This window comes from Devosia naphthalenivorans, from assembly GCF_003056355.1.
In the GTDB taxonomy this organism is placed as follows: domain Bacteria; phylum Pseudomonadota; class Alphaproteobacteria; order Rhizobiales; family Devosiaceae; genus Devosia; species Devosia naphthalenivorans.
Genome location: NZ_PYVW01000018.1, coordinates 57,066 through 104,161, shown reverse-complemented (window position 1 = coordinate 104,161; position 47,096 = coordinate 57,066). Strand labels below are relative to the sequence as shown.

General features: G+C 58.7%; 42 protein-coding genes, 2 pseudogenes and 1 riboswitch (1 of these 45 only partly in view). Of the genes and pseudogenes, 25 read left to right on the top strand and 19 right to left on the bottom strand.

Features of this window, described 5'->3' with window-relative positions; genetic code table 11:
* Positions 1 to 466: 466 nt before the first annotated feature.
* The 8 genes from C8264_RS18840 to C8264_RS18800 form a co-directional block, all read right to left on the bottom strand.
* A complete protein-coding gene (locus C8264_RS18840) occupies positions 467 to 694 on the bottom strand; it encodes a TFIIB-type zinc ribbon-containing protein (RefSeq protein WP_108462531.1) in 228 nt (75 codons plus the stop codon).
* A gap of 406 nt (positions 695 to 1,100) precedes the next feature.
* The gene (locus C8264_RS18835) at positions 1,101 to 1,304 is read right to left on the bottom strand and encodes a CsbD family protein (protein WP_108462530.1); all 204 of its coding nucleotides are present in this window, start codon (positions 1,302 to 1,304) and stop codon (positions 1,101 to 1,103) included.
* Between the two features lie 248 nt (positions 1,305 to 1,552).
* Positions 1,553 to 2,734 (bottom strand): GAF domain-containing sensor histidine kinase, encoded by a 1,182-nt coding sequence (locus tag C8264_RS18830; protein ID WP_108462529.1) that lies wholly within the window; start codon positions 2,732 to 2,734, stop codon positions 1,553 to 1,555.
* A 642-nt stretch (positions 2,735 to 3,376) separates the two neighbouring features.
* Positions 3,377 to 3,613: a hypothetical protein gene (locus tag C8264_RS18820; RefSeq protein ID WP_108462527.1), complete on the bottom strand. Its 237-nt coding sequence runs from the start codon at positions 3,611 to 3,613 to the stop codon at positions 3,377 to 3,379.
* Between the two features lie 276 nt (positions 3,614 to 3,889).
* Positions 3,890 to 4,126 carry a DUF6894 family protein gene (locus C8264_RS22995; RefSeq protein ID WP_108462526.1) on the bottom strand — a complete coding sequence of 79 codons (237 nt, stop codon included), beginning with the start codon at positions 4,124 to 4,126 and terminating at the stop codon, positions 3,890 to 3,892.
* Between the two features lie 331 nt (positions 4,127 to 4,457).
* Complete coding sequence (locus tag C8264_RS18810; protein ID WP_108462525.1) at positions 4,458 to 5,504, bottom strand: glutathione synthetase; 1,047 nt, start codon at positions 5,502 to 5,504, stop codon at positions 4,458 to 4,460.
* Positions 5,505 to 5,516: 12 nt separating this feature from the next.
* On the bottom strand, positions 5,517 to 7,370 hold the full coding sequence (locus tag C8264_RS18805; protein ID WP_108462524.1) for a flavohemoglobin expression-modulating QEGLA motif protein: 1,854 nt from the start codon (positions 7,368 to 7,370) through the stop codon (positions 5,517 to 5,519).
* Entirely contained in the window at positions 7,367 to 8,215 is an 849-nt protein-coding gene (locus C8264_RS18800) for an N-formylglutamate amidohydrolase (protein ID WP_108462523.1), read from the bottom strand. The genes C8264_RS18805 and C8264_RS18800 overlap by 4 nt, the downstream gene beginning before the upstream one ends.
* Before the next feature lie 721 nt (positions 8,216 to 8,936).
* Between C8264_RS18800 and C8264_RS22300 the strand changes: the two genes are divergently transcribed.
* Positions 8,937 to 9,113 carry a hypothetical protein gene (locus C8264_RS22300; RefSeq protein WP_162783767.1) on the top strand — a complete coding sequence of 59 codons (177 nt, stop codon included), beginning with the start codon at positions 8,937 to 8,939 and terminating at the stop codon, positions 9,111 to 9,113.
* Positions 9,114 to 9,503: 390 nt separating this feature from the next.
* Here the strand turns inward: C8264_RS22300 and C8264_RS18795 are convergent, their stop codons facing one another.
* Entirely contained in the window at positions 9,504 to 10,838 is a 1,335-nt protein-coding gene (locus C8264_RS18795; RefSeq protein ID WP_245893384.1) for a phytase, read from the bottom strand.
* A 386-nt stretch (positions 10,839 to 11,224) separates the two neighbouring features.
* Here C8264_RS18795 and C8264_RS18790 point away from each other — a divergent pair, with 386 nt between their 5' ends.
* The 10 genes from C8264_RS18790 (at position 11,225) to C8264_RS18745 (ending at position 23,000) form a co-directional block, all read left to right on the top strand.
* Entirely contained in the window at positions 11,225 to 13,012 is a 1,788-nt protein-coding gene (locus C8264_RS18790) for an ABC transporter permease (protein ID WP_245893382.1), read from the top strand.
* Position 13,013: 1 nt separating this feature from the next.
* Positions 13,014 to 14,186 (top strand): ABC transporter ATP-binding protein, encoded by a 1,173-nt coding sequence (locus C8264_RS18785; RefSeq protein ID WP_108462520.1) that lies wholly within the window; start codon positions 13,014 to 13,016, stop codon positions 14,184 to 14,186.
* Positions 14,187 to 14,254: 68 nt separating this feature from the next.
* Positions 14,255 to 15,364, top strand: a complete 1,110-nt coding sequence (locus tag C8264_RS18780; RefSeq protein WP_108462539.1) for an ABC transporter substrate-binding protein — start codon at positions 14,255 to 14,257, stop codon at positions 15,362 to 15,364.
* 149 nt (positions 15,365 to 15,513) lie between these two features.
* On the top strand, positions 15,514 to 16,617 hold the full coding sequence (locus C8264_RS18775) for an ABC transporter substrate-binding protein (protein ID WP_245893380.1): 1,104 nt from the start codon (positions 15,514 to 15,516) through the stop codon (positions 16,615 to 16,617).
* A gap of 123 nt (positions 16,618 to 16,740) precedes the next feature.
* Positions 16,741 to 17,550, top strand: a complete 810-nt coding sequence (locus C8264_RS18770) for an inositol monophosphatase family protein (protein ID WP_108462537.1) — start codon at positions 16,741 to 16,743, stop codon at positions 17,548 to 17,550.
* Between the two features lie 43 nt (positions 17,551 to 17,593).
* On the top strand, positions 17,594 to 18,442 hold the full coding sequence (locus C8264_RS18765; RefSeq protein ID WP_108462519.1) for an inositol monophosphatase family protein: 849 nt from the start codon (positions 17,594 to 17,596) through the stop codon (positions 18,440 to 18,442).
* Between the two features lie 21 nt (positions 18,443 to 18,463).
* Positions 18,464 to 19,081 carry a dual specificity protein phosphatase family protein gene (locus C8264_RS18760; protein ID WP_108462518.1) on the top strand — a complete coding sequence of 206 codons (618 nt, stop codon included), beginning with the start codon at positions 18,464 to 18,466 and terminating at the stop codon, positions 19,079 to 19,081.
* Positions 19,081 to 20,676 (top strand): metallophosphoesterase family protein, encoded by a 1,596-nt coding sequence (locus C8264_RS18755; RefSeq protein ID WP_162783765.1) that lies wholly within the window; start codon positions 19,081 to 19,083, stop codon positions 20,674 to 20,676. The genes C8264_RS18760 and C8264_RS18755 overlap by 1 nt, the downstream gene beginning before the upstream one ends.
* A gap of 376 nt (positions 20,677 to 21,052) precedes the next feature.
* Entirely contained in the window at positions 21,053 to 22,153 is a 1,101-nt protein-coding gene (locus C8264_RS18750; RefSeq protein ID WP_108462536.1) for an ABC transporter substrate-binding protein, read from the top strand.
* A 226-nt stretch (positions 22,154 to 22,379) separates the two neighbouring features.
* Complete coding sequence (locus C8264_RS18745; RefSeq protein ID WP_108462535.1) at positions 22,380 to 23,000, top strand: dual specificity protein phosphatase family protein; 621 nt, start codon at positions 22,380 to 22,382, stop codon at positions 22,998 to 23,000.
* A 115-nt stretch (positions 23,001 to 23,115) separates the two neighbouring features.
* Here the strand turns inward: C8264_RS18745 and C8264_RS18740 are convergent, their stop codons facing one another.
* Positions 23,116 to 24,138 carry a LacI family DNA-binding transcriptional regulator gene (locus C8264_RS18740; RefSeq protein WP_108462516.1) on the bottom strand — a complete coding sequence of 341 codons (1,023 nt, stop codon included), beginning with the start codon at positions 24,136 to 24,138 and terminating at the stop codon, positions 23,116 to 23,118.
* Positions 24,139 to 24,303: 165 nt separating this feature from the next.
* Between C8264_RS18740 and C8264_RS18735 the strand changes: the two genes are divergently transcribed.
* Both C8264_RS18735 and iolG read left to right on the top strand, forming a co-directional pair.
* Entirely contained in the window at positions 24,304 to 25,965 is a 1,662-nt protein-coding gene (locus tag C8264_RS18735) for a Na/Pi cotransporter family protein (protein ID WP_108462534.1), read from the top strand.
* Between the two features lie 75 nt (positions 25,966 to 26,040).
* Positions 26,041 to 27,078: an inositol 2-dehydrogenase gene (gene iolG / locus C8264_RS18730; protein WP_108462515.1), complete on the top strand. Its 1,038-nt coding sequence runs from the start codon at positions 26,041 to 26,043 to the stop codon at positions 27,076 to 27,078.
* 245 nt (positions 27,079 to 27,323) lie between these two features.
* Here the strand turns inward: iolG and iolB are convergent, their stop codons facing one another.
* From iolB to C8264_RS18710, 4 genes are all read right to left on the bottom strand, one after another.
* On the bottom strand, positions 27,324 to 28,127 hold the full coding sequence (iolB, locus tag C8264_RS18725; RefSeq protein ID WP_108462514.1) for a 5-deoxy-glucuronate isomerase: 804 nt from the start codon (positions 28,125 to 28,127) through the stop codon (positions 27,324 to 27,326).
* Between the two features lie 265 nt (positions 28,128 to 28,392).
* Positions 28,393 to 30,240 carry a 3D-(3,5/4)-trihydroxycyclohexane-1,2-dione acylhydrolase (decyclizing) gene (gene iolD, locus C8264_RS18720; RefSeq protein ID WP_108462513.1) on the bottom strand — a complete coding sequence of 616 codons (1,848 nt, stop codon included), beginning with the start codon at positions 30,238 to 30,240 and terminating at the stop codon, positions 28,393 to 28,395.
* Between the two features lie 35 nt (positions 30,241 to 30,275).
* Positions 30,276 to 32,213, bottom strand: a complete 1,938-nt coding sequence (locus tag C8264_RS18715) for a bifunctional 5-dehydro-2-deoxygluconokinase/5-dehydro-2-deoxyphosphogluconate aldolase (protein ID WP_108462512.1) — start codon at positions 32,211 to 32,213, stop codon at positions 30,276 to 30,278.
* A gap of 211 nt (positions 32,214 to 32,424) precedes the next feature.
* Positions 32,425 to 33,327 (bottom strand): LysR family transcriptional regulator, encoded by a 903-nt coding sequence (locus tag C8264_RS18710; protein WP_108462511.1) that lies wholly within the window; start codon positions 33,325 to 33,327, stop codon positions 32,425 to 32,427.
* Between the two features lie 74 nt (positions 33,328 to 33,401).
* On the opposite strand from C8264_RS18710, the gene C8264_RS18705 reads away from it, so the two are divergent.
* From C8264_RS18705 to C8264_RS18695, 4 genes are all read left to right on the top strand, one after another.
* The gene (locus C8264_RS18705) at positions 33,402 to 34,922 is read left to right on the top strand and encodes a CoA-acylating methylmalonate-semialdehyde dehydrogenase (RefSeq protein WP_162783764.1); all 1,521 of its coding nucleotides are present in this window, start codon (positions 33,402 to 33,404) and stop codon (positions 34,920 to 34,922) included.
* A 531-nt stretch (positions 34,923 to 35,453) separates the two neighbouring features.
* Positions 35,454 to 35,566: riboswitch (TPP riboswitch) on the top strand.
* On the top strand, positions 35,557 to 35,706 hold the full coding sequence (locus C8264_RS22295) for a hypothetical protein (protein WP_162783763.1): 150 nt from the start codon (positions 35,557 to 35,559) through the stop codon (positions 35,704 to 35,706). Its footprint overlaps the riboswitch before it by 10 nt.
* Entirely contained in the window at positions 35,703 to 36,986 is a 1,284-nt protein-coding gene (locus tag C8264_RS18700) for an LLM class flavin-dependent oxidoreductase (RefSeq protein ID WP_108462509.1), read from the top strand. The genes C8264_RS22295 and C8264_RS18700 overlap by 4 nt, the downstream gene beginning before the upstream one ends.
* A 44-nt stretch (positions 36,987 to 37,030) precedes the next feature.
* On the top strand, positions 37,031 to 38,194 hold the full coding sequence (locus C8264_RS18695) for a Bcr/CflA family efflux MFS transporter (protein ID WP_205245731.1): 1,164 nt from the start codon (positions 37,031 to 37,033) through the stop codon (positions 38,192 to 38,194).
* A 97-nt stretch (positions 38,195 to 38,291) separates the two neighbouring features.
* On the opposite strand, the gene C8264_RS18690 is transcribed toward C8264_RS18695, so the two are convergent.
* The 3 genes from C8264_RS18690 to C8264_RS18680 form a co-directional block, all read right to left on the bottom strand.
* On the bottom strand, positions 38,292 to 38,702 hold the full coding sequence (locus tag C8264_RS18690; protein ID WP_108462507.1) for a GFA family protein: 411 nt from the start codon (positions 38,700 to 38,702) through the stop codon (positions 38,292 to 38,294).
* Between the two features lie 62 nt (positions 38,703 to 38,764).
* On the bottom strand, positions 38,765 to 39,457 hold the full coding sequence (locus C8264_RS18685; protein WP_108462506.1) for a DUF899 domain-containing protein: 693 nt from the start codon (positions 39,455 to 39,457) through the stop codon (positions 38,765 to 38,767).
* Between the two features lie 2 nt (positions 39,458 to 39,459).
* On the bottom strand, positions 39,460 to 39,732 hold the full coding sequence (locus C8264_RS18680) for a hypothetical protein (RefSeq protein ID WP_108462505.1): 273 nt from the start codon (positions 39,730 to 39,732) through the stop codon (positions 39,460 to 39,462).
* Between the two features lie 101 nt (positions 39,733 to 39,833).
* Here C8264_RS18680 and C8264_RS18675 point away from each other — a divergent pair.
* From C8264_RS18675 to C8264_RS18660, 4 genes and pseudogenes are all read left to right on the top strand, one after another.
* A pseudogene (locus C8264_RS18675) lies at positions 39,834 to 41,055 on the top strand (tetratricopeptide repeat protein).
* Between the two features lie 9 nt (positions 41,056 to 41,064).
* Complete coding sequence (locus C8264_RS18670) at positions 41,065 to 41,709, top strand: outer membrane protein assembly factor BamB family protein (protein ID WP_108462504.1); 645 nt, start codon at positions 41,065 to 41,067, stop codon at positions 41,707 to 41,709.
* 184 nt (positions 41,710 to 41,893) lie between these two features.
* The gene (locus C8264_RS18665) at positions 41,894 to 42,544 is read left to right on the top strand and encodes a DUF2161 domain-containing phosphodiesterase (protein ID WP_108462503.1); all 651 of its coding nucleotides are present in this window, start codon (positions 41,894 to 41,896) and stop codon (positions 42,542 to 42,544) included.
* Between the two features lie 147 nt (positions 42,545 to 42,691).
* A complete protein-coding gene (locus tag C8264_RS18660) occupies positions 42,692 to 42,889 on the top strand; it encodes a hypothetical protein (protein WP_108462502.1) in 198 nt (65 codons plus the stop codon).
* Here C8264_RS18660 and C8264_RS18655 read toward each other — a convergent pair.
* Complete coding sequence (locus tag C8264_RS18655; RefSeq protein WP_108462501.1) at positions 42,874 to 43,095, bottom strand: MmyB family transcriptional regulator; 222 nt, start codon at positions 43,093 to 43,095, stop codon at positions 42,874 to 42,876. The genes C8264_RS18660 and C8264_RS18655 overlap by 16 nt on opposite strands.
* 82 nt (positions 43,096 to 43,177) lie before the next feature.
* On the opposite strand from C8264_RS18655, the pseudogene C8264_RS18650 reads away from it, so the two are divergent.
* From C8264_RS18650 to ilvC, 3 genes and pseudogenes are all read left to right on the top strand, one after another.
* Positions 43,178 to 43,318, top strand: a pseudogene (locus tag C8264_RS18650) (YnfA family protein); the annotation flags it as partial.
* Positions 43,319 to 43,971: 653 nt separating this feature from the next.
* Positions 43,972 to 44,622 carry a TetR/AcrR family transcriptional regulator gene (locus C8264_RS18645; protein ID WP_425430699.1) on the top strand — a complete coding sequence of 217 codons (651 nt, stop codon included), beginning with the start codon at positions 43,972 to 43,974 and terminating at the stop codon, positions 44,620 to 44,622.
* 27 nt (positions 44,623 to 44,649) lie between these two features.
* Entirely contained in the window at positions 44,650 to 45,669 is a 1,020-nt protein-coding gene (gene ilvC, locus C8264_RS18640; RefSeq protein ID WP_108462499.1) for a ketol-acid reductoisomerase, read from the top strand.
* A 5-nt stretch (positions 45,670 to 45,674) separates the two neighbouring features.
* On the opposite strand, the gene C8264_RS18635 is transcribed toward ilvC, so the two are convergent.
* Positions 45,675 to 46,952 carry an FAD-dependent oxidoreductase gene (locus C8264_RS18635; RefSeq protein ID WP_108462498.1) on the bottom strand — a complete coding sequence of 426 codons (1,278 nt, stop codon included), beginning with the start codon at positions 46,950 to 46,952 and terminating at the stop codon, positions 45,675 to 45,677.
* 135 nt (positions 46,953 to 47,087) lie between these two features.
* Between C8264_RS18635 and C8264_RS18630 the strand changes: the two genes are divergently transcribed.
* Positions 47,088 to 47,096, top strand: the 5' portion of a protein-coding gene (locus C8264_RS18630) for a heme-degrading domain-containing protein (RefSeq protein ID WP_108462497.1). It continues 483 nt past the right edge of the window; the window shows 9 of its 492 coding nt (coding positions 1-9); the start codon lies at positions 47,088 to 47,090; its stop codon lies beyond the right edge, outside the window.

Here is a 47,096-nt window from a genome sequence, read left to right as displayed (position 1 = left end):
GCTTTCCGCCGACCTTGTCGCACACCTCATCCAGTTCTGGGTGTTGTTATCGTGGAAGATTGCCTGAGGACCGCCAGTAGATACGCGCTTCTCGTGATCGTCTTCATGAACAATCGAGGGGACCGGGTCGTGAATGTCACCACCACGACGCCTGCTGCTCCAGCTGCGACGACGGCGCCTGCAGACCCTGCCGCGATAGCTCCTGCATCAGCCAGTCCGGCAGTTCCTGCTACGTCACAGAACAAGGGTGCGTTCAATAGGTCAAAGTCCCCCTGAGGCGGGGGTTCTCAAATCGATACCTGTTCTCAGGACGAAAGCCCCTTGATCCCGAGGTATGTTCCAGAGGCGGTCACGTTCATGCAAGAATGCTAGAAGCTGAACCGGTAGATCAGTGGCCGCCCTTATGGCCGGTAGCCATTGACTGCGCCTGTCGCTAATGGGCGCCAATGCCGGTTGGTTCGATCCGCTAAGCTTCCTTGATCAGCGGCAACTGATCGACCTTTGTGTTTTGCTTAGCGTGCTCCAGCCTGGCCCTCCGCGCGGGCAGATTGTAGTTCGATAGTACCTCTATCGAGGATTTGGTGATGTTGTAGTTGCCACACACGGGACAGTTTACGGTCTCCACATCCCCTGTGCTGCGCTCAAGCAACGCCAGCGTATTACCGCAGACAGGACAATCAACGGCGCGGGTCATCGATGTCTCCTTGTCGATCGCCAAGCTTATGCTTCAGCCGGGCGAAACCATATCAGCAAGGCCTTGTTCTGCACCAGCCAGTGTGTAGGACACCCTTAAGTTCGGGGCGTAGGCGGCGAAGCGTACCGCCATCAGCTGATAGACAATAAACCTGATCTTTCTCTCCGCGAATTGAGCATCGTCGGCGGGCAAACAGTTGGAGAGGCTCGCGGGGAACTCTCCATGACTCGGATCAATGCCTCTGAGGGGGGCGTTGCCCCAACTATAGCGAGTTGATCATCGCCTTTTTTTGCCGGCGGTCTACTCAATCGGCAGTCGCCCGGTAGAGGACTACGACTACCCCCCTACACCGCATCAACTAAATGGGCCCGACAGTTTCCTGTCGAGCCCTTGGACTTGCTGGGGGCTACCAAGTCTGGCGGCTGTACCAGTCGTCGATGTCTCGGCTCGTTTCGTCCTTCGCCTTGCCGTAACGTTCCTGGATCTTCCCCTCAAGCTGTTCCCGATTACCATTGATCTGTGCCAAATCATCGTCGGTGAGCTTGCCCCACTGCTCTTTCACCTTTCCGGTCATCTGCTTCCAGTTACCTTCAACGCGATTCCAGTCCATGGGAGTTCTCCTTTTCGGTTGGACTGGACCAACGCGAGGGCGGGGCGCCGGTTCCGACCTCAGCGTTCGTCTTCGTTTGCGCCGATGGATACTTCCACCAAGGTATATAAGGCATAGCGCTGGAAGGTTGATCTCACTTGCCTATGCACTGCATGTTGTCAGTCCTCGGATGCTTCTAAATTCCCTCCGCAGGGATGCCAGTGGCGAGCGTGAGCAGCGGTTTATGCAGCGATCAGCCCTGCTGGTAGTTAGTCGACGGGCATGCGGAACGTGAACCGGGTCTCGGTCGGGTCGGACTCCACGTCTATTCGACCACCGTGGGCCTCGGCGATTTGGGATGCAATGTACAGGCCCAAGCCCAACCCCACGTCGTTGTTGCGGACCAGCCCTCGGTGAAACGCCTTAAATAGATGCTGCACCATCTCCGGCGGGATTGGATGTCCCGCATTGGCGACTGACAGTTCCAGTATGCTATCGTCGCGCAATGCGCCGACAACCTGTATGGCACCGTCCGCTGCTCCATGGGTGACTGCGTTACCAAGCAGGTTCGAGAATATCTGCGCCACGCGGTTATGATCGACCTTTATTGCCCTGGAAATGTCGATTTGCGCCTCGATCTTACGATCTGGATTGGCGGTGCGGATTTCCTCGACGACCTGCTCCAGGGTTGACTGCAATGGACGCTCCGGATCGAGGTCCAGCGCAATGCCGCCGCCGAGCCGGCTGCGCGTGAGGTCGAGGACGTTGTCAATCAGGCCACTCATCCGATGAACACTGTTCTTCATCAGCCGCAGGAAACCCGGCGTTTTCTCCGTCCAAGCTCCATCGCGAAGAAGCTTACCCAGGCCTGCATCAATGGATGCCAGGGGATTGCGGAGATCGTGCCCCAGCACGGCAATGAACTGCTCGCGTAGTTCGGAGGTCTGCTCGGTCGCAGCAACCCGATCCTCTGCTGCGTTGATGCGGTCTTCGGCCTCTAGGTGGTAGGCGATAAGTTCCGCGAACAGGGTAAAGGTACCGATGATCTGCGGGGTGTCGACCAAGTGCGGGTTGGGGTCTATGGCGCAGAGCGTTCCGAAGAACCGACCGTCAGGCAGCACGATTGGTACCGAGATATAGCTCTGGAGACCATACATGCGCGGCGTGTGATGGTCGCAATACTTGGCGTCCTCGGCCACATTGTCGATTGCGACCACTTCGCGGTGCTGACGTATCTCGTGGCACAGAGTCGTCTCGACCTTGAGCTCACCGCCGGGCGGCAAACCAAAATCGATGTTGTCGAGCACCTGGCAGGCGATCCAGCGGTCATGGGTCACTCGCGCAACGGCGGCGAAGCCCATGCCGGTGGCACGGCAGACGACGTCGAGTATGTTTGGCACGGCGGCGATGCGCTGGAGGGCAGCTATGTCATTCTGGATATTGGTTTCCACCGGAGCGATCCAACTCGTGTAGTTTCGCTAATCCTATCCTGAGCCGGTTGTGGTGTCATGGATAGATCGTGACCTCAAGCACTGCTCGCACGATGCACGCGGCGATCCGAAATCGGGCTTGATGAGTGCAATCTCGGAAGCACACATATCAGCCACCGCTACCCGGGCTATCACTCCGCAGCACAAAGACCACGCCAGGCGCTTACCTTACGTCACTGCTCTAAACTCGGGTTTATTCAAGCGCGAGGCGGGGAGAAGTGCACGGACCATTCACCATTCAAGCTGTGGGTTTGGTGCTATCGTAGAGCTTGTCGAGTTGGCCATCGTCGTCGAGCACGACGATAGCCGTGCGCCCTTCTCTGAAGTCAGCTCTTGCCATGGCCAAAGCGCTGTCTATTGCGCTTTGACAGGTGATGTATGGCCCGTGTTGAGCGGCGGCGCAGAAAACGCACCACCGTCGAGTTTTCTGCGTCACAAGATACTCTATCGGCGGCATGTCTGTCTCTTTGGCTCGCTGCGACAATGATGCGAACGTCTTACACCGGAAACGGTGCTAGGTTTGATCGAGGTTAACTCACTGCCACTGCTCTTGGCGCTCTGATGCGCCTCGCCGAGCGCCTCAATCCTCCGGTGCTTGCCGAACTAAAACCGCGGGGTGGAGCACTTCGAGCGGGCTTCTACAACGGCGTATCCGCGAGCCTGCAAGCGCAACTCCACTGCCACGCCTTCGAACAGTTCGCTTTCGCTGTCGAGCGTGCCGTAGAAGCGCCACTGTCGGCCTTGGAAAGTTGTGGTCGATGATTTTTGTGCCGTTGGCAAAATCAGCAGCCGCGTTTCCTCTTCCCGGCAATCGCGGGCAAGAAACACATTCACCTTCATAATAGACCCTCCCGAGCCCCCCAGAAAGAATGCACGAGAGTCGGCCAGAGGCAATTAAAGTGGATCAAGCGGACCACCGTAGGAGGGCGTGCAACAAAGAGGGGGCCCGCTTCTTGATGAGCAATTGGAACGGCAGAGCGCAATAAAAATGCCTGGCAAGTACGGGGCGGTACCTGCCAGGCTTAGATCAGGGGGGACCTTAGTCTGCTTTGTCAGCGAGATTGAGAATGCTCAGAACGCGTTTGGGTTCCGCCAGCCGGTGGATGATGATCAAGCTTAAATCAACGGCCAGATCGAGTAGACGATAAGCGCTTTAAGCACGGGCGTTCGATCCTGTCTGCAAACCACGATCGTAATGTCAGCCTGCTCACTGCCCGTAAGCTGATCTCTCACCATCTCACCCAAAGCTCTGGCTGCCTCGTTCCTTGCCGCCGCGTCATCGTCCAAGTCGCTACAACCGTAGCAAGATGAGCCTTGTAAGTCCTGAACGTCGAAGGCGTCGCACTTGGGCATATCGGCCCCAAAGCATCCACCCTGGTCAGCAATCCGGCTACTCAGCACGGGTTGCCAACATGCGATGCCCTAACCTACATCAACTCGACACTACTCATGTCAATCCTGTACGGTTTCGACCACGCGTTGCCGCACTTGCCGTTCTTGAGGGCGGCGGAAGCCTCCTCGGTTGCTACCGACAATTTCGGTATTGGTCATCCATCTGTTCACGGTGCTCGGAACACACTTTGGGCGAACCGATCCCCGGGGTGGTATAGCTCTCGAAGCTGATCGAGACCCCGTTGATTCCTTTCGCGCTTGAACGCCGATTTACCTATGGGCGCTTTGGATATTAGAACGTCGCCAACTCACGGTTGTTGAGGGTTCCTCGATAGCCCTTCCTGGTCTCCGCCTTACGCTCCAGCGCTTCGATGACGCTGAGCGGGAAGTCGACCTCGTACATTTGCGACAAATTGTTTAAACCGCCAGGGGTGAACACGTTAATCTCGAGCAGCTTGTCGCCGACGATGTCGAGGCCGACCAGGAACATACCGTCCTGAATAAGCTTTGGCCGCACGGTCTCGGCGATGGACAGCATCGTATCGTTGACCTCTATGGGGACCGCGCTGCCGCCGGCGTGGATGTTGGAGCGGATTTCGCCCTTGGCCGGCGCGCGGCGAAAAGCGGCAAACCTGCCGTCCCGCTGCAGCGGCAGGCCGTTCAGGAGGAAAAAGCGCACGTCTCCTTCCGACGCCGCCGGCATGAAACTCTGGGCGATGAGATAGCCCTCCTCGCTAACCGCCTCGAAAATCTGCTTGATGTTGGAATCGTCGGGGGAGGCGATCTTAAATACGTTCTTGCCGCCCGAACCCTGCAACGGCTTGAGGATCACGCCCTTCTTCTGCTGCTCGATGAAGTCACGGATTTCTTCGAGGCTTTTGGAGATGAGCGTCTCGGGCCGGACCGAGGCCGGAAAGTCCTGGAAATAGAGCTTGTTCTGGGCCCGGGCCAATCCGTCCGGGTCATTTAGAACGATAACCCCGCGTGCGGCGGCGAGGCGGCCGAACACTGCGCCGACATGGGCAGCCCAGGGGCGGTCGACCGAGTCTTCAGAAGGATCGTTGCGCAGCAGCAGGATGTCGATCTCGGACACGTCCAGCGTTTCAACAGAGGTCTGCTTGCTGCGTAGGTCCTTGTAAAGCGTTTCCGCCTTCTTGTAGTTGCTGGCCGGCAGCATCAGCGCCCGCACCATCAGACTGTCATCGGGCCGCAGCACAAAGTCGCCGGGGGTCAGGTAGCAGATATCATGGCCGCGGCTGAGCGCCGACAGCGCCAGGTGGGTGGTCGTGTAGTTGGCCGTCTCGCCTTCGATGGAATTGACGAGAAATGCAATGCGCATGGGGTGACGCTCCTAGTTGACCGACATCTGCGTCGGGGTGATGCCGGCACAGGCCGACTTGAGCCGTCCGGCAGCTTGCGGATGGTTGAGGAACAGGGGCAGCAGCTGCGGGGCCTTGAGCAGGCCACGAGCGCCCAGTTCCTGGATGATGCCGAAATGACTGGCAGCAATCTTGCCCATCCAGAACGGATCGAGCGAACCGCCCAGGCGCAGATGGGTCAGTACTTCGAGCAGGCCGCGCAGATATATCGCGTCCTTGGCCAGCCCCCCGCCACGATAGACCCGCAGCGCCAGGTTGAAAGCGCCGCTTTTGGCGAAACCAAATTCGCGCACCAACCGGCGATAGCATTCGACGAAACTGGCACCACCGAGCATGTCGGCACACGCCACGACACGCGCTGCGATGAGCCGCAGCCGACTCACGGTCATGCCGCCCACAAGGTATTCGGCGAGCACGGCCAGCCCTTCCTGCACCCCCTCGTATCCGGCTAGGCCCGAGCGGAACAGGCGCAACCCCTGTGCGGAGCCGTTGAAATAGGTCAGCAGATGCACGCCGATCTCGTGGCTCAGCAGGGCCTCAACCCGATTTCGCGGGGTGACCGTATTGCGCGAAATCAGCAGCCTCCCGCCCGAAACCATCATGCCGGAGGGCAGGTCATCGCGCAGCTCGACGCGGGCCGAGAAGCCCTCATAGTCCTCGGCATAGGCGTTGATCATCGCATGGGCGCGACGTTCGAGGACCGTTACGTCGGCGTCGGCACCGTCATCCCGGGCCTTGCCACGCGCCGGCTTGGTGTCCGCCAGAATATCGCCCGCCGCCTTGAGCAGTGACGGCTCGACCGGGCCATAAAGCGCCCGTCCCAGTTCGATGAAGCGCGGGGTTTCGCGCGCCGCCAGCAAGGACAGCTGCAGATCGAGCTCCTGCTGCTTCTCGCGATAGAGCGTGGCGAGAACCGGATCCTCGAACCGGTCGAAGTCCACCGAGAACAGCGCCTTCTTTTGCCGGCCGACGTCGACCGTCAGAGGCCGATAGAGAAAGCGCGGCGCCTGTTCGCAGTTGCCGGCGCTGAATTCCGCCCAAGCCGCCTGCGCGTTGATCGGCGTTACCGCCAAGAGAAAATCGAACGACTCGGCCACCTCATCGATGGACCGGTCGGCGCGGGTCACCGCATCAACGAAGGCGCGGCGGCCAAGGGCACGATGGGAGGCCAGCGCCATGCAACCAGTCGCGTCGGCAAAGCCCGCCACGGCCCGCAAGCCTGCATCGACAATATTTTCGACCAAACGCTCCCGCAATTGCGGATAGACGGCATCGGACTCAGGCACCCGGTAGATGGGGGCAAAGCGCACCGTCAGGCAGGCCAGCCTCGGCAGCAGTCGGGCGAGCCTTGCCGCAGGGTCATCCGCCATCGCCGGCCGGGCGATCTTGGGCGCCCGGTATTTGGCTTCGGTCTTTTCAGCGGCGGCGGCAAAGGCCAGCAACGCCGCCTTGGCCGGCGCATCGGCGGAGGCCGACAGGCTCAACTCGAACGGCGGTAGATAGTCGGCGTCACTGGCAAGACGATCGCGCTCCAGCTCTCCGACATCGATCACGATGAAGGCGCCGAACTGCTCCCGCATCGCCTCGGCCACAAGCTTTATGATCGCCGTGGCGGTGCGCAGGCTGCGCACCAAAAGGTAGGCAGAATTGGCCGACGCCACATCGACGGCGGCGAGGTCCCGCCGCTGGCCAATATGAACGACGAGGAAGGGCAGTGGCCGATCGATATGCAGTCGCTCGCCCCGGCCAAAGTCCCGCCGGATCGGCTCCCCGGCCGCGAGCGCTCGGGCGAGTTCGTCCAGTAGCGGTTGGCGAGCCGCCGTCATGCCGAGGCCCTGAGGGCGCCCAGAAGCACCGGCAGGGACCCGGTGATCATCCTGCGCATACTGCCCAGGGCTTCCGGGTCTGGCTCACCGGTCCATTCGTCCATGAAGAACTTCTTGAACTCGATGGCGATGGCGCAGCCGCTTTCGGGAAAGTTGGTGTGGACAAACCGGGTCTGCTCGCCTCTGCCCTGGAAGGCTACGTTCTCGCGCACGTCTATAGGGCGACCGGCGAAGGTGTAGCTGCGCAGGCTCTCTATGAAGGGGTCGACTACATGGGCCCAACGCGCCCGATCCATCGAAATCGTGCCGATATTGATCTGCGGCGCCTCAGCCTCAGGCATCGGCGCCCCCTCAGGTCCCGCGCGCCGGTGGTTGTAGCTATGGATGTCGAGCAGCACGAACTGCCCGAATTCGGCGGCGATACCCTCCAGGATCTGCCGCAACATGGCGTAGTAGGCTGCGTGGATCGCCAGCGAGCGACGCACCAGTTCATCACCGAGCGGCATTGCCCATACATCCAGCCCCCAGCACTGTTCGGGAAGCAGATAGACCGCCCCAGGCGCATCGCGATTGAGGTCGACCTCGAAGCGGGAGCGATGGAACACGATCCGGTTGGGCACGTCACGGATGGTGTATTCGGTGAAAGGATCTTCTTCACGCAGGCGCTGGGCGTCATCGAGTGCGATGGTGGACGCGATTTCGTCCCGCAGCGCATGGCCGTTGTGAATGGCGGTGCCAATCAGCGGAGACGCTGCCCGATCGACAGACCAGAGCGCGTCACTACCGACAAGGCAATTCAAATCGTCGCCCTCGACGGAGCGGGAGTGGGATGTGGATTGGATCATCTGACGCTTTGCTAGTGCCCCGAAACGGGTAAGTCAGATCAACGGAGAGCCGCGGCCAGAGTTCCAGACTCACGGAGCCGCCTTACCAGATGCTCCAAAGGGAAGTATCTTCGCCGATCGGGCCGACGCGCATCAGGGTGCTTGGTGATCCGCGCCTGATCCCTGGCGATCCAAGAAGAAGTTGGAGCAGTGTCGACCGCGCGACCCGAGGTTCAACGAGTTTGGAGCTGCCTTTGCTTTAGATGAAAGGCGTTGAACCGGAGAATGTCCGCTTCCTCAACATTTGGCATATAAGCGGACCGACCGATAACCACCCCATTGCTGATGGACCTCAAGGGGATGGGAACGGGGCGGACAGGATCCGCTCCGCCGTGTGTCTTCTGATCGCCTTCGGATGAGTGCGATAGATTTGTGCCTACTGCTCCTGCTAGAACCGACGCAAGCCTTCCAGATCGGCACTGGTGAGCAAAGGCATGGCCCGCGAGAGGCGATCCAAAGGCCAGTCCCACCGTGCTATTTCAAACAGCATCGAAGTTCTGGCTTCGTCAAAGCGCTTACGGATCGGCTTGGCCGGATTGCCGCCTATGATCGCGTAAGGCTAAACTTCCTTCGTCACAGAGCACCAAAGCGTTCGCCGGCAGGTCGCAGGTTATCCATCTTACTCCCCTTCTCCGCCTGCCCATCAGGGCGAGTATCCTGTTCTCAGCAACAGGAGGTGATCATGACTGAGAGGCGAAAAACAACTGCGCAGTACCTGAACGGTCTCGCGGTGGCGGTGCTGACGACAACAGGAGGCGCCTATCTCGGCCGCCATGTTTCAGGAGGTTTCCTTCTTATGGCATTGCTCATGAGTGTGTCCGCGCATGCTTTGGCTGCTTGGATTGTAAGAGATTTATAGCTATGTCGGCATCCCGCATGCGCGTCATCGCCTGATGTGTCGACCCTCTCGATTCGCGCATAGGAAATTTGCCGCTCTCCTTCACCGCATCGCTAGGCTGATGCACGAGAGCGGGCTGATGGCTCGGCAGAAACGCTGCTTCAAGCGACTATAGACGGCGAGCAAGCCTACCTGCGGGTTCATGATTGAGGACAGCCCGCAAGATCATTCAGACGACCTTCGCCCATCTCGCTTGTTAGTGTGCGTCAGAACGTCCAGGGCCAGCATTTCAAAGTCGACCTCTAAGAACAGGCACGGACTCCCCCAAAGGCTACGAGCCGCGGCTACAAAGAGCTATAAAAAGGGGCGGCCACCGGTCGTCCCTGATGAAGTGCTACAGCAGCTTCGGACCTAGTCTCGAGGATTCCATTCAGACGGGGTTATCTCAAGCGGAGGATCGAAACTATTAGCGATCGCCGCCCAATCTACAAACTTGAAGTTGGTGGAATCAGTTTCTCCGTCCAGTCCATTTAGGTCCCCGGCATATCCGTCTTGAGTGACAAAGACGCCGTTAGGAAAGCCCGGCAGCGCCACGGAGATGACGTCATCCCCGTCGCTCTCCTGAACCGCATCAATATCGCCTGTCGCGATCACGCGAAACGCACCCAACAGTTCTAGCGGATCGCCGATGCGGAAAACCGCGAAGCTGTCGTCGAAAGGGGGGTCAGCGACCACCGGAGCTTCTCCGTGAGCGCTGCCTTGGCTGGACGCGAGTAGATAACGGGTTCCAGTGCTGGCGTAGTAGATCGACAGCCCCTCAACATCGCGCGTGATGACGCTGTCAGGGTTGAAGAATGGAGACGTTTCCGATCCGCGAGTTTCATAAGCAAGAAGGGGTGTTCCGCCGCTTACCGGCACGGTCCAGATACCCACATCTTCTTGTCCGGCATAGATGGTTCCAGTGACGCGATCAATTACCAAACCTTCGAACTGCGGGCTGAAGTCAGCCAACGGATCTTCTTCGCTCTCCTGCCACAGATCCTGCCCTTTGTGTTCCGTGGGAACACTGAAGCTGTGATCAAAGACAGCTCGAACGGTGCCGCCCTCGCGTGCTTCAAGCGAGAACACGCCTACAACCGGCTGGTGTCGCTGCGTTCCCACAACCCAGGCCTTGCCCAGTTTTTTGTCATGCCAAGCGGTAAGACCATAAACGGTTGCTTGATCATCAACAGGATTGTCTTCTTCAGTTAGACCGTCAGTGGAATGACGCTTTGGAAAGGCTCTGGCAGCATCGGATGCCGTGATTTCCGTGAGCGGCTCTTTCGCCGAAGTGTCAATCCGGTAAACCCTGATAATGTCCAGACCTCTGTCCGCGGCTAACACCAGGTCGGCACTAGAGCCGTCGCCAAGATCAAAGTCATAGATGATGTCAACATTGTTGATCCGGCTATCTTCGATAGGCAGGATGGTTTGCACGAGGCTGCCATCAAAGGCATACACTCGCACTCCTCCGTTTTTCACGGCAGCAACGACCAAGCTCTTATCCACGTCAACGGCGTCCACGTAAAAGGCGGGGTCGTCTGCGTCTGCATCAGCATCCTCATCGGTCAACGCAGTGGTCTGCAGCTGTGGCTGCACTTCGTGAACTTTCCAGTCCGCTGCGCAAGCGGCAGATACCTGAGTTGCGGCTACGCACGATAGCAATAGAAGCCATGTAGTGCGGACTGGCCGCTGCGCCAGTGTCATTCTCATAACTGATCTTCCTCAGTGGTGCTGTTGCAATCCTCCATGCAACCGCGTGCAAGAAAGCCATGACATAAACCTGGTGTCAATTCATGAGGCCGAAAAAACGTAGATGTTGTGCGATGCACGCATGTGCAAAAAACTGCCGAATGCGGGTTGACTGCTGGCGCCGATCTGTAAACATTGGGGCAGGCCAGTACGTACGGCGGCTCGGCGGGGTGGAGGCTTCGTCAATAACTACGGGCGGATGCCTGTCAGTAATTCGGAGGAGTTTTCTTGGTGACCACCTTTGTGTGTGGCGGTGCGGCTACCGCTAGATCCGGAGTTCGGACATGAGCGACGCGACATCTTTGGACAGGGCGGGATCGCAACCGGCTGTGCGGCCCGCTATGCTCAATCGCTTAAGATATGCGCTTCGGGTGAGCATGCGGGAGCCGACCACCGCAATCGGCATCGTGATCGCGCTTGTCTTTACCTACCTCATACTCGCGCCGATCGTGACTATGCTCTTTCAGGCCGTCTCTGTGCAGTTCGGCGATGAGCGGCGCACCGCAGCTGAGGCAGGCGCAGGCACGCTCTACTATTTGAACCGAACTTTCTTTTCAGCGATCTCCACGGACCTATTCTGGCGCCCCCTTCTCAACACGCTAACCGTTGCCGGAAGTGCGATCATTGTTTCGATGGTCGTCGGCATCCCGCTTTCGTGGCTGGTTAGTCGCACTGACATGCTGGGCCGCAAGTGGTTCGCCACGGCTTTGATTGTGCCTTATATGCTTCCAGCTTGGACCTTCGCGCTTGCTTGGACGACATTGTTCAAGAACCGCACGGTAGGTGGCCAACCTGGTTGGTTCGAGGCTCTAGGCCTGACTCCGCCTGATTGGCTGGCATATGGCCGAGTTCCGATCACAATCATTCTGGCACTTCACTACGCCCCGTTCATCATCCTGCTGTTTGGCAGCGCGCTGCGTCGGTTCGACTCCCAGCTCGAAGATTCAGCCCGAATGCTGGGCGCCCGACCTCACCATGTGGCCTTGCAGATCATCCTGCCTTTGATGAGGCCAGCATTGCTCTCAGCCATTGTGCTCATATTTGCCAAATGTTTGGGTGAGTTTGGCGTGCCATATGTGCTTGGGCTGCCCGTTAAGTTCGAAGTGCTTTCCACATCCTTGTTTCGGAACCTTGCATCGAGGCAGACCGGGGTAGGGGCGGTCATCGCCGGCTCAATTATGGCTTTGGGGGTGCTGACCCTATTGATTGACGCCAAGTTGGTGAAGGAAGCCCGTCGCTTCGTTACCATAGGTTCGAAAGGGACCATGAATCGCTTGACCCGTCTGGGCGTGTGGCGGTTGCCCTTGACCATGTTCGCGTTGCTGATCTTTGTTATCAGCGTCTGCTTGCCACTTCTGACGCTGATGCTGTCCACCGTGATGAAGCAGCCGGCTAACTTCGCGATCAGCAATTTCACGCTAGACTACTGGATCGGCACAAACCTAGAGACCGTAGCTCTGCGGACTGGTATCTTGCTCAGCCCAGATCTTTGGGCAGCAGGCTGGAACACGCTCTGGATTGTTGGGAGTGCTTCCATCGTCTCGGGCGTACTTGGTCTGCTCGTGGGCTACGTGGTGGTTCGTACAACTTGGCGACCGCTATCCACCTTCCTCCGCCAGGTTACATTTCTGCCGTATCTGGTACCCGGCATCGCCTTCGCTGCAGCATATCTCTCGCTGTTCGCTGTCCCCCGTGGCCCAGTGCCGGCTCTATACGGTACGGTGACGATCCTGATCTTGGCGCTGATGGCTGATCAAATGCCGTACGCCTCGAGAGCCGGCATTTCGGCAATGATGCAGCTTGGAAAAGACCCTGAAGAGGCAGCCCAGATCGCCGGCGCAGGTTGGTTCCGGCGCATGATCAGCATCGTTATTCCCATCCAAAAAGGCTCGCTCGTGACCGGTGTCCTGCTGCCTTTCATTTCGGGGATCAAAGGACTCAGTCTGTTTGTGATCCTGGCGGTTCCCTCCACCGACGTTCTGACCACGTTCTCGATGCGCCTGGTTGACTACCACTACACGCAGGCCGCCAACGGTGTCGTGCTGATCATTGCCGCAATGGCTTACTTCGGCACGCTAGCGGCTCAGAAACTCACAAAAACTAATATTGCTGAAGGGCTTGGAGGCTGAGATGCCCACTATTGAATTGCGCGATGTTCAGAAAAGCTATGGCGGCCAGGGCGCCAATGCGGTGAGGGACCTCAACCTTGAGATTGGCGACGGAGAATTCATGTGCCTGCTCGGCCCGTCAGGGTGCGGCAAGACAACAACTCTCCGAATGATTGCGGGGCTTGAGAATCTCTCGGGTGGAGAGATTCGGGTTGGGGACCGCCTTGTCGATTCCATCAATCAAGGTGTGTTCGTCGCACCGGAGCACAGGCACATGGGCTTGGTGTTCCAAAGCTATGCGCTTTGGCCTCATTTGACGATCGAGCGGAATACGGATTTCGGTCTGCGCCTGCGCAAGGTTCCCAAAGCGGAACGGGAGCAACGTGTCGATGCGGTTATGCGTGTGCTTGACATCGAGAAGTACCGCCATCGGTACCCTTCCCAGCTATCAGGAGGGCAGCAACAGCGAGTGGCGTTGGCCCGAATGCTGGCCGTCAATCCCAACGTGTTGCTTTTGGACGAACCACTTTCAAACCTCGATGCAAGGCTCCGGCTCGAGATGCGGGCTGAATTGAAGGCTCTCCACGCCGCTTTCAAAACCACCATCGTCTTTGTCACGCACGATCAGTGGGAGGCAATGACGTTGGCAACCACTATAGCCGTGATGAACGAAGGGACCCTTCAGCAAATGGGCACTCCCGACGACATCTACGAACGACCAGCAAACCGCTTTGTTGCCGAGTTTGTAGGCAGCCCCCCTATCAACATCATGGAACTCGGCAGTCCTGAACTGTCGGAGCGCGCCTTCGCGATGAAGAAATTCCTGGCAGAGCATTTTCCGTCGTTGGCTGGGGTAGGGTCCGTGGGTTTGAGGCCGGAGGCGTTGCACATCAGCGAGGCAGGTGAACCCGTGCCTGAAAAGGTATTCCAAGTTCCCGGCGTTGTTACCGGCATTTTGCCGACGGGTGGAAACTGGATTCTGGAACTGCAGTGCGGTGATGGAACCTTGTTCCTAACAACTCACGAGGTTCCAGAAGTGGCAGTCGGCACTGACGTCACCGTTTGGGCGAAGCCGAAGTCATTACATGCCTTTGACTCTGCAGGCCGCCGAATAGAGGAGGCCGACCGCCTGATGCGCACACCTAAGAAGGCCGTCCTTACCAAGGCGCCCAAGCTCAAGGAACTTGCTGGTTAGAGGCTGCTGTCGCGTCCTGCGCAATACGAATGGAAGTCAGCCAAAACGCTGAACTGGAGGAGGAACAAATGACAAAAACGCTGCAAGCCCTGTTGATTGGGATCAGCCTTAGTATGCTTTGTGGTTCTGCGATGGCGCAGGAATACGATCTCGAGGCCATGATCGAAGCCGCTAAGGGTGAGCCACCGATAAACGTTTACGATAGTACCGGCAAAATCGTGGAGATGGCCGAGAACTTCGCGACAAAGTACGGACTCAAAGCCTCGGGCGTGAAGGCCAAAGCCTCAGAACAGCTCGAAATGGTCGTGCGTGAGGCCATGGCCGAGAATGTCCAGGCTGATGTCGTCATCATCTCGGATGCGCCCGCTGCGATAGGTCAGCTTGTACCGCAAAAATTTGCCACTAGCTGGTTAGCGCCCGACATCGCGGAGAAAGTGGAGCAGGGCTACCGGGACCCATTAGCGGTCGTCACTACGCCTGTGGTGTGGGCGTACAATACAGAGCTTTTCGAATCCTGCCCTGTTTCAAATCTGTGGGAGCTTACTGAACCCGAGTGGCGGGGGCGGGTGGCGTTTCAGGATCCCCTGACCAAAACCGTCTATATTGATTGGTTCAATCAGATGGAGGCGCATGGCGACGCCGCACTAGCCGCCGCGTATGAGGCACGATCTGGTAAACCTCTTGAACTGGAGGAGGGCTCAGCAACCCGCGCGTTTATCCGTGCACTTGCAGGTAATGCGCCGCTGATGACCAACTCCGATGATGCTGCCGCAGAGGCGGCAGGGGCGCCAGGGCAAACAGAGGCTTTCATGGCTCTGGTAAGTGCGGCCAAGTTTCGGGAGAACGCCGCCAGCGGTTTCAAGCTGGGTATCTGCGAGGGTTTGAAGCCTTGGCTGGGCTTCACTCATGCAGGCATAGGTTTGATTGCGTCGGGAACTGATAGCCCAAACGCTTCTCGGCTGTTCCTGCGCTACGTCATGACCGCGGAGGGAATTGCCCCGCAGGCGCAGGATGGAAAAATGTCCACAAACATCGATGTGGGGTTGCCCAGCAGCGAGCCGTCGGGCGTCGCCAAGGTCTGGGATCACCTCCTTGCCTACAACATGTCGACGGTAATCGACGACTGGGAAACGCGCCAGGATTGGCAGGATTTCTGGCAGCTGAACTACTCACGCTGAGAGCAAAGGGCGGCATAGTGGCGCTCAACCCAGTTCAAGACTCAGAGCTGTCTGACTGCAGTGGAAATGCACCGCCTATCAAATACCGCGCGAGCGGGATGAAAGCCACGGAAGGTGGCACCAAGGAGGAGAGTAACATGAGAACCACGATGAGGCGCATGCTATCCGGAACCGGGATCGCGCTATTGGCACTTACCCTGCCTCTAGCGGCGCAGGAATTTGATCTTGATGCCATGATCGAAGCTGCCAAGGCGGAGCCACCGATCACGATCTACGATAGTACCGGCAAGATCGTCGACATGGCTGAGGCATTTACCGCGAAATACGGCGTGTCGGCGACCGGCCAGAAAGTATCTGCGAATGCTCAGCTGGAGATGATCATTCGCGAATACCAAGCCGACAACGTTGCCGGAGACGTCGTGCTGATCACGGATGCACCCGCTGCTCTCTCTCAGCTCATGCCCCAAGGTTTCGTGGAAAGCTGGATCCCGACTGATCTTACCGACAAGGTGCCAAAACAGTACCGCAATCCACTGGCGGTTTCGACCAATGCAAACGTGTGGACATACAACACTGAGGCCTACGACAGCTGCCCGGTCTCGAACGTCTGGGAACTGACCGAGCCGAATTGGTATGGCAAGGTGGCGTTCGTCGATCCTTTGACCAAAGGCACCTACACCGATTGGTTCAACCAAATGGAGCGGCACGCTGATGCGGAACTTGCGGCCGCATACAAGGATCACTTTGGCAAAGATCTCGACACCAGCTCTGAGAGCGCAACCAAACAATGGGTAAAGGGACTGGCCGCAAACGGGCCGCTTGTTACCGATGGCGATGATCCTGCCTCGGATGCAGTCGGTGCGCCAGGACAGGCAGAGCCGTTTTTCGGGCTGATGAGCTCCGCGAAATTCCGCGACAACGAAGACAAAGGCTACAAACTTGGTTTGTGCGAGGACATCAAGCCTTGGGTCGGCTGGACCTATCTCAAGCTCGCCCTGATCTCAGCTAAAACTGACAGTCCCAACGCTGCCCGTCTCTTTGTTCACTATATCCTAACCGAAGAGGGCATTGCCCCTCAGGTAGCTGATGGCAAGATCTCCACCAACATAGACGTGAAAATTCCTGACGATGAGCCGTCGGGCATAGCTAACAGCCTTGACGCGCTGTTCCCGTATGATCTCAGCACCGGCATCGATGACTGGGAGACCCGCCAGGATTGGCAAGATCTTTGGACCATCAACTACAGCAAATAACGGTGGGCCTCCACCCATCGTAAGGCGCCCCCCAAAGGGGGCGCCACCCGAAACCCTGGAAAAGCTATGTCAGTACCGAAAGCCCCATCGCTGCCCACGCGGCATGCAGAGTCCAATGCCCTGATGCAAATCGCCAGGAGTGCGGCCCTTCTTGTGGGTGATCCGTTGAAAGCGGCATTCCGCTCCAACATGACGGTCGACTACAAGGTTGACCTGCACGACATCGTGACCGTCCATGACAAGCAGTCCGAAGTTGCCATCCGTGAGTACATAATGCGCGAAGTGCCGGACTCTACCCTGCTGGGTGAGGAAGGCGGAAGCATAGGGAATGGTCGCGTCAACTGGTACGTTGATCCAATCGACGGCACATCCAATTTTGCCAGGGGCCTCGCCTTCTGGTGTGTTTCCATAGGCGCCGTGATCGATGATGAAGTAGTTGCCGGTGTTATCTACGATCCGGTCGCAGGGCACCTATTCTCCGCGGACCTTTCCGGTGCTTGGTTAAATGACGAACCTCTTCGATCAAGCGCTATTCCTGAAGAAGCACATGCGACGTTGATAACCGGCTATCCTGTGTCTCGAGACTTCCGCCTCGACGGCAAGCAGGCAGCGCTAGCCAGTTTCGGTGAGTTAGCGGAAACGTTTTCTACCCTTCGACGTCCAGGCAGCGCTGCTTTGAGCATAGCTCACGTGGCTGCAGGCTGGACCGACGCGGCCGCGGGCTTCGGCTGCAATCCGTGGGACGTCACAGCCGCAGTCCTGATCCTCAAAAACGCTGGGGGGCGCTATCGGCCGCTTTCGCTTGGGAAGGTGCCCGAAAGCGCTCCCGCGCACCTCCACCCAGGCTACGTCGCAGTTGGAGCAGGGGGCCAGTACCTCACTCTTGATCGCGTGGCCAACGAGATCTCTGAACGACGCCGAGCGATCCGTTGATGGCGTCCAAAATGCGAATGCACCAATCCAGACTGGATATCCTATGACTTCGATACTGGCTACAAAGGCCGCCGACGCCGATCTGGACGCTCGCGCCGCTTTCCTCCGCGAACTAGCAGAGAGTGCAGGGGCAGTCGCCCGCTCTGGATTTGTACGACGCACCGCAGGGCAAATCGTTTTCAAGGGGCCGCAGGACTTCTTGACTGAGACCGACGCTGCCGTCGAAAAACACATCAGAACTCGCATCAGTGAAGCGTTCCCGCAGGATGGTTTCCTAGGGGAGGAAACGGGGCTTCATAATTCAGGCGAAAACGTGTGGGTCGTCGATCCAATCGACGGCACCGCGAACTTCGCCCGGGCTATACCCCACTTCTGTATTTCCATTGCGTACGTGTCGGCGGGACGTACCCTGCTGGGCGCGATCTACAATCCCGCGCTTGACGAGTTGTATTTCGCACAACGTGGTGCAGGGGCAGAGCTGAACGGGGAACGGATAAGCGTGGCGGTCACCACTGACCCCAACACCGCATGTGTGGAGCTCGGATGGTCTCGTCGCGTGCCCCAGCAGGTGTACATCGATACCCTTCAACGTTTGCTCGATTGTGGGGCAAATGTGCGTCGGGGTGCTTCTGGCGCACTAGCTCTGGCCTATGTCGCTGATGGCCGCTCTGACTGTTATGCCGAGTTGCACATGCAGCCTTGGGACTGCCTTGCCGGCCTCCTGCTGGTCGAAGAGGCGGGAGGTGCCGTGGTACCCTTCCTTGACCGTGGCGGGTTGATCTCGGGGGGTGCTGTGCTGGCGACTGCCCCGCGCATAGCGTCGATCATGAGCCATGCTACCGGCATCGACCTGAGCGGCTCAGATTCGCGCTCCACTTCCAGCGTTGCCTAGTATCACGACGGACAAATTGACATGGATACCATCTCCCCTCACTACGACCGCCCACGTATCAGCCGCATCCTGGAAGCAATAGAGCCATACGGTGTTGATATCTTCATAAGCGGCAGCGATGGAGCGAGCGACGTTGGTTTGCTCCGCTCGCACGGCGTATCGACCGTCGTGAACTGCGCTGTGAATCTCGATCTGAACTATGTCATGGAGCCGCAGGTGGAGGCCTCCGGGACACAAATCGGCCATGGCTCTGGGGCGATCAGATACTACAAGTTAGGTCTGATTGACGGTCCGGGCAATCCGGAAACCATGATGCTCGCCGGGTACTATCTGCTCCAGGGTGCCTTCAAACAGATTCTTCCAGACCGATCATCATATCCCCGGCGGGAGCGAGGCAACGTCCTGGTGAATTGCCGGGGCGGCCGCAGCCGTTCCGTCGTGCTCGTGTCCCTCTTTCTCCACCACACCGTTCCCAACCTGTTTCCAACCCTCGATAGCGCTCTGGATCACGTGAGGACAAAGCGTGAGTTACGGCAGGACGAATGGTTCGAAGCACCCAAACCGATGCTGATTGAGGCTGCTCGCCGAGCCTCAAAGTGGATCAATTACATCGAGGCCGATCTCCGGCAAGCATCCTAGTGCTGATCGCGGTAATTGCGGATCCCCATTTGCATGACACATCGTTCGATCCTCGCGGCGATGGCTCTGGAGCGTTTCGGTCTCTTGACGACACTGTGGCATCCACTCGCGTCTTCAATGAGAGTGTGCCAGCGTTCCGGGCTGCCCTGGATGATGTGGTAAGGCGTGGCATTCGGCACGTCTTGATACTTGGTGATTTAACTGACGACGGTCAGGAATATGCGGTGTCTTGCGCTCGCAAGCTGCTGAGCGAGTATCAAGACCGATACGGCATGCGTTTTTTCGCCTGTGTGGGAAATCACGATCTTTTTGCCATGAACGGCTGTCACCGCACAAAGGTCTATGTGGGTGGAGACGGTGATCACGATACGGTCACGAGCGATCCATCATTGTCTCATGATATGCCTGAAGCCATCGTTGCTCCCCCCATGTACTGCAAAGGATACCCTTCCTACTTAGAAATGTTCGGCGACCTTGGGTACAGAAGAAGTGAGGCGGACTTCCACTGGGAAAGCCCGTTTGGACACAGCGACACTGCCGAATCTCGCACTACTCGTATTGCCGGCATCAACGGTGCTGCCGCAATGGACGTCACGGACGCATCGTACCTGGTGGAGCCGGTCGAGGGACTATGGTTGCTGTCACTTGATCCGAATGTCTACCGCCATTCGACTGCTTCCCGGAGCGGGGCAATAGATGCCGCTGAGGCGGGTTGGAATGCCGCCTTGCAGTTCAAACCTTACTTATTGCCATGGATAGCCGACGTTGTGCGCCGGGCCCGCTCACTGGGAAAACAGCTCTTGGCGTTCTCACATTATCCTGTCCTCAATCCTCTCCCCAGCGCTGAAGAAGATGAACTTGCCTTGCTCGGCCAATCCGATTTCATTCGCCGCATGCCCCGCGTTGAGACCCGGAAGGCTATAGCGGAGACACGCCTGGGCGTGCACTTCAGCGGTCACTGGCACGTCGATGGAATTGCCACTTCTGACGACGTGATCAATGTTGCCGTGCCTTCGCTGGTGGGTTTCCCAGCAGCTTATAAGGTCGTGGAGGTTTCACCCGGCACGATTGACGTTGAGACGGTACCGCTAGGCTTAGTTCCTGATTTTGATATGGCATTCGAGAGTTACGGACGTGAGGTGCAAACGAAGAGCACCGTCAACGGGGCGCTGACAAGCACGCAGTCATACGGCGCTTTCCTGAGCGAGCACATAGGCCGGCTTGCTGTCGAGCGGTATTTGGAAGGTGAGTGGCCCACCGATTTGGCGTGCCAGGTTCGCAGCTTGACGCTGATGGACGTTGCTTCGGCAGTAGGAGTGGAGTTGAATAGCGTCCCGAACGTGCCCTTCCAGGATGTACTCGCAGACTGGTACCGCTTGCGGCGTGGAGGAGCGCTGGCATTGGAGTACGTGGAGCCGCGTCGCCTCTCACTCTATCGATCATTGGTCCGCCTTTACGCCACCCACAGTTTTCCCATGCGAAGTACAGGGTCCGCACTGCAAGCGTTTATGGTGATGCTCGGCTCGTATATCGGGCCGAAAACGGGCAAATTCTCCATCAGCTTGGTGGCTCGATCAATCCACTCCACGGGCTAAATCGCTAGAGCAGGCAAGTGCAGTATGCGGGCTTCCACCTATAAGTGCGCACGCGTGTGCATTGCTGCTTCCAAAATGCCTAGCATATGCATGGAGCGACTCCCTGATGCGCCGAAATCCCTACAAAATGAAATTTGCACGCCCGTGCAATATAGCTTGACGCTGTTGGTTCCACCGCTATTCTCAGGCTGGGACCTGCTCTTCCCACATGGTCAGAACTATCGTGTTTGGCCATATTCTAGATGCGTCATGAGGAGGCGCGATGGGAGTGTCTGCCTGTGAGGCGCTATTGAGCCAAAGCTTCCTGTCCTTGCGGAAAAAACAATGAGCGTGGCTGGCGCGGCCATGCAAACGGAGGAGATGTAATTTGATTAAGATGAAAACGCTGTTTCTAGGAGCCTCAGCAGCAAGTGTTTTGATGTCTGGTGCTGCTGCGCAGGAGGCGTTCAACGTAGAGGCACTCATCGAAGCGGCGAGAGCAGAGCCTGCAATCACCGTGTATGCAGTTACCGGCAAAATCGTGGAGACGGCAGAAAACTTCACTGCCAAGTATGGAGTGCAAGCTGAAGGTCGGAAGGTCAGCGAAGCTGAACAGATAGAACTGCTGATGCGGGAAAGCCAATCCAATAATGTGTTGGGCGACGTCTCAGTGGCAGCTGACGTGGCGGCGGTTGCAGCCGAACTGATCCCCGGTGGCATAGTTGAAAGCTGGGTGCCCCCAGATATGGAAGCTGACATTGCTGCTGAATGGCGGGAACCGTTGGTCATCGTGAACGATCCACACGTCTTCACTTACAACACCGAGTTGAATGAAACCTGTCCAGTGGCGAACATCTGGCAGCTCACGGAACCGGAGTATTCGCGCAAAGTAGCCATGCTGGATCCTTTGGTGAAGCCAAACTACGCGGATTGGTTCAACCAGATGGAAATGCATCACGACGCTGAGATTGCGGCTGCCTACGAGTCATACTTCGGCGCACCGCTTGAAACGGACGAGCGGAGCGCCACTGCAGCATGGGTACGTGCTTACGCTGAAAACCAGCCACTCCTGGGAGACTCGTCCGCCGTGGCAGACGCTGTAGGAGCTCCAGGTCAGCAAAATCCTTTTTTTGGCCTAACCTCGGTGTCCAAGTTCCGCGACAACGAAGCGAAAGGCTACAAGTTGGGCTTATGCACGGACATGGTTCCGTTTGTAGGGTGGCTCTATCCCGGTCCGGGTGTAATTGCATCGGGCACCGACAGCCCCAATGCGGCAAAGCTCTTTATCCACTATCTACTCACAGCGGAGGGAATAGCACCCCAGGCAGTGGACGGGAAGATTTCGACCAACTCGCAGGTGTTGCTGCCGGATGACGAACCATCAGGCATCTCGGCGCATTTTGATGACCTGATGGCGTTCTCCATGGAAACTGCACAAGACGATTACGATGCTCGTCAGGACTGGCAGGACTTCTGGCGCGTCCACTACTCTCGTTAGTGCTCGTGATTTCGTCCGGCGGATGAACCGCCGGACGCTTCCGTCCTGATAGCGGCTTGTTGCTGTGATGAGACGGTGATCCTGGGTTCAATGCTCGCACCGGATTGGACGGGCAAGTTCCAGATCTCGGCTTGCTTAGCTGCGCGGTGCCGGCGGCTTCGAACGTGTTGTGGCGCCGGATGCAATGCACCGGTTGTCAATTTTAGAGAAGAAGAAGGTACTCTGTATGGACCAGGTTGCTCCTCGCTACGATCGCCCTCCAATCAGCCTGATTGCTACGGAGGTCGGCGATGACCGGGTGTCTCTATTTATCGGTGGCTCCGATGGCGCACGTGATCTCAACCTGCTCAAGGAAAATGGGATTTTTACGGTCGTTAACTGCGCCGTTAATATCGACTTCAACTATGTAGTGGAAGCAGAGCAAGAAGCGGAACCCGGCAAGGTAGCTGTAGGGCACGGCGCAGTTCGTTCCTACAAAGTCGGCCTGATAGACGGCGAAGGTAACCCATCTCGCATGATGATGGCGGGGTATTATATCCTGGATGGAGCGCTCAAGCAGCGACTGCCGGAACGAAAGACCTATCCCAATCGCGAGCGGGGGAATGTGCTGGTTCATTGCCGAAGTGGCCGGAGCCGCTCCGTCGCTCTAGTTGCCCTGTATTTGACCAAGAACCAGCCACATCTGTTTCCGACCTTCGGTGTTGCACTGGCTCATATTAGATCGAAGCGAGAGCTTCGCGAAGATGAGTGGTTCGAGACTCCGAAGCCGACCCTTATCGAAGCGGCCATGCAGGCATCAATTGCCATCGACCTCCTCGACACGGCCCGGCACTCGCCGGTCTGTTGATCTGATAGCAATCAGGGCAGGGGCCTTTCCTATCCTGGTGTTCAGGACGCAGAGTTGTCGAACACAGCAAGGCGGAGGCTCTTATGGCAGTAGTGGCTGACCGGTTTGAGAGCTTTCAGCGCGGGGGCCGTGGCCGTACAGAACCTCGCCAAACGGGGATCGGTTGGAAGCTCTTCGTCGGGCTCTTTGCTTGGGGCAAAGTCTCAGCAGCCAGCAATCGCACAATGTGGTCAGCGATAGAATCTAAAGGCTGACGGAACGTCGTGAGGTTGTAAGACATCCAAGCGGCTTGATCGATGTCATCAAAGCCGATGATGCTAAGTTCATCGGGGACGGACATCCCGAACTCGTTGCGCGCTACATCCATGCATCCCATGGCCAGAAGATCAGTGACGCAGAAAATTCCATCAGGCGTGACCGCGCGTCCGAACAAGCGGCGCGCTGCTTCCATGCCGGTGGCATAGCCAGTGGGCCCGGTCTGCATCACTGGCACGTCTAGACCATCCTGCCGCGCGGCTTCCACAAACGCAACTTCACGTGCCTTCAGGCTTGGTGTGCCTGCGGTAGAGCTGACCACCGCAATTCGAGCGCATCCGGCTCTCTTGAGTAAATGGTACGCTTCAGTCGCCGCGAAAGTATTCTCCACAACAATATTGGTGGGACCGCTTAGTTGGTCGTCGCGGTTGATCAAAATAACGCGCTGTCCGTTGGACAAGCACGTGGCGATCAGCGAGGGCGACGGTGTCCCTGAAAGTACTATAACTGCATCTGCGCGGTAGTTGACCGTCTGACGCATAGCTGAAGCCACGCCTTCTGGTTCGCCTGTGGTGTTGATGACCATAGCGATCTTGCCAATCGACTGCAGCTTCTGGGTCGCGATGTCGATCATACGGGCTTGATACGGCGTTGAAATATCGGACACCAGCAAACAAACTATGTTGCTGCGCTCGTGCGACAAACCCCGGGCAAGGTGATTAACGTGATAGCCCAAAGCTTCAGCAGCTGCTAACACCTTCTTGCGTGTCACCTCGGACACACTGGCTCCGTCGGTAAACGTACGCGATACTGCTGAACGCGAAACGCCAGCCAGCTTGGCTACCTCTTCGGCCTTTACAAAGCTCCGCTCACGAACTTCCATTGTCGACTCTTGCTTTGTGCACGGGCGTGCAAATTTCTTTGATACGTTGCCTCAGAGGCTTGTAGCGTTTTTCCCCGAGATCATCAACTTCTCTCGCTTGACTGTTCACATGGGAAAGCCCAATGTTGCACGCGCGTGCAAACCATTGCGCTCACGGACCTCGTTATGACATCCACAATACAGTTGATCGATCTCCTGGGAGCGGGCGCTCTTTTGATCTGGGGGTTGCGCCTCATCAAAACTGGAGTTTTGAGTGCCTTCGGTGCTTCGCTCCGCCAGTGGATAAGGAAAGGTACTGGCAACCGCATCGTAGCAGCTGGTTCCGGCTTTTTGGCTACGTTGGCGATGCAGTCGAGTACGGCCACTGCGGTGATTACAGCTTCCTTTGCCGGTCGCAGCATCATTGAACCGAAAATGGGCCAGGCCGTGATGCTGGGTGCAAACGTGGGTACCGCAGTAGCTGCTCTAGTGCTTTCTTTGGACGTGCACTGGTTCGGTTCCGCTATGGTCCTGATCGGAGTGGTTACGAGTTTGCGGAGTCGCTTTGCCCGTGGCAAAGGCCTCGGGCGCTCGATTCTGGGCCTCGGGCTTATGTTGTTGTCACTGAAGCTCCTCGGGTCCGTAACAGATCCTCTCCGCCAGTCCGACATCGTTATTGGTCTCCTCAAGGCGTTGGGCGACGCGCCGCTTCTGGCCTTGTTGGTCGCCTCAATGCTTGCCTTCATATCATCATCAAGCCTAGCTGTGGTTCTCTTCGTGTCCCTTTTGCTTGGTTCTGGCGTTGTGCCGACGCCACTTGCAGTCGTGCTGGTAGCGGGGGCTAATCTGGGCGGAGCAGTCCCCCCTTGGCTCGCGGTCTCGGGAGAGGGGACTGAGGCTCGGCGGCTGGCGGCGGCTAATCTACTTGTGCGTTTGCTCGGGGCCACCGTCCTTACCATCCTCGCCACTCCTGTAGCGAGCACCGCGGGAAGGCTGATTTCAGAGCCCAGCATGCTTGCCGTAGTTGTCCATTTTGGATTCAACGTATGTCTTCTGCTGACCTTCCTGCCACTGCTGACCCCCGTGAACCGGATAGCAAACCTCCTCGTGCCGGCAAGCCGAGGAGCGGGTCAGCAAAACAGTTATCTAGATGAAACGGTTCTCGGGAGTCCGTCTTTAGCGCTAGCGGGGGCGGCACGTGAAGCATTGCGGGTCGGCGATTTCGTGAATCAAATGTTGGAGGTCAGTCTTGAGGGACTCAGGAAGACTGATCCCGCCCTTAAAGGCGAACTTGCCTACCTTGAAGACAAGGTGGACACCTCTCACGAAGCAATCAAATTCTATCTTGCAAAGCTAGATAGAGACACAATGGGGGAGGATGATCGGCGGCGGTCAGACGAGATCGTGTCCTATGCGATCAACTTGGAGCACATCGGAGACATCGTACATCGAGGTCTATGTGAACAAGCACTCAAGAAGTCCTCACGTCATCTTTCGTTCTCCGCGGAAGGCATGGCTGAAATTTCGACCCTTTACGCTAGAACGCTCAACAATGTGCAACTCGCCCAATCGGTATTCCTGACCAGAGACCCCGATCTCGCTCGTCGGTTGGCAGAAGCAAAGGTGGAGGTAAGACTCCTCGAAGCAGCTTCAAGCATGCAGCATTTACAGCGGGTGCGAGAGAAGCGCAGTGAGACGCTCGAGACCAGTGCAATGCATCTCGACATCTTGCGTGATCTCAAGCGCATCAATGCTCATCTAGCCTCTGTGGCTGTGTCCGTGCTGGAAGAACGAGGCGGCACCAGCGCCAGCAGGTTGCTTCCCGATCACACGCCTTTGGCCGGATAGCCATCCCTTCCCGTGGACACAAGGCCAGGCAGATCAGGCAACCCTTTACCGCCATACCATACAAGGAGATTCCAAATGACCGTTCGTTTCGGCCTGCTCGGCGCTGGCCGCATCGGCAAGGTTCACGCCAAAGCCATCACGTCCAACCCCAAGGCGCAACTGGTTGCGGTGGCCGACGCTTTCGAAAAAGCGGCCAGCGACCTCGCCGCGCAATATGGCTGCGATATCCGGACCGTGGACACGATCCTCCAGTCAGACGACATCGATGCCGTAGTGATCTGCACGCCAACCGACACCCATGCCGATCTGATCGAGCAGTTCTCGCGGGCAGGGAAGGCCATCTTCTGCGAAAAGCCGATCGACCTCGATGTGGAGCGGGTGAAGGCCTGTCTCAAGGTGGTGGACGCGGAAGGGGCAACCCTGATGGTTGGCTTCAACCGGCGCTTTGATCCGCACTTCATGGCAATGCGCAAGGCCATCGATGACGGCCAGATCGGGGACGTGGAAATGGTGACCATCGTGTCCCGTGATCCGGGTGCGCCGCCAGTGGATTACATCAAGCGCTCGGGCGGCATCTTCCGCGACATGACCATCCACGATTTCGACATGGCGCGCTTCATGCTGGGCGAGGAGATCGACACGGTCAGCGCACAGGCCTCGGTGCTCGTTGATCCGGCAATCGGGAAGGCCGGGGACTACGACTCGGTCTCGGTGATGCTGTCGACGGCTTCGGGCAAGCACGCCACGATTTCAAACTCGCGCCGCGCGACTTATGGCTATGACCAGCGCATAGAGGTGCACGGCTCCGAGGGAGCTGTCTCGGCCGAAAATCAGCGCCCGGTATCGATTGAAGTCGCCAATGCCTCCGGCTATACCCGCCCGCCGCTGCATGATTTCTTCATGACGCGCTATACCGAAGCCTATGCCCGCGAGATCAGCGAGTTCATCGATGCGGTGGAAAGCAAGGCACCGGCCAAGCCAAGCGGGCTGGATGGCCTGATCGCATTGGCACTGGCGGATGCGGCGGTAAGATCGGTTCAGGAGGGACGTGCCGTGAAGGTGAGCGAGATCACCGGCGGCTTGGCCGATGCGAGTGTGTTTCAGGGACGGTGAGCCCCTGGGGCGCATCCCTCGATGGACCTCATCCGGAGCCTGTCGAAGGACGAGGTCTTGGCACTCTATGGCTTACCACGATGTCACCCCGGCCTTGGGCCGGGATCCGTCCTGGGAGTTGCTACACACGCAGTCGCTGTAAGAACCACCTTGCGGCTGTGACATGATCTCGAGTTGGATCCCTGGTCAAGCCCGGGATGACATCGCGTGAGTGGACAGGTTGGTGAAGAGCGAGGCGCTCTGGCTTACTTCAGCAGCCACTCATGCTCGGGCGCGTTGTGGAACTTCCAGACGCGCTTGGGGCCGGCCATGACGTTGAGATAATAAAGATCATACCCGGCAGTGGTCGCGACGGGATGGTAGCCACGGGGCACCAGCGTTACGTCGCCATCTTCGATCACTAGTGCCTCATCGAGGCTCCGGTCATCGGTGTAGACGCGCTGCATGGCAAAGCCTTGTGGCGGGTTGAGGCGGTGGAAGTAGGTTTCCTCGAGCTGGCTCTCGTGGGGTAGATTATCCTGGTCGTGCTTGTGCGGCGGATAGGACGAGGTGTTGCCCTGCGGGGTGATCACCTCCACGACCAGCAGGGAATTGGCGGCGCCGTCGTCCTCGGGCATGATGTTGTAGACGTGGCGCACATTGGCGCCCGTGCCGCGCGATATACGGGGGTGGGTGCCCGGAGGGATGATCCGCGCGGTGTAGTCGCCGCCGCCCGGCGCCGCGCATACGGCCAGCTCCAGCGCCGTGGTGGCATCGGCCACCAATTCGCTGCCCATGGGCACATAGACTGCCCAGGGCGCGCCCTCGAAGGGGCTCATGCGCTCGCCGATTTCGCCCAGATCCACGCCGTCGACCGAAATGCGTGCCTTGCCGCTGACCAGGACGAGGCACAGCTCGTTGGCACCGGCCTCGCCACCGGTGACTTCCCCTTCGCCCAGTCTGTGCAGGGCAAAGCCAACATAGCTCCAGCCGGCCGAAACCGGCGTGACGTTATGAACGAGGCCCGTCTTCGCCTGGGGACGGAGGCGCAGGTTCTGTTGGTTCGCCATTCTTGGGCTCCTCCTTGGGAAAGGCATAGAAGAAATTGTAGAGCGAGTAGAGCAGCGCCGCGCCCACGAGGAAGGCCCAGAACTGGTCCTGGTTCCAGAGCGCTTCCCAGGCCAGCCAGATGGCCAGGAATACGGTGATAGAAACTCCTGCGCCATCCCCGCCTGACCATCCCTGCGGACGGGTAGAACAGATTGGAAGTCTCTATATGTCTCTCGGCACCCACCAAGCAGTTGCTCCCCACTCGTGGATGGAGTCAGTGCGGATTCACCCCGCCCGCTGTGCCTTGAGTGCCTGCACGTAGGCCTCGCGGGCAGCGTTGACCTGTGGACGATCGCTGACTTCGGGCACGGCAACGTCCCACCAGTGACCGCCCTCATCGGTGGTGATCAGCGGGTCGGTGTCGATGACGATGACCGTGGTGCGATCATTGCCTTCGCTTTCCTGGAGGGCGGTTTCGAGCTCGCTGATAGAGCCGACCTTGCGCGCAATGGCGCCCATGGAGGCAGCGTGGGCGGCAAAATCGATTCCAGGGAGAGTGACATGGTGCGTGTCCTTCAACAGATTGTTGAAGTTGGCGCCGCCCGTGGCCATCTGCAGCCGGTTGATGCAGCCAAACCCGGCATTGTCCAGCAGCACGATCGTGAGCTTGGCGCCGATCATGATGGAACTCACGATCTCGGAGTTCATCATCAGATAGCTGCCGTCCCCGACCATGACGACTACATCGTCATCGGGCCTTGCGAGCTTGACACCCAGGCCACCGGCAATCTCGTAGCCCATGGTCGAGAAGCCATATTCCATGTGGTAGCTGCCGGGGCCGCCGGCCTTCCAGAGCTTGTGGAGCTCGCCCGGCAAGCCACCCGAGGCGCACACCAGCAGCGCGTTCTCGCGGGCCCGCTGCACGGCACCGATCACCTGGGCGTCTGAGGGCAGTTCGGCATTGGTCGAAGCGGTGGCGCGATCGGCGGCCACGAGCCATTCGTCCTTGCCGTCCTTGGCGCGTTCGGTCCATTCGGGCTCCGCCTGCCAGCCGGTGAGGGCAGAGGCGAGCGCATCGAGCGCGGCCCGCGCATCGGCCACCAGTGGTAGCGCCTGATGCTTGTGCGCATCGAACGGCTGCACGTTAAGCCCAATGATCTTGAGATCCTCGTTCTTGAACAGGGCCCACGAGCCGGTGGTGAAATCCTGCAGCCGCGTGCCAACGGCCAGCACGACGTCGGCTTCTTCTGCCAATTGGTTGGAAGCGGACGAACCGGTAACGCCAACTGAACCCATATTGAGGGGGTGGTCGTGCGGCAGGCTGGATTTGCCGGCCTGGGTCTCCATCACCGGTACGCCGTAGCGTTCGGCAAAGCGGATGAGGGCAGGGCTGGCTTCGGAATAGAGCACGCCACCACCAGCAATGATCACCGGCTTTTTGGCATGGAGCAGGGCCGTCGCTGCGGCGGCAAACTCGTCGGCATCGGGCATGACGCGCCGGACATGCCAGATCTTTTCCTCAAAGAAACTCTCGGGATAATCATAGGCTTCGGCCTGCACATCCTGGCACAGGCTCAGCGTCACCGGTCCGCACTCCGCCGGGTCGGTCAGCACCTGCATGGCGCGGCGCAGGGCCGGGATGATCTGTTCCGGACGCGTGATCCGGTCATAATAGCGGCTGACGGGGCGGAAACAGTCATTGGCTGATACTGTGCCATCGCCGAAATCTTCCACCTGCTGCAGCACGGGGTCGGGCAGGCGATTGGCAAAGACATCGCCAGGCAGGAGCAGCACGGGGATGCGGTTCACATGAGCCAGAGCCGCGGCCGTGACCATATTGAGCGCGCCCGGCCCGATGGAACTGGTGCAGGCCATGAAGCGGCGGCGGAAGCTCGCCTTGGCATAGGCAATTGCGGCATGCGCCATGCCTTGCTCGTTCTGCGCACGATAGGTGGGCAGAGTGTCCTTGATCCCGTGCAGCGCCTCGCCGACGCCGGCGACGTTGCCATGGCCGAAAATGGCGAACACGCCGCCAAAGATCGGCACCGTTTGCTCGTCGATAACCGTCTTCTGCATGGTCAGGAACCGCGCCACGGCCTGCGCCATGGTCAATCGAACAGTTTTCTGGCTCATCGCCGTATCCTCCTCTCGGGCAAGTCGGCTCGCTCTCAGGCCGCCGTGCTCTTGCCCAATGTTTCCCAAACCTGGACCAGCGCCCCGAAGCGGCGCGCCATGTCGGCTATGGCATCTTGGTCGCTTATTTCACCAGCCAGCCATTTCCGGGCAGCATCGGCAAAGATCGTCCGGCCCACAGCAAAGCCCCGCACGGTGCGTGCGCTGCGCGCCTTGGCAAAACCTGCTTCGAGCACTTCGTGCGGCGCATCGAGGCCCAGCAATACCACACCGCGGCAGAACGGATCGCGGGTTTCGATTACCCCATCGATCTCGCGCCAGGCCGCTTCGCTGGGCTGCGCCTCGAGTTTCCACCAATCCGGCTTGATCCCGGCATCGTAGATTTCGCTGAGCGCACGGCTGACCGTGTTATCGCTGAGATCGCCGTGCTTGCCGGCGATGATCTCGATCAGGATGTCCCGGCCGATTTTGCGCGCGGCGTCATAGGCAGCACGCAGCTTCTCGATCTGCACACGCTTGAGTTCGGCATCATCATCCGGACGGTAGAAGCATAGCACCTTGATGCAATGGTCAACCGGCCAATCGATGATACGCGAGCCCAGATCCTGCGAGAATTCGAATTGCAGCGGCCTTGAGCCGGGCAATTCGATTGGGCGCGCGATCCAGAAATCCTTCTCCGCACCCGCAGCAAACAAGGCATCTCGCCCGTATTTGTCGTCCAGCAGCATGCCGAAACCCGGCCGGCCATTGGCAATTTGCGTGGCGGCCCTCACGGCCAAAGCCTTGAATGCCGGTATCCGCGCCAGCACCTGGGCATCGCCTTTCGCGAGCTCTTCCAACTGGCTGCGGTGATCGATTGCAAGCGCCATAAGGCTCGGAATTTGTTGGCGCCGGTTGGTGGCCCAATGAACGTGGCTGAGCTCGGGGTCCTTGCGCAAGGCGCGTTCAGGGCTGCCCTTTTCCAGAAAGTGGTTCAGCTCGGTCCAGCTTGGATATTCCGGCGCACAGAGGAGGCGCGACACCGCGAAGGCACCACAGGCATTGGCCCAGGTGGCGCTGGTGGCGTGCGGCTCACCACGGAGCCAACCGCGCAGCCAGCCGCTCATGAACGCGTCGCCAGCGCCCAGGACATTGTACACCTCGATAGGGAAACCCTTGCCCACAATGCCGTCTTCAAGATTGTCCGGGATCGCGCTGTCGTAAACGATGCAGCCCATCGGGCCGCGCTTGAGCACGATAGTGGCTGGGGAGAGCGAGCGGATGGTGCGAAGCGCGGACAGCAGATCGGATTCGCCCGAGGCGATCAGCACTTCTTCTTCGGTGCCGACGATCAGGTCGCAATCGGGAAGGACGGATTTGTATTTCTGCGAGACGATGTCGGAGGCGACATAGCGCTCGAAGCCCGCGTCGTGCCCCGCAAGGCCCCACAGATTGGGCCGATAATCGATGTCGAAAGCGACCCGTGCACCGGCAGCCGTGGCGAGGCGTATCGCTTTTTTCTGTGCGGCCTCGCTGTTGGGGCGCGAAAAGTGGGTACCCGTAACCACCACGGCACGGGATGAGGCTATCAGTGCTTCGTCGATATCGTCCTCTGAAAGCGCCATGTCGGCGCAGTCGGTGCGATAAAAGATCATCGGGGACACGCCCTCGGCCTCGACCGACAGCAGCACGAGCGCAGTCAGCCGATGGGGATCCGTGGCAATGCCCGAGGTTTCCACCCCTTCGCGCCCGAGTTGTTCGCGAATGAACCGGCCCATCTGCTCGTTGCCGACCCGCGTGATCAGCGCTGATTTGAGGCCCAGTCGCGCGGTGCCGACGGCGATGTTGGTGGGGCAGCCGCCGACCGATTTGGCAAAGCTGCCGATATCTTCGAGGCGCGTGCCGATCTGCTGCCCGTAAAGGTCCACGGAGGCCCGGCCGATGGTGATCACGTCGAGTAGCTTGTCTCGTAGACTTCTCTGCGTATCGGCCATTCGTTTCCCCATCAGCTTATCACTGGATCTTCTTACATACGAAGCGAGAACACAAATTCCATGCACTAGTCAATATGGAACATACGTTCTAAATTGGGAGGCGAGCTGCTTTAAAGGTGGTGCGGTAAAGCTTCAAACGACCGCCGAATTGGTCTGAAGTGGCAAGCTGATCCGTTCCACGTGAGACGAACCCTCACTGGATAGAAACCGCCTAAGCTAGGAAGACGGCGCGCTCGCGCGCCACGATCTCGTTGATGAAGTCGATCACCAGGGCGATACGGCCGATTGCGCGTAGATCTTCGTGAACAACGGTCCAGTAGCTACGCTTGAGATACCGTTGCGAAAGTACAGGCACCAGTTCTGGGCTTCCGTTAGCCATGAAGGTGTGAAGAATGCCGATCCCTGCACCGGAGCGAACTGCCGCGGTCTGACCCATCGCAGAGGAGACCGATACAGTTGAGTTCCACACCTTGAGAAACTCGCCCGTGTAATCAAGAGAAGCCGTGTAAAGAAGGTCTTCCACATATCCGACGAGACTATGTTCTGCCAACTGCTCGATCGTCTCGGGCGTGCCTCTACGTTCGAGGTAATGGCGAGCCGCATATAAACGTAGATGATAATCGGTGAGCTTGCCGGCTATCAGTCGCCCCTCTCGGGGCCGCTCCAATGTTACAGCGACGTCTGCCTCTCTGCGAGACAAGGAAAACGCACGTGGCACTGGGACAAGTTCAAGCTGCAAACCTTTGTGCCTATCTGCAAGTTCAATAAGCCTTGGAGCTAAGAAGGCCACCCCGAAACCATCAGGAGCGCCTATCCGGACTGTTCCTTCGACCGCGGATTCCGCGCCGACATTTTGTCGTGCAACGAGCATCTCGCTTTCCATCTTCTCCGCGTGCAACAGGAACCGCTGTCCTTCTTCCGACAGATCCGAGCCGTTGGTCCTGCGGATAAGTAATTTGCTGCCCAAAGCCGTTTCCAGAGCAGAAAGCCGGCGGGCCACAGTGGCGTGGTTCAAACCCAGCGCTTTGGAAGCGCTGAGTATCTGTCCGTGCCGTGCCACAGCAAGAAAGATACGAATGTCGTCCCAATTGAAGGGGCTATATTTGGCGCACATCGACTAAGCAACATTCAGTGTTGAGGTGCGGCTATCGTAGCTCCAATGTGCTTGGAACAGCAAGGAGATATACATTGCGCACGGTCGGTCACTTCATCAATGGAACTGAGACAAACGGAAGCAGTGTCGAATTCAGCGAAATTTACAATCCGGCGACTGGAGAGGTGCAGGCCCGAGTAGCTTTGGCGACAAAGACTGACTTGGATGCAGCAGTGGCCAGCGCTGCGGCTGCGCAACCTAAATGGGCCGCGACCAACCCACAGCGCCGAGCACGAGTGTTCTTCAACTTCGTTGGTTTGATTAACCGTGATATCGACGAGTTAGCTCAACTGCTGAGCGCCGAACATGGGAAGACGCTAGACGATGCAAAAGGTGACATTCAACGTGGGCTGGAGGTAGCTGAATTCGCCGCCGGCGCGCCGCATCTTCTAAAAGGTGAGTTCACGGAAGGGGCGGGGCCTTCGATTGACATGTATTCTATGCGCCAACCCGTGGGCATTGGAGCTGGAATCACACCGTTCAACTTTCCAGCGATGATACCACTGTGGATGTTGTCTCCAGCAGTCGCGGCGGGCAACGCCTTTATCCTCAAACCTTCAGAGCGCGACCCATCGGTGCCTATCAGGCTTGCGCAGCTTGCCGTGGAGGCAGGCCTTCCAAAGGGTATTCTCAATGTCATACAAGGCGGCAAGTCAGCCGTGGATGGCATTCTTCACCACGAGCTGATCAGCGCAGTCAGTTTCGTTGGCTCTACACCCGTCGCCAGGTACGTCTATGCAACGGCAGCTGCCGCAGGCAAGCGCGTTCAGGCGTTTGGCGGTGCAAAAAATCACATGATCATTATGCCGGATGCGGACATGAACAAAGCCGCTGACGCTCTTATGGGGGCTGGTTATGGGTCGGCCGGCGAGCGTTGCATGGCTGTCTCAGTAGCGGTACCGGTCGGTGAAGCAACAGCAGATCGCTTGGTTGAAGCCCTTCGGCCGCGCATCGAGAAGCTCAAAGTAGGCCCCGCAACAGATAAGTCGTCGGAGATGGGGCCGGTGATTACCAAAAGCGCGAAGGAACGCATCGTGCAACTCATCGATAGCGGCATAGCTCACGGAGCAAAGCTTGCAGTCGACGGACGTGGGCTCTCGCTCCAGGGATACGAGAGTGGCTATTTCATTGGACCCACTCTTTTTGACAACGTCACGGCCGACATGGATATCTATAAAGAAGAGATCTTCGGTCCAGTCCTCTGCGTTGTTCGGGAAAACAGCTATGATGCAGCGTTGCGATTGACCATGAACAATCCATACGGCAACGGGACCGCCATTTTCACACGTGACGGAGATACTGCACGGGATTTTGCCAGCCGAGTCAATGTGGGTATGGTCGGGATCAACGTTCCGGTGCCCGTGCCTTTGGCGTATCATAGCTTTGGCGGTTGGAAAGCGAGTGCTTTCGGAGATCTCAATCAGCACGGCACCGACTCAATTCGTTTTTGGACCCGGACGAAAACGGTCACCGCGCGTTGGCCATCGGGGATCAAGGACGGCTCTGAGTTTCAGATGCCTACCTATGGTGTGGATGAATCTGAGCGCGTCCGCTGACCTGAGCAAACGCTTTCTCCCATTGTCGCGGCATGATCCTCCTTGCCAGGCCTATGCCGTGACCATCGATGGGCGCTTAGAGAACCGCCACTGAATTGTTGATCCTCAACCCTCGCTGAGAGGAAACCTGAACCATTTTAGCCCCCCAGCAAGGATTACCAGGTCATGAATCCTATCTAGGCATCGACCGCTATTGCGGGTGGCCTAACCAAGAGACCGGACGGGTCGTCGAGAGACCTCCCTCGGGTCAGGGTTTGCCCTTCTAAGTCAGCTTTGAGCTTTTCGGACCAAAAGCGGTCAGTCTCTTTCCCACCCATTTCGGACGCCAGGCGTGGCAAAGCGGACCGGCGACTTTTAGGACTTCGTCAAGGCTGGCTGAATGTTTGAAATGGGGCGCAGGGCGGACCACATTCAGCATTGCCGGAACGAGGACATGATCCACGTTCTGGTTTCACTCACCACTATGTGCCGCCTACTCCCGTGCACCTCGTGCAGCCCCATTGCCATGTTTCGATAATCGACTATGGTCCACGCCATCCACAGGGGTGCTCCCAATTGCCGGGGCTGAGATGAAGGCGGCATGCCTCCGAACCCTAAAGCTGATCTGGGTAATACCAGCGGAGCGAGGCGGTTCATGTTTTTCGGCGCACAAATTTCTCTTTATCTGAAAACCGGCGATTCAGCAGGTGTCACTATGCACACCCTGGAAGCGATCGATCATTATCGCGATCGTTTGCTCATCGAAGTCGATTGCGTTTCCACACTATTCGGCATGCAGCCATGACTACCCGCTGCATGGGGCTGAACGCCGTCATTTACGGGCTGGGCAGCCATGAAGCGGGCTGGCGCATGCCCGAAAGCAATCCGCTGGCGTCGACCGACCTCGACTACTGGATCGACATTGCGCAACGGGCGGAGGCCGGCGGGTTCGACGCCCTGTTTCTCGGCGACGTTCTGGCACTGCAACAAAGTGCCGACCGACATCTGTCCGACGCAATGGACCCTATCGTCATTCTGTCTGCTCTGGCTGCTGTGACCAAGCGGATTGGCCTGATCGGCACCGCGTCCACCAGCTTCGATCACCCCTACCATCTGGCACGGCGGTTCGCCTCGCTCGACCATATCAGCAGAGGCAGGGCGGGATGGAACATCGTCACCTCATCCAATGGGCTCGAGGCGCAGAACTTCGGGTGGGATGTTATGCCCGAACATGATCAGCGCTATGCCAGGGCCGCCGATGTGACCGAAGCGGCGCTGGCGCTGTGGGGCTCTTGGGATGATGACGCGCGGGTCGCAGACAAGGAAGCGGGACGCTATCTGGATCAGGCGAAGGTCAGAACAGTCGACTACGAAGGTCCTTTCGTGCGCACCCGCGGTCCGCTTAATGTGCCGCGCTCTCCCAAGGGTAGACCGCTCCTGGCTCAAGCTGGGTCGTCAGAAGCCGGCAGGAACTTCGCGGCTCGCTATGCTGATCTGGTTTTTACCGTGCAGTCGAGCCTGCCGGAGGCGCAGGAATTCTACGCGGACATGAAGGCGCGGGCTTTGCGGCTGGGCCGGTCTCCGGAAAGCCTCCGTATCTTTCCCGGTATCGTGCCGATCGCCGCGGCGACACACGAGGAGGCGGAAGCACGCCTGACGCAGATGAACAGTTTCATGGTCATCGAGCACGTGCTGGCCAAGCTCTCTGAATTCCTCGGAACCGACCTCTCCGGCGCTGATTTGGACGACCATTTGCCCAATCATGTGGGAACGGGCGCTCCCAATCAGTCCAGTCAAAGCCGGGTCGCCGTAATTGTCGGAATTGCGCGGCGTGATCAACTAACTTTGCGACAGCTTCTTATGCGCCTCGCCAGCGGCCGCGGCCATTTGCTTGCTGTAGGTACCGGGCCAGCAATCGCTGCCACGATGCGGGAGTGGTTTGAAGCCGGTGCCGCTGACGGCTTCAACGTCATGGCGCCGGTTATGCCGCATGACCTGCAGAGCTTCATCGAGTTCGTGATGCCGCATCTGGAAGCTGCGGATAGCAGTAGACCGGAGTCAAAGCTCTCGAAGGCAGCTTTGTGACAGACGATAAAGCAAGTGGGGCTTTTTTATTGCCCGGACCTCGCTTGTCCACGCTGATCCTGCTGTCTGCGCTTGCAATTCTTCCGATCAATTTCTTTCTTCCGTCCCTTCCCCGCATGGCGGAGGAGTTCGACGTTGACTATGGCGTCATGGGACTCTCACTGGCGGCCTATGCTGGGGTGTCCGCCTGCCTTCAACTGATCCTTGGTCCCCTTTCCGACCGCTTCGGTCGCAGGCCGGTAATCCTCTGGGCATTGGCGATTTTCATTGCGGCCACGATTGGATGCGCGGTCGCGCCCAACGCTGGGACCTTCCTCGCCTGCCGAATGGTTCAAGCCGTAATCGCCCCAACATATGCGGTCTCGCTCGCCGTAATCCGTGACACGACCAGCAAGGATCACGCAGCAGGCCAGTTCGGCTATCTGGCCATGGCGTGGGCGGTAGCGCCTATGCTTGGTCCAACCATTGGCGGGCTGCTCGATCAGCTACTCGGTTGGAGAGCCAGCTTCTACGTTCTGGCACTGTTGGGGGCTGCGGTTCTGGCATTGTGCTGGATCGATCTTGGGGAAACGAACAGCGCGCCCTCGAAGACGATTGCACAACAATATCGCGCCTATCCCGAGCTGATCGGTTCGAAGAGGTTCTGGGCTTATTCCTTGTGTATGGCCTTCTCGGTCGGTGCCTTCTATGCCTTCCTTGCCGGTGCCCCGCTGGCGGCTTCGGCCTTCAATCTGGCTCCAGCGGTCCTGGGTCTCTACATGGGCTCGATAACCGGCGGCTTCATCGCCGGCAGCTTTTTAGCCGGACGGCTCGCCGGCAAATTATCGGTGGGCACGATAATGGTTGCCGGACGGATCGTGGCTTGCGCGGGTCTGTCGTTCGGGCTCATCCTTCACGCTGCAGGCATCGGCCATGTGCTGGCATTGTTTGGGCCATGCCTGTTCGTTGGAATGTCGAACGGCCTTACGCAACCGAGCGCCAATGCCGGGGCAATCTCAGTTCGCACAACTCATACGGGAAGCGCAGCCGGTCTCGCCAGCGCGATCACGGTCGCAGGGGCCTCCATCGTGGCAGCGCTTGCGGGTGCCATTTTGACAGAAGAGAATGCCCGGTCTGGTCTGTTGATTGTGATGCTGGCCTCTGCGGTTGTCGCCTTAGGCGCAGCCGTGGCTGCCCGCCATCTCGATAGCACCGCACCCAGGACATGATTGTGGGAGAACCCGTTCATGCCTGTACAGTCCTCTGCACATCCTGTGTGTCTGGCGCTGTGCTTGCCGCGCGAGACAGACTGTTTCTCAATGTTCCCTAGATGGGCATTTTATCGAATTGGGGTAGTGCTGGATTGAGGTGGTCCCAAGCGTGACCGGAACTCGACCATGTCACATGTGTGGGACTAAAGATGGCCGGATCATCGAGGCTTGACGGCGTAACAATCAGCACTTCGGGCATGGCCGGAAACGTCAAATAAACGGGCGAGCCGCAAGCCGGGCAGAATCCGCGGCGTTTCACAGTTCCCCCGTCGCCGATGCTCTGCCAATTCGACACTGCGCCTACCGACGTCATCTGGGCACCGACGAACTGCAGGTGGGATTGGTGGCCGGTGCCACTGTCCCGCTGGCATTGCCGGCATTGGCAATCGAGCATGGCGACGGGCTCGCCAGTGATTTCATAACGGATGGCGCCGCATGCGCAGCCGCCGGAATAGGTTTTTTGCAATTTATGAATCCTCCGGGTTCAATTCAGCACCAGCGCCTGTTTGGCACTGCCAAATTGGGTGACTACTCATAGTGATCGTGGCGCCGCAACCAATCCATTCCCTCGCTCTCGTTGCGGCCCTTCGGAGCGATATCGAGCATGGCGTAGGTGCCCATCATCACCTCGACGCCGCGCCCATAGGTAGAGTAGGTGCGGAAGACATCACCCGCCTCGTCCTTGTAGAACGCGCTGACGCCGGGCCACTCCTCACCTGTTTCCCGCCATTCTCCGAAATTGTAGTCAATGTCTCCGCTGGCGACCTCTTCGGGTGTGAAGCTGACGCGGAAGTCGTAATTGAAGCTATTGCCGATGGACGACACCCATTTGAACTGCCAGCCCATGCGTTCGCGGTAGCGGTCGATTTCGACAAGCGGGGCGCGCGAGACGGCGATCATGGTGACGTCGTGATGGGCTAGGTGCTTGTTCATGCCGTCCGTGTGATCGGCCATATAGGAGCAACTTGGGCAGCCCTCCTTCCATCCGGGCGCGAACATGAAATGTTGCACCAGAAGTTGCGACCTGCCGTCGAACAGATCGGCAAGCGTGCGCGGACCCTCGGGCGTGTCAAACACGTATTCCTTTTCAACGCGCACCCAGGGCAGGGCGAGCCGCTGACGAGCGACCCTGTCGCGAATACGCGTGAGTTCCTTTTCCGCTTTCAGCAAATCTCGGCGGGCAGTAAGCCAGTCGTCGGCTAAAACAACAGCGTGTTGCATTGTCAGTTTCCTTCGGGTTGGATGAGAGGGGTACTGGGCCGTTGCAGACGTGCGGCAAGGAGCTTCATCCACGGCGGTAAATGAAACAGGCTCATCAGCAGGTACATCAGGGCCATGCTGTTGAAAGGGACGAAGGCCGAGGCACCAGAGCACATCGTCATGTCCGGCAGACTGATGGCAGTCATCCAGGCCATCAGCGCAAAGGTCGGGGTGGCGGCCAGTCCCAGTTGGTGTGCCGCATGGGACACAATTTCTGTTGCTACCGGCATCGTCATTTCCGATCCTCTCATCAATTCGCCGTTTGGAGCGATTGCGTTACGATCACGCTAGCCTGGGAAGAGGGTCGGGTGAGAGTTACAAATGTGACGGGATTTAGATGGACCCGCTGATCAGTGCCGCTGCACGCGCCCTATCGGCCGGCGACCCCCTGGCCGCCCTGAAGAGCGTCGCATTGCGTGATGACCCGCCGGCGCTGGCGCTGCGCGGCATCGCAATGGCGCAACTGGGTGACCTCAGGCGCGCCAGGGAACTTCTGCGGAGCGCGGCACGCACCTTCGGCCCAAAAGAGCCTGTCGCCCGTGCGCGTTGTGCCGTCGCTGAAGCTGAAATTGCGCTAGTTTCGCGTGATTTGGGCCGGTCCCTGCAAACACTCAAGAAGGCGCGGGCAGTACTCGAAGCGTCTGGTGACCAAAAGAACGCAGCACATGCCGGCTATCTCGAAGCCCGGTATCTTCTCCTGATCGGCCGACTTGATGAAGCCGAAGCGGTGCTCGATGAATTCGATCCCGGCGTTCTGCCACCCGCTTCATTGATCGGGCGCGAATTGGTGGTGGCGGGCATCGCCATCCGCCGCGTCAGGGCAGAGCCGGCGAGAACTGCTCTGCAACGGGCAAGACGAGGAGCCGAGGACGCGCGCATTCCAGCGCTTGCGAGAGAGGTCGACCAGGCAGTGCGAGCGTTTCGAGCCCCGGCGGCGCGTCTCGTCGCTGGGCAGGTCGAGCGGTTGCTGTACTTGGAAGAGGTCGAGAGGCTACCGGCCTCGAACACGCTCATCGTCGACGCCTGTCGCAATGTCGTGCGCCTGGGAACAACAGCCATTCCGCTCACCACGCGTCCAGTGTTGCTCGCCCTGGCCCGCGCCCTTGCCGAGGCATGGCCGAAGGACGTAGCGCGCGAAACACTCATCAAAGTCGCTTTCCGTGCCCAGCATGCCGACGATTCCCATCGAGCGCGATTACGGGTCGAAATTGGCCGGCTGCGTCAGGCCATCAAACCGCTGGCGGCGCTGAGTGCCACCAGACAAGGCTTTGTACTGCGGCCCCACGATAGTGGCGATGTTGCCGTACTGGCGCCCACCCATCGAAGGTGAACATGCCGAAGTGCTCGCTCTGCTCGGCGACGGCGAAGCCTGGTCAAGTTCGGCATTGGCGCTGGCGCTAGATGTGAGCCCCCGTACCGTGCAGCGGGCACTCGAAGAACTCGCCCGCAACAGCAAGGTCCAGGTCTTCGGACGCGGGCGTTCCTGCCGCTGGATCGTCTCCACAGTGCCCGGATTCCCGACAAGCTTGTTGCTCCCCGGTTCGGGAATTCTCGGTTAGGATGAGCACATGAAACATTCAGTTGCCGAAATCATCCGTGAATATGGTCCCTTTCCCGATGTGGACGACGTTGCCGGGGTCAGCTTCGACGGCAATCAGGTTTGGTTCGCAACCGGCGACAGGTTGAATGCTCTCGATCCTGAAAGCGGAGAGATATTGAGATCACTCGACGTCGCCGCCCATGCGGGGACCGCATTTGACGGCGTGCACCTGTTCCAGATCGGGGATGCGATAATTCGCAAGATTGATCCCACGACAGGTAGGGTGGTCGCCTCGATACCGGCGCCTGGAGACGGCGGTGACTCAGGACTGGCATGGGCCGAGCGCTCGCTCTGGGTAGGGCAGCATCGCGGGCGCAAGATCCATCAGGTGGATCCCGAGACCGGAGAAGTGCTGCGCACCATCGAATCCGATCGCTTCGTCACCGGCGTCACCTGGGTGGATGGAGAGCTTTGGCACGGCACGTGGGACGACCGCGAGAGTGATATTCGCCACATCGATCCGGAGACGGGCGAAGTGCTTGAGCGCCTCGATATGCCGCCGGGCATTGGCGTTTCCGGCCTTGAATCCAATGGTGGCGACCGTTTTTTCTGTGGAGGGGGCGGCAGCGGGCTAGTGAGAGCGGTTCGCCGACCCTGGCACGCCCTCAAGTAAGCGTGGCCTATAGGACCCAAGTTGACAATTAGACAAATGGCGGCTTCTTGGTTAGGCCTGTCCAAAAGCCGGACGACGGTAAACCACCCCGGTTTTTGCCTGCCTCGACCCTTCTCACGGCACGGCGTAGGTAGGCAAACTCAACTACATCAAGCTCGTGCGCATCTCGATCTGAAGTGAGCAAATGGCAGAGACGGAACTTTACCTTCCTTTGAAGACCTTCATGGAAGGCGCCGGCTATTCCGTCAAAGGCGAGGTCAACGATTGCGACCTGGTGGGCGTCAAAGAGGGCGATCCGCCGGTCATCGTTGTTTGCGAAATGAAGCTGGCCTTCAATCTCGAGTTGGTCATGCAAGGCGTGAAGCGGGCCTCGTTCTGTGATGAAGTCTGGCTCGCGGCAAGAGCATCCAAGACCAGTAGGGGGCGGGAGCATGATGCCCGTTTCCGAAATTTGTGTCGACGGCTTGGCTTTGGGGTGGTGTCCGTCTCGGACGCTGGGGAAGTGGCGGTCATCGTCGCCCCATTTGCGGCTACGCCGCGCCAAGACAGGAAAAGGCGGTCTCGGCTACTTGATGAACACAGGCGCAGGGTAGGGGACCCGCAGGTGGGCGGGGGCCGTGGCAAGCCGATCATGACGGCCTACCGGCAAGATTGCATAGCATGCGCCACGGCGTTGCTGGCCGGGCCACAAAGTCCAAAGCAGCTCAAAGCGCTGGTCGCTAGAGCGCCTGCAATTCTAAGAAATAATGTCTATGGGTGGTTCGTACGGGAGAGCAGAGGCATCTACGGGCTGACAGAGCTTGGCCGGGCCGCAGTGTTGCCGCCGCAAGACTAGGTGATGATGCCCAGCCGATCCATGTTTGCGACCTTACTCCGCTCCTTGAGAACGCCAAGCTCTCTCAGAGGATGATGGGTCAGCTCCAGGCCTGACTGAATACTGGCATCAGGATGTCGCGTGAAAGGATTCGAAACGGAACGAAGGATGAGCAATCAGAGCAGCAAGGTATCGATCGTGAAGGCCGGACCCGAGGACAAGGCTGTCGTCGCGAACCTTGTCCAGTTGTACCTCTATGAGATGACCGGGAATTTGCCGTTTCCGATCGGGCGCGACGGAAGGTTTGAGTACGATTTTCTCGATCGCTTCTGGAATGACGAGCTTGTTGGCTACATCCCTACCTGATTTTTGATCCGTCCCAGGATGTGGTGCCGCCATTCAGCCAGGTTAAGGATCATGGGAGCGAGCCCATCGGGATGCAGGCTGAGCCGTAAGACATTGATCGGCTCAGAAAGAAGCGCCGGGGAGCAGGCGGCGAGCAAAGGCGCGAGGGCACCATTTGCCCGAACAAGCTTCCAGTGCCGGTCGACCGCGAGCGCCGGGAACGGCATATGGCCCTCTATGATAGAGATCGCCGCCTCGAAAAGCTCCCCGGTCGCTGGATCGAGGTTATGCTCGGGAAAAGCCGGTGTATATGGTGGGATCTACATTGTAGCGTCGCTGCTTTGGCTGTGGCTCGCAGAAGGGAGAGTGCCCGATCGTTGGGACCTGTTCGGTGGCGCGCTGGCCCTGGTTGCCGCCAGCATTATTCTGTTCGCGCCACGAAGTGCTTGAACCGGAGGGTCGAGCACCGCTTCCACAATCACAAAACCTTTGGCCTGCAAGTTCATCTCGATCGCCATCCCAGTGAACGGATCGCTCTCGCAATCAAGGGTACCGTAGAGCCGCCATCGCCATCTCTTTAGCGATATCACGGATGCCTTGGTTGTCAGCGTCAGTACGAGCAGCCACACCCGTCAATCCCAGCTGACGCTGGCAAGGAACACATTGACCTGCATGACCGGACCCTCCCAAGCCTCCTCTACATTGCATGCACGGCAGTAATGTCCGTGCAAACCAAGTTCGGCCATCCAGTTGGCACGCCTTGAACTGCGAGCGTGGGGCGGCCAGACCGCTGTGTTGCCGAAGCAGTCGAGGGTGGTCACCGCTGAACGCTCTCAACGCCGCTTACTTAAGCATCATCCTGGGCGGTTGAAGGGTCCGTGACTAAGCCCACTTCCAAGAAGATCAGTGTTTTTGCCAATTTCATGGATTATGACGGACTCTTTTCACGGATATTCGGTTTTCGTCACAGATTATGGGGGACTTTTACACAGAGGTGGATTTCGGAGGCTCGGCCCAAATAGCGCTTGCTTCGAACCGTACCGTACGGTACGGCAGCTAAAGCAATAGGCTGGGAACCTTCCGGCCGCATCGGGGATAGCATCGTGGCAGTGACCATCAAGGTCAACGAAGAGGTTTTTACGCCGCGCCAGCAGGCAGTGCTGACCGCTGCGCTGGACCTTCTTGTTGAAAATGGTGACGGACTGACAATGACTGCCGTGGCGCGCCGCGCGTCATGCTCCAAAGAAACGCTCTACAAATGGTTCGGGGATCGGGACGGTTTGCTAACCGCAACCGTGCAGTGGCAGGCGGCCAAGGTGCGCATGCCGCAGGTGACCCGCACGGGGCTCACCGCCAAGACGCTGCGCCTCAGCATCGAACAGTTTGCCCGCGATCTGCTGACGGTCATTACCGGCGAAGTCTCGATCACGCTCAATCGCACTGCTGTGACCCACGCTGCTCAGGAAAAGGACAGCCTGGGCATCATCGTGCTCGAAAACGGGCCTTTGGCAATCCGCCGCCGGCTCAAGCCCATTCTCGAGGCTGGCCGCGATGCGCGCCTGCTGCGGTTTGACTCAAGCGAAGACGCCTACCGCACATTCTTTGGCCTTGTCGTGCGCGACGTGCAGATCCGTCTGCTACTCGGCGACAAGAGTCTGACCCAATCCAACGTGACCGACAATATCGAGGCCGACGTCAAGGCCGCGACCGACCAGTTCTTCGCCCTCTATGGGGCGAAAGTCAGCAACTCATAACACTCAAGCTTTTCGAGGGAGAAATCCATGCGCGTCTATTACGATCGTGATGCCGATCTCAACATCATCAAGTCCAAGAAGGTCGCCATCGTCGGCTACGGCAGCCAGGGCCACGCTCACGTGCTGAACCTGCGCGATTCTGGCGTCACCGACGTCGTGGTTGCCCTGCGTCCAGGCTCCCCATCGGCCAAGAAGGCCGAGGGCGAAGGCCTCAAGGTGATGAGCGTTGCCGACGCCTCCAAATGGGCCGACGTCATCATGATGCTGACTCCCGACGAGCTGCAGGCCGACATCTACAAGCAGCACATCGAGCCAAACATTCGTGACGGCGCAGCGTTGGCGTTCGCGCATGGCCTGAACGTGCACTTCAACCTGATCGAGCCCAAGTCGACCGTCGACGTGATCATGATTGCGCCAAAGGGCCCGGGCCACACCGTGCGTGGCGAATACCAGAAGGGTGGCGGCGTGCCGTGCCTGATCGCCGTGCACCAGGATGCGTCGGGCAATGCCCATGACATCGCTCTGGCCTATGCTTCTGGTGTTGGCGGCGGCCGTTCGGGCGTCATCGAAACCAATTTCCGCGAAGAATGCGAAACTGACCTGTTCGGCGAGCAGGCCGTGCTTTGCGGCGGTCTGGTCGAGCTGATCCGCGCTGGCTTCGAAACGCTGGTGGAAGCCGGCTACGCTCCGGAAATGGCCTATTTCGAGTGCCTGCACGAAGTGAAGCTGATCGTCGACCTGATCTACCAGGGCGGCATTGCCAACATGAACTACTCGATCTCGAACACCGCCGAGTGGGGCGAATACGTCACCGGTCCGCGCATCATCACCTCGGAAACCAAGGCCGAGATGAAGCGTGTGCTGCACGACATCCAGTCAGGCAAGTTCACCGCCGAGTGGATGCAGGAAATCAAGGCTGGTGGTTCGCGCTTCAAGGCAACCCGCCGTCTGCATGATGAGCACCAGATCGAGGCAGTTGGCGAAAAGCTGCGCGACATGATGCCGTGGATCAAGGCCGGCGCGCTGGTCGACAAGGCCAAGAACTAAAGCAATCAGACGGGGGCTGCGGCCCCCGTTTTCTTTTCCGGCGGAGGTTCGGTCTGCGCTCTTTGTGCGAAATCGGGCGCGTGCTCGGGGCGGGGGCCGAACGCTACAAGCCGCGCGGGCAGGGCGGTAAAGCCCGGCACATATCTGGCCAGCAGAACAATCAGCGAGGGCGGGCCACGGCGTCGGCCCTCGAAGGCCGGCACGAACAGCACCCGGTGCAGGATACGTTGCAGGCGTTGGATTACCACCGTTGGCATCCAGCGGCGCCGCCGCACCGTGGCAAGATCTGCGTCTGTCAGACGGACCTCACGCAGGGGAACTGCCAGCCGCGTCGCCGCTGCCACGGCGTCCTGAATGGCGAGATTGATACCGACGCCGCCTGCCGGTGACATGGCATGAGCCGCATCGCCAATGCATAACAGACCGATGCGGTGCCAGGTCTTGAGCCGGTTGAGCCGCACGTCGAGCAAGTGCAGATCGTCCATCGATGTCAGCGTATCCAGCCGGTCGGCAAAGTCTGGCCGCATGCTGGCGATGCGCTGGCGGAACCGCTCGATCCCCTCGGCCCGCAGCCGGGCGTCAGCGCCCTTCTCGGCAAAATAGGCGATCTGGTAAAAATCTTCCCGCGTCAGCGTGAGCATGACATCGCGATCCCCGAACTGGGGAACGACTGCGGCGACCTCGCCCATTTCGGCAGGATAACGGGGCAGGCGGAACCACCAGGTATCGAAAGGCACGTTGAACTCATGCGGCACCAGTCCTGCTTGATCGCGCAGGATGGAGTGACGCCCGTCGCACGCGACCACCAGATCGGCCACGATATCGCCCTCCATGCCGTCCTGCTCGCGATAGTGCACCCCGCTGACCCGCTCCCCATCGAGGCGCAGGCCCGTGACCTCGGTGTTCATGCGGATGGCAAAGCTGGGCTCGCGCCTCGCCACGCCAACCAGGAAGTCGAGGAAATCCCATTGCGGGATCAGCGCGACATAGTTGTAGGGAGGCTTCAGGGTTGAAAAGTCGCCGAGCAGGAAAGTACTGCCGTCCGGCAGGGGCAGCTGAAAATTCTGCAAGCGCGTCTGCGGCAATTTGCGGAAGGCGTTGCCCAGCCCCAGTTCGTCGAGCAATTCGATGGTCGAGGCATGTACCGTGTCGCCACGAAAATCGCGTAGGAAATCGGCGTGCTTTTCCAGCACGGTCACTGCGATGCCGGCCCGCGACAGCAGCAGGCCAAGCATGATCCCCGCCGGCCCGCCGCCCGCAATCACACAGGTGGTGCTCTCCAACGCCGTGTCCTTTGCCTGTTGCCAAACCAAACTATCGGCCGATCAAGGCAATTGGTAAAGCGCCTCTACTCAGCAGGCACGCTCTGCTCTATTGCTCTGAAACAACCCAATTCGAATCGCCGCGGAAGGCTTGATATGGCTAAG

Bases quoted from the DNA above. Each gene is read 5' to 3' on its own strand.
- C8264_RS18840 (WP_108462531.1), bottom strand. From the start codon at position 694: ATGACCCGCGCCGTTGATTGTCCTGTCTGCGGTAATACGCTGGCGTTG.
- C8264_RS18835 (WP_108462530.1), bottom strand. From the start codon at position 1,304: ATGGACTGGAATCGCGTTGAAGGTAACTGGAAGCAGATGACCGGAAAG.
- C8264_RS18820 (WP_108462527.1), bottom strand. From the start codon at position 3,613: ATGAAGGTGAATGTGTTTCTTGCCCGCGATTGCCGGGAAGAGGAAACG.
- C8264_RS22995 (WP_108462526.1), bottom strand. From the start codon at position 4,126: ATGCCCAAGTGCGACGCCTTCGACGTTCAGGACTTACAAGGCTCATCT.
- C8264_RS18810 (WP_108462525.1), bottom strand. From the start codon at position 5,504: ATGCGCATTGCATTTCTCGTCAATTCCATCGAAGGCGAGACGGCCAAC.
- C8264_RS18805 (WP_108462524.1), bottom strand. From the start codon at position 7,370: ATGACGGCGGCTCGCCAACCGCTACTGGACGAACTCGCCCGAGCGCTC.
- C8264_RS18800 (WP_108462523.1), bottom strand. From the start codon at position 8,215: ATGATCCAATCCACATCCCACTCCCGCTCCGTCGAGGGCGACGATTTG.
- C8264_RS22300 (WP_162783767.1), top strand. From the start codon at position 8,937: ATGACTGAGAGGCGAAAAACAACTGCGCAGTACCTGAACGGTCTCGCG.
- C8264_RS18795 (WP_245893384.1), bottom strand. From the start codon at position 10,838: ATGACACTGGCGCAGCGGCCAGTCCGCACTACATGGCTTCTATTGCTA.
- C8264_RS18790 (WP_245893382.1), top strand. From the start codon at position 11,225: ATGCTCAATCGCTTAAGATATGCGCTTCGGGTGAGCATGCGGGAGCCG.
- C8264_RS18785 (WP_108462520.1), top strand. From the start codon at position 13,014: ATGCCCACTATTGAATTGCGCGATGTTCAGAAAAGCTATGGCGGCCAG.
- C8264_RS18780 (WP_108462539.1), top strand. From the start codon at position 14,255: ATGACAAAAACGCTGCAAGCCCTGTTGATTGGGATCAGCCTTAGTATG.
- C8264_RS18775 (WP_245893380.1), top strand. From the start codon at position 15,514: ATGAGGCGCATGCTATCCGGAACCGGGATCGCGCTATTGGCACTTACC.
- C8264_RS18770 (WP_108462537.1), top strand. From the start codon at position 16,741: ATGCAAATCGCCAGGAGTGCGGCCCTTCTTGTGGGTGATCCGTTGAAA.
- C8264_RS18765 (WP_108462519.1), top strand. From the start codon at position 17,594: ATGACTTCGATACTGGCTACAAAGGCCGCCGACGCCGATCTGGACGCT.
- C8264_RS18760 (WP_108462518.1), top strand. From the start codon at position 18,464: ATGGATACCATCTCCCCTCACTACGACCGCCCACGTATCAGCCGCATC.
- C8264_RS18750 (WP_108462536.1), top strand. From the start codon at position 21,053: ATGAAAACGCTGTTTCTAGGAGCCTCAGCAGCAAGTGTTTTGATGTCT.
- C8264_RS18745 (WP_108462535.1), top strand. From the start codon at position 22,380: ATGGACCAGGTTGCTCCTCGCTACGATCGCCCTCCAATCAGCCTGATT.
- C8264_RS18740 (WP_108462516.1), bottom strand. From the start codon at position 24,138: ATGGAAGTTCGTGAGCGGAGCTTTGTAAAGGCCGAAGAGGTAGCCAAG.
- C8264_RS18735 (WP_108462534.1), top strand. From the start codon at position 24,304: ATGACATCCACAATACAGTTGATCGATCTCCTGGGAGCGGGCGCTCTT.
- iolG (WP_108462515.1), top strand. From the start codon at position 26,041: ATGACCGTTCGTTTCGGCCTGCTCGGCGCTGGCCGCATCGGCAAGGTT.
- iolB (WP_108462514.1), bottom strand. From the start codon at position 28,127: ATGGCGAACCAACAGAACCTGCGCCTCCGTCCCCAGGCGAAGACGGGC.
- iolD (WP_108462513.1), bottom strand. From the start codon at position 30,240: ATGAGCCAGAAAACTGTTCGATTGACCATGGCGCAGGCCGTGGCGCGG.
- C8264_RS18715 (WP_108462512.1), bottom strand. From the start codon at position 32,213: ATGGCCGATACGCAGAGAAGTCTACGAGACAAGCTACTCGACGTGATC.
- C8264_RS18710 (WP_108462511.1), bottom strand. From the start codon at position 33,327: ATGTGCGCCAAATATAGCCCCTTCAATTGGGACGACATTCGTATCTTT.
- C8264_RS22295 (WP_162783763.1), top strand. From the start codon at position 35,557: ATGTTTTTCGGCGCACAAATTTCTCTTTATCTGAAAACCGGCGATTCA.
- C8264_RS18700 (WP_108462509.1), top strand. From the start codon at position 35,703: ATGACTACCCGCTGCATGGGGCTGAACGCCGTCATTTACGGGCTGGGC.
- C8264_RS18685 (WP_108462506.1), bottom strand. From the start codon at position 39,457: ATGCAACACGCTGTTGTTTTAGCCGACGACTGGCTTACTGCCCGCCGA.
- C8264_RS18680 (WP_108462505.1), bottom strand. From the start codon at position 39,732: ATGACGATGCCGGTAGCAACAGAAATTGTGTCCCATGCGGCACACCAA.
- C8264_RS18670 (WP_108462504.1), top strand. From the start codon at position 41,065: ATGAAACATTCAGTTGCCGAAATCATCCGTGAATATGGTCCCTTTCCC.
- C8264_RS18665 (WP_108462503.1), top strand. From the start codon at position 41,894: ATGGCAGAGACGGAACTTTACCTTCCTTTGAAGACCTTCATGGAAGGC.
- C8264_RS18660 (WP_108462502.1), top strand. From the start codon at position 42,692: ATGAGCAATCAGAGCAGCAAGGTATCGATCGTGAAGGCCGGACCCGAG.
- C8264_RS18655 (WP_108462501.1), bottom strand. From the start codon at position 43,095: ATGCCGTTCCCGGCGCTCGCGGTCGACCGGCACTGGAAGCTTGTTCGG.
- ilvC (WP_108462499.1), top strand. From the start codon at position 44,650: ATGCGCGTCTATTACGATCGTGATGCCGATCTCAACATCATCAAGTCC.